The 56,928-nt window shown below is 73.1% G+C and carries 48 protein-coding genes and 1 other RNA gene (1 of these 49 only partly in view); 16 read left to right on the top strand and 33 right to left on the bottom strand.

Going from position 1 to position 56,928, the window contains the following annotated elements:
- The 5 genes from ACESM1_RS22615 to ACESM1_RS22595 form a co-directional block, all read left to right on the top strand.
- Positions 1-587, top strand: partial view of a DUF58 domain-containing protein gene (locus ACESM1_RS22615; RefSeq protein WP_372623473.1) — the 3' portion only. The gene continues 280 nt to the left of window position 1, outside the view; only the last 587 of its 867 coding nucleotides appear in the window; its start codon lies beyond the left edge, outside the window; the stop codon is at positions 585-587.
- 144 nt (positions 588-731) lie between these two features.
- Positions 732-3,482 (top strand): DUF4159 domain-containing protein, encoded by a 2,751-nt coding sequence (locus ACESM1_RS22610; RefSeq protein WP_372623472.1) that lies wholly within the window; start codon positions 732-734, stop codon positions 3,480-3,482.
- A gap of 157 nt (positions 3,483-3,639) precedes the next feature.
- Positions 3,640-5,781: a hypothetical protein gene (locus tag ACESM1_RS22605; protein WP_372623471.1), complete on the top strand. Its 2,142-nt coding sequence runs from the start codon at positions 3,640-3,642 to the stop codon at positions 5,779-5,781.
- Between the two features lie 36 nt (positions 5,782-5,817).
- Positions 5,818-6,177 (top strand): hypothetical protein, encoded by a 360-nt coding sequence (locus ACESM1_RS22600; RefSeq protein ID WP_372623470.1) that lies wholly within the window; start codon positions 5,818-5,820, stop codon positions 6,175-6,177.
- A 57-nt stretch (positions 6,178-6,234) separates the two neighbouring features.
- Positions 6,235-6,915, top strand: coding sequence for an ankyrin repeat domain-containing protein (locus ACESM1_RS22595; RefSeq protein ID WP_372623469.1), 681 nt, complete (start codon positions 6,235-6,237; stop codon positions 6,913-6,915).
- A 66-nt stretch (positions 6,916-6,981) separates the two neighbouring features.
- On the opposite strand, the gene ACESM1_RS22590 is transcribed toward ACESM1_RS22595, so the two are convergent.
- The 3 genes from ACESM1_RS22590 to hemF are packed head-to-tail and all read right to left on the bottom strand — an operon-like array spanning position 6,982 to position 9,734.
- Positions 6,982-7,977 carry a Bug family tripartite tricarboxylate transporter substrate binding protein gene (locus ACESM1_RS22590; RefSeq protein WP_372623468.1) on the bottom strand — a complete coding sequence of 332 codons (996 nt, stop codon included), beginning with the start codon at positions 7,975-7,977 and terminating at the stop codon, positions 6,982-6,984.
- Between the two features lie 49 nt (positions 7,978-8,026).
- Entirely contained in the window at positions 8,027-8,827 is an 801-nt protein-coding gene (locus ACESM1_RS22585; RefSeq protein ID WP_372623467.1) for a rhomboid family intramembrane serine protease, read from the bottom strand.
- Positions 8,828-8,843: 16 nt separating this feature from the next.
- On the bottom strand, positions 8,844-9,734 hold the full coding sequence (gene hemF, locus ACESM1_RS22580; protein WP_372623466.1) for an oxygen-dependent coproporphyrinogen oxidase: 891 nt from the start codon (positions 9,732-9,734) through the stop codon (positions 8,844-8,846).
- 338 nt (positions 9,735-10,072) lie between these two features.
- On the opposite strand from hemF, the gene petA reads away from it, so the two are divergent.
- The 4 genes from petA to ACESM1_RS22560 all read left to right on the top strand — a co-directional run bounded on the left by petA (position 10,073) and on the right by ACESM1_RS22560 (position 13,750).
- Positions 10,073-10,624, top strand: coding sequence for a ubiquinol-cytochrome c reductase iron-sulfur subunit (gene petA, locus ACESM1_RS22575; RefSeq protein ID WP_372623465.1), 552 nt, complete (start codon positions 10,073-10,075; stop codon positions 10,622-10,624).
- Positions 10,625-10,694: 70 nt separating this feature from the next.
- Complete coding sequence (locus tag ACESM1_RS22570) at positions 10,695-11,966, top strand: cytochrome b (RefSeq protein WP_372623464.1); 1,272 nt, start codon at positions 10,695-10,697, stop codon at positions 11,964-11,966.
- A complete protein-coding gene (locus tag ACESM1_RS22565; RefSeq protein ID WP_372623463.1) occupies positions 11,966-12,760 on the top strand; it encodes a cytochrome c1 in 795 nt (264 codons plus the stop codon). The genes ACESM1_RS22570 and ACESM1_RS22565 overlap by 1 nt, the downstream gene beginning before the upstream one ends.
- A gap of 111 nt (positions 12,761-12,871) precedes the next feature.
- A complete protein-coding gene (locus tag ACESM1_RS22560) occupies positions 12,872-13,750 on the top strand; it encodes an S-methyl-5'-thioadenosine phosphorylase (protein ID WP_372623462.1) in 879 nt (292 codons plus the stop codon).
- Positions 13,751-13,772: 22 nt separating this feature from the next.
- Here ACESM1_RS22560 and ACESM1_RS22555 read toward each other — a convergent pair whose 3' ends face one another.
- The gene (locus tag ACESM1_RS22555) at positions 13,773-14,435 is read right to left on the bottom strand and encodes a dienelactone hydrolase family protein (RefSeq protein ID WP_372623461.1); all 663 of its coding nucleotides are present in this window, start codon (positions 14,433-14,435) and stop codon (positions 13,773-13,775) included.
- Positions 14,436-14,477: 42 nt separating this feature from the next.
- Here ACESM1_RS22555 and ACESM1_RS22550 point away from each other — a divergent pair, with 42 nt between their 5' ends.
- From ACESM1_RS22550 to ACESM1_RS22535, 4 genes are all read left to right on the top strand, one after another.
- On the top strand, positions 14,478-14,663 hold the full coding sequence (locus tag ACESM1_RS22550; RefSeq protein WP_372623460.1) for a DUF4169 family protein: 186 nt from the start codon (positions 14,478-14,480) through the stop codon (positions 14,661-14,663).
- 84 nt (positions 14,664-14,747) lie between these two features.
- Positions 14,748-15,107, top strand: coding sequence for a YciI family protein (locus ACESM1_RS22545; RefSeq protein WP_372623459.1), 360 nt, complete (start codon positions 14,748-14,750; stop codon positions 15,105-15,107).
- 5 nt (positions 15,108-15,112) lie between these two features.
- Complete coding sequence (locus ACESM1_RS22540) at positions 15,113-16,330, top strand: DUF6596 domain-containing protein (RefSeq protein ID WP_372623458.1); 1,218 nt, start codon at positions 15,113-15,115, stop codon at positions 16,328-16,330.
- 30 nt (positions 16,331-16,360) lie between these two features.
- Positions 16,361-16,747: a cupin domain-containing protein gene (locus ACESM1_RS22535; RefSeq protein WP_372623457.1), complete on the top strand. Its 387-nt coding sequence runs from the start codon at positions 16,361-16,363 to the stop codon at positions 16,745-16,747.
- Between the two features lie 120 nt (positions 16,748-16,867).
- Here the strand turns inward: ACESM1_RS22535 and ACESM1_RS22530 are convergent, their stop codons facing one another.
- The 27 genes from ACESM1_RS22530 to ACESM1_RS22400 form a co-directional block, all read right to left on the bottom strand.
- Positions 16,868-18,190, bottom strand: coding sequence for a dihydroorotase (locus tag ACESM1_RS22530; protein WP_372623456.1), 1,323 nt, complete (start codon positions 18,188-18,190; stop codon positions 16,868-16,870).
- Positions 18,191-18,256: 66 nt separating this feature from the next.
- The gene (locus ACESM1_RS22525; protein WP_372623455.1) at positions 18,257-18,586 is read right to left on the bottom strand and encodes a hypothetical protein; all 330 of its coding nucleotides are present in this window, start codon (positions 18,584-18,586) and stop codon (positions 18,257-18,259) included.
- A gap of 43 nt (positions 18,587-18,629) precedes the next feature.
- Positions 18,630-19,253, bottom strand: coding sequence for a LysE family translocator (locus tag ACESM1_RS22520; protein ID WP_372623454.1), 624 nt, complete (start codon positions 19,251-19,253; stop codon positions 18,630-18,632).
- 68 nt (positions 19,254-19,321) lie between these two features.
- Positions 19,322-21,460 (bottom strand): NAD-dependent DNA ligase LigA, encoded by a 2,139-nt coding sequence (gene ligA / locus ACESM1_RS22515; RefSeq protein WP_372623453.1) that lies wholly within the window; start codon positions 21,458-21,460, stop codon positions 19,322-19,324.
- An 85-nt stretch (positions 21,461-21,545) separates the two neighbouring features.
- Positions 21,546-22,025 (bottom strand): GNAT family N-acetyltransferase, encoded by a 480-nt coding sequence (locus tag ACESM1_RS22510; protein WP_372623452.1) that lies wholly within the window; start codon positions 22,023-22,025, stop codon positions 21,546-21,548.
- Entirely contained in the window at positions 22,022-23,701 is a 1,680-nt protein-coding gene (gene recN, locus ACESM1_RS22505) for a DNA repair protein RecN (protein WP_372623451.1), read from the bottom strand. The genes ACESM1_RS22510 and recN overlap by 4 nt, the downstream gene beginning before the upstream one ends.
- 31 nt (positions 23,702-23,732) lie before the next feature.
- Positions 23,733-24,581, bottom strand: coding sequence for an outer membrane protein assembly factor BamD (locus ACESM1_RS22500; protein WP_372623450.1), 849 nt, complete (start codon positions 24,579-24,581; stop codon positions 23,733-23,735).
- Between the two features lie 85 nt (positions 24,582-24,666).
- On the bottom strand, positions 24,667-25,614 hold the full coding sequence (gene lpxC / locus ACESM1_RS22495) for a UDP-3-O-acyl-N-acetylglucosamine deacetylase (RefSeq protein WP_372623449.1): 948 nt from the start codon (positions 25,612-25,614) through the stop codon (positions 24,667-24,669).
- A 208-nt stretch (positions 25,615-25,822) separates the two neighbouring features.
- Positions 25,823-27,328: a cell division protein FtsZ gene (ftsZ, locus tag ACESM1_RS22490; RefSeq protein ID WP_372623448.1), complete on the bottom strand. Its 1,506-nt coding sequence runs from the start codon at positions 27,326-27,328 to the stop codon at positions 25,823-25,825.
- A 71-nt stretch (positions 27,329-27,399) separates the two neighbouring features.
- Positions 27,400-28,692 (bottom strand): cell division protein FtsA, encoded by a 1,293-nt coding sequence (gene ftsA, locus ACESM1_RS22485; RefSeq protein ID WP_372623447.1) that lies wholly within the window; start codon positions 28,690-28,692, stop codon positions 27,400-27,402.
- On the bottom strand, positions 28,689-29,564 hold the full coding sequence (locus ACESM1_RS22480) for a cell division protein FtsQ/DivIB (RefSeq protein ID WP_372623446.1): 876 nt from the start codon (positions 29,562-29,564) through the stop codon (positions 28,689-28,691). The genes ftsA and ACESM1_RS22480 overlap by 4 nt, the downstream gene beginning before the upstream one ends.
- On the bottom strand, positions 29,554-30,474 hold the full coding sequence (locus ACESM1_RS22475) for a D-alanine--D-alanine ligase (protein WP_372623445.1): 921 nt from the start codon (positions 30,472-30,474) through the stop codon (positions 29,554-29,556). Before ACESM1_RS22475 ends, ACESM1_RS22480 begins: the two co-directional genes overlap by 11 nt.
- Complete coding sequence (murB, locus tag ACESM1_RS22470; RefSeq protein WP_372623444.1) at positions 30,471-31,370, bottom strand: UDP-N-acetylmuramate dehydrogenase; 900 nt, start codon at positions 31,368-31,370, stop codon at positions 30,471-30,473. The genes ACESM1_RS22475 and murB overlap by 4 nt, the downstream gene beginning before the upstream one ends.
- An 8-nt stretch (positions 31,371-31,378) precedes the next feature.
- A complete protein-coding gene (murC, locus tag ACESM1_RS22465; protein WP_372623443.1) occupies positions 31,379-32,821 on the bottom strand; it encodes a UDP-N-acetylmuramate--L-alanine ligase in 1,443 nt (480 codons plus the stop codon).
- Positions 32,822-33,961, bottom strand: a complete 1,140-nt coding sequence (gene murG / locus ACESM1_RS22460; RefSeq protein WP_372623442.1) for an undecaprenyldiphospho-muramoylpentapeptide beta-N-acetylglucosaminyltransferase — start codon at positions 33,959-33,961, stop codon at positions 32,822-32,824. It abuts the gene before it with no gap.
- Positions 33,958-35,091 carry an FtsW/RodA/SpoVE family cell cycle protein gene (locus tag ACESM1_RS22455; protein WP_372623481.1) on the bottom strand — a complete coding sequence of 378 codons (1,134 nt, stop codon included), beginning with the start codon at positions 35,089-35,091 and terminating at the stop codon, positions 33,958-33,960. Before ACESM1_RS22455 ends, murG begins: the two co-directional genes overlap by 4 nt.
- Entirely contained in the window at positions 35,088-36,521 is a 1,434-nt protein-coding gene (gene murD, locus ACESM1_RS22450; RefSeq protein WP_372623441.1) for a UDP-N-acetylmuramoyl-L-alanine--D-glutamate ligase, read from the bottom strand. Before murD ends, ACESM1_RS22455 begins: the two co-directional genes overlap by 4 nt.
- The gene (gene mraY, locus ACESM1_RS22445; RefSeq protein ID WP_372623440.1) at positions 36,518-37,606 is read right to left on the bottom strand and encodes a phospho-N-acetylmuramoyl-pentapeptide-transferase; all 1,089 of its coding nucleotides are present in this window, start codon (positions 37,604-37,606) and stop codon (positions 36,518-36,520) included. Before mraY ends, murD begins: the two co-directional genes overlap by 4 nt.
- Positions 37,603-39,012: a UDP-N-acetylmuramoyl-tripeptide--D-alanyl-D-alanine ligase gene (locus ACESM1_RS22440; RefSeq protein WP_372623439.1), complete on the bottom strand. Its 1,410-nt coding sequence runs from the start codon at positions 39,010-39,012 to the stop codon at positions 37,603-37,605. Before ACESM1_RS22440 ends, mraY begins: the two co-directional genes overlap by 4 nt.
- Positions 39,009-40,472 carry a UDP-N-acetylmuramoyl-L-alanyl-D-glutamate--2,6-diaminopimelate ligase gene (locus ACESM1_RS22435; protein ID WP_372623480.1) on the bottom strand — a complete coding sequence of 488 codons (1,464 nt, stop codon included), beginning with the start codon at positions 40,470-40,472 and terminating at the stop codon, positions 39,009-39,011. The genes ACESM1_RS22440 and ACESM1_RS22435 overlap by 4 nt, the downstream gene beginning before the upstream one ends.
- A 25-nt stretch (positions 40,473-40,497) precedes the next feature.
- Positions 40,498-42,417 carry a peptidoglycan D,D-transpeptidase FtsI family protein gene (locus ACESM1_RS22430; protein ID WP_372623438.1) on the bottom strand — a complete coding sequence of 640 codons (1,920 nt, stop codon included), beginning with the start codon at positions 42,415-42,417 and terminating at the stop codon, positions 40,498-40,500.
- Entirely contained in the window at positions 42,414-43,181 is a 768-nt protein-coding gene (locus ACESM1_RS22425) for a hypothetical protein (RefSeq protein ID WP_372623437.1), read from the bottom strand. The genes ACESM1_RS22430 and ACESM1_RS22425 overlap by 4 nt, the downstream gene beginning before the upstream one ends.
- Positions 43,178-44,128, bottom strand: a complete 951-nt coding sequence (gene rsmH, locus ACESM1_RS22420) for a 16S rRNA (cytosine(1402)-N(4))-methyltransferase RsmH (RefSeq protein ID WP_372623436.1) — start codon at positions 44,126-44,128, stop codon at positions 43,178-43,180. The genes ACESM1_RS22425 and rsmH overlap by 4 nt, the downstream gene beginning before the upstream one ends.
- On the bottom strand, positions 44,125-44,601 hold the full coding sequence (locus ACESM1_RS22415; RefSeq protein ID WP_372623435.1) for a division/cell wall cluster transcriptional repressor MraZ: 477 nt from the start codon (positions 44,599-44,601) through the stop codon (positions 44,125-44,127). The genes rsmH and ACESM1_RS22415 overlap by 4 nt, the downstream gene beginning before the upstream one ends.
- A 422-nt stretch (positions 44,602-45,023) precedes the next feature.
- Positions 45,024-45,442: RNase P RNA component class A (gene rnpB / locus ACESM1_RS22410), an RNA gene on the bottom strand.
- Positions 45,443-45,633: 191 nt separating this feature from the next.
- Entirely contained in the window at positions 45,634-46,287 is a 654-nt protein-coding gene (locus ACESM1_RS22405; protein WP_372623479.1) for an N-acetylmuramoyl-L-alanine amidase, read from the bottom strand.
- 248 nt (positions 46,288-46,535) lie between these two features.
- A complete protein-coding gene (locus ACESM1_RS22400) occupies positions 46,536-47,306 on the bottom strand; it encodes a TerB family tellurite resistance protein (RefSeq protein ID WP_372623434.1) in 771 nt (256 codons plus the stop codon).
- Positions 47,307-47,433: 127 nt separating this feature from the next.
- On the opposite strand from ACESM1_RS22400, the gene ACESM1_RS22395 reads away from it, so the two are divergent.
- Positions 47,434-51,057, top strand: a complete 3,624-nt coding sequence (locus ACESM1_RS22395; RefSeq protein ID WP_372623433.1) for a hydantoinase B/oxoprolinase family protein — start codon at positions 47,434-47,436, stop codon at positions 51,055-51,057.
- On the top strand, positions 51,054-53,912 hold the full coding sequence (locus ACESM1_RS22390; RefSeq protein ID WP_372623432.1) for an AsmA family protein: 2,859 nt from the start codon (positions 51,054-51,056) through the stop codon (positions 53,910-53,912). The genes ACESM1_RS22395 and ACESM1_RS22390 overlap by 4 nt, the downstream gene beginning before the upstream one ends.
- A gap of 3 nt (positions 53,913-53,915) precedes the next feature.
- Here ACESM1_RS22390 and ACESM1_RS22385 read toward each other — a convergent pair whose 3' ends face one another.
- Positions 53,916-54,140 (bottom strand): ribbon-helix-helix domain-containing protein, encoded by a 225-nt coding sequence (locus tag ACESM1_RS22385; protein WP_372623431.1) that lies wholly within the window; start codon positions 54,138-54,140, stop codon positions 53,916-53,918.
- The gene (locus tag ACESM1_RS22380) at positions 54,137-55,567 is read right to left on the bottom strand and encodes a class II fumarate hydratase (RefSeq protein ID WP_372623430.1); all 1,431 of its coding nucleotides are present in this window, start codon (positions 55,565-55,567) and stop codon (positions 54,137-54,139) included. The genes ACESM1_RS22385 and ACESM1_RS22380 overlap by 4 nt, the downstream gene beginning before the upstream one ends.
- A 113-nt stretch (positions 55,568-55,680) precedes the next feature.
- On the opposite strand from ACESM1_RS22380, the gene ACESM1_RS22375 reads away from it, so the two are divergent.
- A complete protein-coding gene (locus ACESM1_RS22375) occupies positions 55,681-56,841 on the top strand; it encodes a trans-sulfuration enzyme family protein (RefSeq protein ID WP_372623429.1) in 1,161 nt (386 codons plus the stop codon).
- Positions 56,842-56,928 lie beyond the last annotated feature (87 nt).

Below are 56,928 nucleotides of genomic sequence, written 5' to 3'. Positions count from 1 at the left end.
CCGCCACGCCGGGGATGGAATGGCGCAGCAGCAAGGAGGTGCCGAGCAAGTCGCTGCGCGCGCAGCTGCTGCTGCTGGCACTTTCCTCGCTGCTGCTGCGCGGCGGCGAGCGGGTGCGGCTGTTCGGCCTGCCGCGGCCCTTCGCCGGGCGCGGCGCGCTGCCGGCGATCGCCGAGTCGATGCCGCGGCTGGCCGCGCGCCCCGAGGACCAGCGCATCGCCCGCCATGCCCGTGCCGTGCTGTTCGGCGATTTCTGGGACCCGCTGGAGGAAACCCGCAAGGCGATCGCCGCCCTGGCGGCACAGGGGGTGCGGGGCCATCTGCTGCAGGTGCTCGACCCGGCTGAGGAGACCCTGCCCTATAGCGGCCGCATCCGCTTCGAGGATGTGGCCGGCGCCAGTTCGCCGGCCGCGCTGGTTCCCCGCGTCGAGGCGGTGCGGGAGGTGTATGCGGAGCGGCTGGCGCGGCACCGCGCGGGGCTCGGCGCGTTGGCGCAATCGGCCGGCTGGAGCTTCGCGACCCACCGCACCGACCAGCCCCCGGAGGCTGCCCTGCTCGCCCTGCATCAAGTGCTGGCGCCGGCGTGATGCGCACCGTGCAAACAGGAAGTGCCCCGACGGGCCGCGAATGCGGCCCCGCGCACAGGGGGGCTTTTTGGCCAGGCGAAACAGCGCGTAGGCGCGCAAGCCAAGCGCGCGGAGCGGGCGCCCGGCGTTTGAGGGCGCACTAAGATGCTCACGCTCGGCCCGATCGCCTTCGCCGCGCCCTGGCTGCTGCTGGCGCTGCCGGCGCTGCCCGTCCTGTGGTGGCTGCTGCGCATCACGCCCCCCGCGCCGAAGCGGCAGGACTTCCCTGCGCTCGCCCTGCTGCGCGACCTGCCGGCGCCGGAGGAGACGCCCTCCCGCACGCCGTGGTGGCTGCTGCTGCTGCGCCTGCTGGCCGCCGCGCTGATCATCCTCGGCCTTGCGCGGCCGATCTGGGACCCGGCGATCGCCGGGGGCGGGGAGGGGCCGCTGCTGATCGTGGTGGATGATGGCTGGGCGGCCGGCGCCGACTGGCCTGACCGCATCGCCGCCGCCGAATCGGCGCTGACCGGCGCCGCCCGCGAAGGCCGCCGCACCGCCCTTTTGCTCACCGCCCCGACCGACGATCCCGAAGGCATCCGCGCCACCGCGCTGATGCCGGCCGAGGAACTCGCCGGCCGGCTGGCGGCGCTGCGGCCGAAGCCCTGGGCGCCCGACCGCGCCGCCGCGCTCGCCGCGCTGCAGGCCTGGCGCGCGCAGTACCCCGGCGGCTTCGCCGCGCTCTACGTCGCCGACGGCGTCGAGCATGCGGCGGAGGGAGACGCCTTCACCCCCTTCGCCGCCGCGCTGGCCGAGGGCGGCGCGCTGACCATCGCCCGCGCGGAGGGCCGCCCCACCCGGCTGCTGCCGCCGCCGCGCGCCGAGGCGGACCAGCTCGTCGTCAGCGTCCGCACCACGCCGCTGCCGGTGCCGACCGAGGCGGTGGTGCTGGCGCGCACCGGCGACGGCCGCACGCTGGACCGCGCCGTGGTGCCGATCCCGGCCGGCGCCGCCGAGGCGGAGGCGGCGCTGCCGCTGCCGCTCGAGATCCGCAACCAGGTGATCCGCCTCGACCTCGACGGCGTGAACGGCGCAAATGCCACGGTGCTGCTCGACGAGCGCTTCCGCCGCCGGCCGGTGGGGCTGATCTCCGGCGGGCCCGAAACCGCCGCCGACGTGCCGCTGATCGGCGAGCTGTTCTACCTCGACCGCGCCCTCTCGCCCTTCGCCGAGCTGCGCCGCGGCACGGTGGATGAGCTGCTGCAGCGCCGGCTTTCCGTGCTGGTGCTCGCCGACCGCCCGATCACCGACGAGCGCGAGCGGGAGACGCTGGCGCGCTGGGTGGAGGAAGGCGGCACGCTGGTCCGCTTCGCCGGCGCCCGGGTGGCGGAGAACCAGGACAGCCTGCTGCCGGTGCCGCTGCGCGGCGGCGAACGGCAGATCGGCGGCGCGCTTTCCTGGGAGCGGCCGCAGAACCTGGCACCCTTCCCGGACGATTCCCCCTTCGCCGGCCTGGCGCCGACGCCCGAGGTGACGGTGGAGCGCCAGGTGCTGGCCGAGCCCTCGGCGCGGCTGACCGGCAAGAGCTGGGCGCGACTGGCGGACGGCACGCCGCTGGTCACGCAGGAGCCGCGCGGGGCCGGGCGCATCGTGCTGTTCCACGTCACCGCCAATGCCGATTGGTCCAACCTGCCGCTATCCGGGCTGTTCGTGGACATGCTGCGGCGCATCGTCGCGCTCTCGGCCGGCGTGGCGGGCGCGGATGGGGAGGCGCCGCTGGCGCCGATCGAGACGCTGGACGGCTTCGGCCGGCTCGGGCCGCCGCAGCCCGGCGCGCAGCCGATCACCGCGGTGCGCATCGGCGAGCAGGTGGCCTCGCCGCGGCATCCGCCGGGCTGGTACGGCATCGGCACCGCGGCGGGCGAGGCCGGGCAGCGCCGTGCGCTGAACCTCGGCGCCGGCGTCCCGGCACCCCGGCCCGCCGCCGCGCCGCCGCAAGCGGCCGCCGTGCAGGCGATCGGCGGCGTGCCGGCGGAGCGCGACCTCGGACCCTGGCTGCTGGCGCTGGCCATGCTGCTGCTGGCGGCGGACCTGCTGGCCTCGCTCTGGCTGCGCGGCGTGCTGGCGCGCGGGCCGGCGCTGGCGCGGGCGATCATCCTCCCCCTGGCGCTGGCGCCGCTGCTCGCCGGCTCGCCCGCCGCGGCGCAGACGCCGGAGGGCCACGCGGCGCTGGCGACGCGGCTGGCCTATGTCGTCACCGGCGATGCGGAGGTGGATGCGATCTCCCGCATGGGGCTGGTGGGGCTGTCGGATTTCGTGAACCGCCGCACCGCCGCGGCGCTGGCCGAGCCGGTGGGCGTGGTGCCGGGGCAGGACGACCTCTCCTTCTTCCCGCTGCTCTACTGGCCGGTGCTGGGCGAGGCGCCGCAGCCGGACGCGGATGTGGTGGCCGCGCTCAACGCCTTCATGCGCCAGGGCGGCATCATCCTGTTCGACACCCGCAACGAGGGCTCGGGCGAGGGGTTCTCGCCGGGTTCGCGCGCCGCGTTGCGGCGGGTCACGCGGGATCTCACGGTGCCGCCGCTGGCGCCGGTGGCGGAGGATCATGTGCTCCGCCGCGCCTTCTATCTGCTGGCCGACCTGCCGGGCCGCTTCACCGGCGGCGCGGTCTGGGTGGCGCGCGACCAGGACCGGGCGAATGACAGCGTCAGCCCGGTGATCATCGGCGGCCATGACTGGGCGGCGGCCTGGGCGGTGGATGCCCGTGGGAACAATCCCTACGCGGTGATCCCCGGCGGCACGCGGCAGCGCATACTGGCCTATCGGTTTGGGGTGAACCTCGTGATGTATGCGCTGACCGGCAACTACAAGGGCGACCAGGTGCACGTGCCGGCCATCCTGGAAAGGCTGGGGAATTGATCAAGCGCCAGGCAAGAATCGGCACTGGCGCCCCGCGCAGCGGGGCGAGGCCGCGAACGCGGCCCGCGCACAACCTGGCCTTGGCGCCAGGTGCGACACAGGCCTGCGCGCAAGCCAAGCGGCCGGAGGCCGCGCCGGCGCCTGAGGCCACGGAACGATGAACCAGGTCCTCGCCGGCATCGACTTCGCGCCCGTCGTGCCCGTCTGGCTGATCGCCACGCTCGCGGTCGTCGCACTCGCTGCGCTCGCCCCCGCGCTGCTGCGCATCGCCGTCACCGCCGATGGCAAGCGCCGCCTTGCCCCGGCCGCCGGCGCGCTGCTGCGCCTCGCCGCCTTCGCCGCACTCCTCCTCGCGCTCGCGAATCCTCGCCTCGTCGAGGAGACGCGGGAAACCCGCCCCGACATCGCGCTGCTTCTGGTGGACCGCAGCGACAGCACCGGCGTGGGCGGGCGGGCCGCGCAGATCGAGGCCGCGCGCCAGCAGGTCGAATCGCGCGCCGGCCGCCTCGCCGAGACCGAACTCCGCGTCGTCGAGGTGGCGGAAGGCGGCAACCAGGGCACCCGCCTCTGGACCGCGATGGAGCGTGCGCTGGCCGAGATCCCGCGCGCGCGCCTCTCCGGCGTGATCGCGCTGACCGATGGGCAGGTGCACGACCTGCCGGCCGCACCGGGGCTCGAAGCCCCCTTCCACCTGCTGCTGCCCGGCCGCGCGGGCGAGGTGGACCGGCGCATCCGCGTGGTGGAGGCGCCGGGCTTCGGCATCGTCGGCCGGCAGGTGGAACTGCGCGTGGTGGTCGAGGATCTCGGCGCGCCGGCGGGCGAGGGCAGCGGCGCCGCGCGCCTCTCGATCCGCCGCGACGGCGGCGCCGCGCGGGTGGAATCGGTGCCGGTCGGGCGCGAGCACCGCATCGCCGTCAACATCGAGCGCGGCGGCCCGACCGTGGTGGAACTCACCGCCGAGGCCAGGCCGGGCGAGGTCAGCGAGCTGAACAACCGCGCCGTCGTCTCCATCAACGGCGTGCGCGACCGGCTGCGCGTGCTGCTGGTGAGCGGGGAGCCGCATGCCGGCCAGCGCACCTGGCGCCGGCTGCTCAAGGCCGACCCTAATGTGGACCTGGTGCACTTCACCATCCTCCGCCCGCCGGAGAAGGACGACCTGACGCCACTGCACGAGCTGGCGTTGATCGCGTTCCCGGTGCGCGAGCTGTTCCAGGTGAAGCTGCGCGAATTCGACCTGATCGTGTTCGACCGCTTCGCCAATCGCGGCCTGCTGCCGCCGGTCTATCTGCGCAACATCGCCGATTACGTCCGCGGCGGCGGCGCGCTGCTGCTCTCGGTCGGGCCGGAATTCGCGGGGCCGACCAGCCTCGCCGCCACGCCGCTCGGCCAGGTCCTGCCGGCGCGGCCGCCGACCGGGCCGGGGGCGGCGCAGGCGGCGCTGCTGGAGCAGGCCTTCCGCCCGCGCGTCACCGCGCTCGGTGCGCGGCACCCCGTGACCGAGGACCTGCCCGGCGCCAACCCGGTGGACGGGCCGGGCGAGGCCAGCTGGGGCCGCTGGTACCGCGCGCTGCGCGCCGATGCGCGCGCCGGCTCCACCGTGATGGAGGGGCCGGATGGCGCGCCGCTGATGCTGCTGGACAGGGTGGGGGAGGGACGCGTCGCGCTGGTGCTCTCCGACCATATCTGGCTGTGGTCGCGCGGGCATGACGGCGGCGGCCCCCAGGCCGAGCTGCTGCGCCGCATCGCGCATTGGACCATGAAGGAGCCGGAGCTGGAGGAGGAGGACCTCATCGCCCGGATCGAGCATGGCCGCATGACCGTGGTGCGCCGCAGCCTGGAGGCCAGCCCGCCGCCGGAGATCACCGTCACCGCGCCGGACGGGATGGCCAGCCGCCACCAGGCCGAGGCGCGGGGCGGGCGGGCGGTGGCGGAACTGCCGGCGACCCAGCCCGGCGTCTGGCAGGCCACGGATGGGCGCCGCACCGCCTATGCCGCCGCCGAGGCCGGCAACCCGCTGGAGATCGCCGACCTGCGCGCCGACGCCGCCGCGCTGCGCCCGCTGGCCGGGGCGACCGGCGGGGCGGTGCGCTGGCTCGGCACGGGGGAGGCGCCGGAGGTGCCGGAGCTGCGCCGCGTCGCCGCCGGGCGCGACACCTATGGGCCGGGCTGGATCGGCCTTCGGCGCAACGAGGACCACACCGTGACCGGCATCACCGCCCTGCCGCTGCTGCCGCCCTGGCTGGCGCTGCCGCTGGTGCTCGGCCTGGCGCTGCTGGCCTGGCGGCGCGAGGGAGCGTGAGATGACGCGCCGGCCGGGGCTTCCCATCTCTCCGTCATGATCCGACGCGCCCTCCTCCTGCTGCCGCTCCTGCTGGTCGCCTGCGCCCAGGGGCCGGGGCTGCGGGAGCGGCTTTCCGTCTGGATCGGCCGCAGCGAGGGCGACCTGGTCGCCGAGTTCGGCGTGCCGGTCCGCACCTACGAGGCCGATGGCCGGCGCTTCCTGCAATACGAGCAGCGGCGCACCGTCGCCTACTCGCAGCCCGGCTTCGACCGGCCCTATTTCACGCCCTGGGGGCCGCGCTTCGGCTATTTCCCCGCCCCGCCGGCCTATGCCACCGTCGGCTGCGACATCACCTTCACGATCCGCGACGGGCGGGTGCAGGACTTCTCATTCCGTGGCCAAGGGTGCGGATGAGGGGTGCGGATGATCCGCGACTTCCGCGCCGGCGCGGTCTGGCCTAGCTTGCGCCCCATGCGCGCGACCTTCCGACTGGCCTCCCATCTGGCTCCCGTCCTGCTCTCGGCGCTGGCGCTGGCGACGCAGGACGCCGCTGCGCAAATCAGCGGCAGCCCCTCCAACTCCGTCCGGGCGCCGCAGCAGGCCGCGCCGCAGCTCGGCGCGGCGCCGGCGCTGCCCGGCCTTGCCGCCCGCCGCGCCCCGGCGCCGATCGCCGGCGACCCGGCCACGACGCTCTCGCCCAACGATGCGCTGTTCGATGCGATCAACCGCGGCGACCTGCCGGCGGCGCGCGATGCGGTGGCGCGTGGCGCCAATCTCGGGGCGCGCAACGCGCTCGGCCTGACGCCGCTGGACGCGGCGGTGGACCAGGGCCGGCACGAGATCGCCTTCTACCTGCTCTCCACCCGGGATCTCACCCGCGCGCCGCCGCCGCCGCCCGGCGCGAGCGCCCTGTCCGGACCGCCGCCCGCTGCCTCCGCCCCCGCCCGGCGGGAACCGAGCGCCGCAGCCCGCACCGCCGCCGCCGCGATCGCCGGTGCGGCGGGCCAGCCGGCGACGCCCGCCACCGCCCGGCTCTGGGCCAATGATGGCGGCACGCCGCGGCCGGGGATCGGTTTCCTCGGCTTCGATGCCGGCCGGCCCGAAGGGGCCGCGCCGCCCGCAGGCTCCGCCCGGCGCGCCGGGCGGAGCTGAAGGCGGCCCGATGACCGTAGGGCCGCCAGGCCCGCAGGTCTGAATCGGCCCGCCCGGGCTGCTCCGCTACTCGACGCGCGCGCCGCTCACGCGCACCGCTTCCTGCCACAGCGGGCGGTCGCGGTTGGCGCGCTCGCTCATGCCCTCCGGCGAGGACCAGACCGCCAAGGCGCCGGCCCGCAGCACGCGAGCCTTGAAGCTCTCGTCGTTGGCCACCTGACGCAGCGCGCCGCCCAGCCGCTCGATGATGCGCTGCGGCGTGCCAACCGGCACGACGAAGCCCTGCCAGGAGGTGAGCACCATGTTCGGCACGCCGGCCTCGGCCATGGTCGGCACGTTCGGCAGCGTCGGCCAGCGCTCGGCGCTGGTCACCGCCAGCGCCCGCATGCGGCCTTCCTCGATTACCCCGGTGTAGCTCGCCAGGTTGTCGAGCGCGAAGTTCACGTCGCCCGAGAGCATCGCCGGGATGGTCTGCGCCGCGCCGCGGAACGGCACATGCGTCGCCTCGATGCCGGTGCGGGCGGCGAACAGGGCGCCGGAGAGGTGCGGTGTGGTGCCCACGCCCGGCGAGCCGTAGGAGATGCCGTTCTGCTTCGCCTTCGCCCAGGCGATGAACTCGGCCAGCGTCTTCGACGGGTTGTGCTGCGCGGCCACCACGGCGACGTTCGGCAGGTCCCAGGCGATCGCCACCGGCACCAGGTCCTTCGCCGGATCATAGGGCAGGCGAGCGTAGAGGAACGGGTTGATGCAGAGATGCCCGACCGAGGCGATGCTGAACACCGACCCGTCCGGCGGCGACTTGGCCAGCGCGTCGAGGCCGATGTTGCCGCCGGCGCCGGTGCGGTTCTCGATCACGAAATTGGCGTTGAGGATGCCGTTCAGGCGCTCCGCATAGAGCCGCACCAGCACGTCGGTGGAGCCGCCCGGCGGCCAGGGGACGATGATGCGCACATTGCCGCTCGGCCATTGCGGCTGGCCGAGCGCGGGTGCGGCGAGCGGGGCGGCGAGCGCGGCGCCGAGCAGCAGGCGGCGCGGGACGCGCGGGGTGTGGCTGGATGTCATGCGTGATTCCTCCCATCGATGAGACGGGGAGGAACATAGTCGCGCCGCCTCAGATCGCGAAGAGCATGCCCAGCCCGGCCAGCAGCAGGAAGGCCAGCGCCTTCAGCGCCGCCTCCCACGACCAGCCGCGGCCGCTGGCGGGGCTGAGGTCGATCGCGCGCCGCAGCAGCCAGCCCTGCGCATCGCCCGCCGGCCCGGGCTGGAAAAGGCGCACGCCGGCCGGCCGGGCGAAGAGGGTCAGCGCCAGCCCGGCGGCGAAGCCGCCGAGATGGGCGAACCAGGCGGTGGGCATCACGCCGGGCTCCTCCGGCCCGAGCATCGCCGCGGCATGGACGATGTTCGCCGCCAGCCAGATCCCGACGAACCAGGAGGCGGGCACCGCGACGGGCAGCCCCTTCAGCACCAGCACCACCACCCGCGCCCGCGGATAGAGCAGCAGGTAGCTCGCCATCACCCCCGCAATGCCGCCAGAGGCGCCGACCAGCGCGTGGTTGGGCGGCGCGGTGAGTGCATAGGCCGCCGCGCCGGCAGCGACGCAGGCGGCGAAGAACAGTGCGAATCGGCCATGGCCGAAGGCGTCCTCGACATTGTCGCCGAACACCCAGAGAGCGAGCATGTTGCCGAACAGGTGCAGCAGCCCGCCATGCAGCAGCGCATGGCCGAGCACGCCGGCCCAGGCGCGCGGATCGTGGGCGAAGCGTGCCGTGATCTCTGGGTTGAAGGCGATCCAGCCCGGCACCTGCAGGCCGGCGGCTTCGGCCAGGAAGACCGCCGAGCAGACGACGATCAGCCCGATCGTCACATGCGGCGCGCGGATCCGCGCCAGGTGGTTGTGGTCGGCGAGCAGCACGGCGGTCGCGGCGAGGCTACGGCCAGCCGGTCTCCGGCGGCAGCGACATCAGGATCGCCTCCACGTTGCCGCCGGTCTTCAGGCCGAAGATGGTGCCGCGGTCGTAGAGCAGGTTGAACTCCACGTAGCGGCCGCGGCGGACCAGCTGGTGGGCGCGCTCGGCCTCGGTCCAGGGCTCGTGCATGCGCTTGCGGACGATGGCGGGGTAGGAGGCCAGGAAGGCCTCCCCGACATCGCGGGTGAAGGCGAAGTCGGCCTCGATCCCCTTGCCCGGCGTGCGGTCGCCGAGCCAGTCGTAGAAGATGCCGCCCAGGCCGCGCGGCTCGTTGCGGTGGGGCAGGAAGAAGTACTCGTCGCACCACTGCTTGAAGCGGGGATAGTAGCTGTCGTCGTGCCGGTCGCAGGCGGCCTTGAAGGCGGCGTGGAAATCCGCCGCGTCCTCCTTCGAATGCGGCGCGGCGTGGTCCATCGGCGTGATGTCGCCGCCGCCGCCGAACCACGCCTTGCTGGTGACGATGAAGCGCGTGTTCATGTGCGCCGCCGGCACGCGCGGGCTGCGCATGTGCGCGACCAGCGAGACGCCGGTGGCGAGGAAGCGCGGATCGGCCTCGGCGCCGGGGATCTGCTTGCGGAACTCGGGCGAGAACTCGCCGAAGACGGTGGAGACGTTGACGCCCACCTTCTCGAAGACGCGGCCCTTCATCACCGACATCACGCCGCCGCCGCCATCGGGCCGATCCCACGCGGTGCGCGCGAATCGGCCGGGCGGCAGCTGGGCGTGCGGGCCGGAGGAGAGCTCGTCCTCGCAGGCCTCGAAGGCGGCGCAGAGGCGGTCGCGCAATGCCTCGAACCAGGCCCGCGCACGCGGCACCAGGGGATGATCGAGTGGGGCCGGGCTGTCAGGCATGCGCGGATTGGTCCTCCCTTGGGCAGCGGCGTATCCGCCCGCGCGACCGAGATTGACAGGCCGTTGCGCGGAAGGCGACCCCGGCGCGCCGGCGTGCCCCGGGGCATGTCCCGGGCGCGAAGTTGCCGCGATTTCAGGTCCGGGGCCGGATGGACAGTCTTTACCGCGGACCTTTATATGCCGCGCAGCGCCGCCATCGGCAGGACCGGCTCACGCAGGCTCGCGCCTCGGCTGCGGGCGCGGAGAAGCCAGGGTCCGGTGGCGGCGGGACTTGGACGTGACGCGCGCGATCGGATCCGGCACCGGACCCGTGAGCGTGCCGCGGAAAGGGATGAGAGATGGCTGACGCAATGGCACCCCATGGGGATGCCGGGCAGGGGGAGACCCGCCGGGACTTCCTTAAGCTGACCACCGGTGCCTTCGCCGCGGTCGGCGTGGTGGTGATCGCCTGGCCCTTCATCCACTCGATGAATCCCGCGCGCGACGTGCTGGCGCTGGCCAGCACCGAGGTGGACCTCTCGCCGATTGCGGTGGGTCAGGCGGTGACGGTGGTGTGGCGCGGCAAGCCGGTCTTCGTGCGGCACCGCACGCCGGAAGAGATCGCGGCCGCCCTCGCCGTACCGCTTGCGACGCTGCCCGATCCTCAGCCCGACCCGGCGCGCGTGAAGGAGCCGGAGTGGCTGGTGGTGCTCGGCGTCTGCACGCATCTCGGCTGCGTCCCGCTCGGCCAGAAGCCGACCGATGCGCGCGGCGATTTCGGCGGCTGGTTCTGCCCCTGCCATGGCAGCCATTACGACACGTCGGGCCGCATCCGCCGCGGCCCGGCGCCGGCGAACCTTGCGGTTCCCGAGTACGTCTTCACCTCTCCGACCACGATCCGCATCGGCTGACGCGTGGCCAGGGCGCGGTATGGTCCGCGCCCGCCCGCCAGCCGGACCAACCCGAGGAGCCAGGGTCCACATGGCCATCGGCCTTCATCAGAGCGACTTCAAGAACCCGGTCGTGCGCTGGATCGACAGCCGCCTGCCGGTGTTCACCATGCTGCAGAAGGAGTACGGGACGTTTCCAACGCCCCGGAACTTCAACTACTTCTGGAATTTCGGCGCGCTCGCCATGATCAGCCTGCTGATCATGATCGCGACCGGCATCTTCCTCTCGATGCACTACACCGCGCACACCTCCTACGCCTTCGACAGCGTGGAGCGGATCATGCGCGACGTGAACTACGGCTGGCTGTTGCGCTACGTGCACATGAACGGCGCCAGCATGTTCTTCATCGTCGTCTACATCCACATCTGGCGCGGCCTCTGGTACGGCTCGTACAAGGCGCCGCGCGAGATCCTGTGGATCCTCGGCGTGGTGATCTTCCTGCTGATGATGGCGACCGCCTTCATGGGCTACGTGCTGCCCTGGGGTCAGATGTCCTTCTGGGGTGCGACCGTCATCACCAACCTGTTCAGCGCCATTCCGCTGGTCGGCGAGGACATCGTGGTCTGGCTGTGGGGCGGGTTCAGCGTGGACAACCCGACGCTCAACCGCTTCTTCAGCCTGCACTACCTGCTGCCCTTCGTGACCGTCGGCGTGGTGTTCCTGCATGTCGCGGCGCTGCACATCACGGGCTCCAACAACCCGCTGGGCATCGACCCGAAGGGCCCGCAGGACACGCTGCCCTTCCACCCGTACTACACGGTGAAGGACAGCGTCGGCCTGATGGCCTATTTCGTGGTGTTCGCCTTCCTGGTGTTCTTCACGCCGAACTATCTGGGCCACCCGGACAACTACATCCCGGCAAACCCGCTGGTGACGCCGGCGCACATCGTGCCCGAATGGTACTTCCTGCCGTTCTACGCGATCCTGCGCGCGGTGCCGGACAAGCTCGGCGGCGTGGTGCTGATGTTCGGCTCCATCGCCATCCTGTTCATCCTGCCCTGGCTCGACACCTCGCCGGTGCGCTCCATGCGGTTCCGCCCGATCGCGAAGTGGTTCCTGCTGATCTGGGGCATCAACTTCGCCATCCTGACCTGGGTGGGCGGGAAGCCGGCCGAGGGCATCTACGTGACCATCGCCCGCTTCGCCACCGCCTACTACTTCGCGTATTTCCTGGTGGTCCTGCCGCTGCTCGGCCGGCTCGAGCGCCCGCTGGCGCTGCCGGAGAGCATCGCCAAGCCGGTGCTGCGGGGCGGCGGGCCTGTCCTCGCCGGCGCTGCCGCGAAGCCGATGGAGAAGGCCTGATGTCGCGCTTCTTTGGAAAAACAGGGCGCAGCCTGGTTGGCGCCCTGGTCCTGGGCGCCGCCGCGTTCCTCAACGCGGCGCCCGCCCGCGCAGCCGGCGAGGCGATCGTCCTGCCGGAGACGCGCTTCTCCTTCGAGGGGCTGTTCGGCACCTATGACCGCGGCAGCCTCCAGCGCGGCTTCCAGGTCTACAAGGAGGTCTGCGCCGCCTGCCACGCCATGCGGCAGCTCTCCTACCGCAACCTGCTCGAGATCGGCCTGAGCGAGGAGCAGGTGCGCAACATCGCCGCGCAGTTCCAGGTGGTGGACGGACCGAACGATGTTGGCGAGATGTTCGAGCGCCCGGCGCGGCTCTCCGACCGCTTCCGCCGCCCATTCCCCAACGAGAATGCGGCGCGCGCGGCGAACAACGGCGCCTATCCGCCCGACCTGTCGGTGATGACCAAGGCCCGCGCGAACGGGGCCGACTACGTGCATGCGCTGCTGACCGGCTATTCGGACCCGCCCGAGGGTTTCACCCTGATGGAAGGGATGAACTACAACCGGTACTTCCCCGGCAACCAGATCGCCATGCCGAACGTGCTGAACCCCGACCAGGTGGAGTACGCCGACGGCACCGCGGCGACGGTGGAGCAGATGGCGCGGGACGTGACGACCTTCCTCGCCTGGGCCGCGGAACCGGAGGCCGAGCAGCGCAGGCGGATGGGCGTGCGCATCATCCTGTTCCTGATCGTCCTCGGCGGCCTGACCTACGCGGTGAAGCGCAAGGTCTGGGCGGACGTGAAGGGCCACTGATCCAGCGCCACCACGCCGCCGACGCAAAGGGCCGTCCCCAAGGGGGCGGCCCTTTCGCTTTGCGGCACGCGCCGGCTACAAGGCGCGCCGTCGCCACAGGAGCCGCGCCGCATGTCAGACCAGATCACCCCCGTCATCGGCCTGATCGGCGGCTCCGGCCTCTATGACATACCCGGCCTCGAGGAGCGGGAGTGGCGCCGCATCGGGACGCCCTGGGGCGCGCCATCCGACGAGATCCTGTTCGGGCGGCTCGCGGGCGTGCCGGTGCGCTTCCTCCCGCGCCATGGCCGCGGCCACCCGACGCCGCCCTCCGACCTGAACTACCGCGCCAACATCGACGCGATGAAGCGTGCGGGCTGCACCGAGATCCTGTCGCTCTCCGCCGTCGGCTCGCTCAAGGAGCACCTGCCGCCCGGCCATTTCGTCATCGTGGACCAGTTCATCGACCGCACCTTCGCGCGGAAGAAGAGCTTCTTCGAGACCGGCTGCGTCGCGCATGTCTCGATGGCGCATCCGGTCTGTTCGCGGCTCGGCGATGCGCTGGAGACGAGCGCAAGGAAGCTCGGCCTGCCCGTCACGCGCGGCGGCACCTACCTGGTGATGGAGGGGCCGCAATTCTCCACCAAGGCGGAGAGCGAGCTGTATCGCAGCTGGGGCTGCAGCGTGATCGGCATGACCAACATGCCCGAGGCCAAGTTGGCCCGCGAGGCGGAGCTCTGCTACGCGACCGTCGCCATGGTGACCGATTTCGACTGCTGGCACCCCGACCACGACCATGTGACGGTGGAGCAGGTGGTGAAGGTCCTGTTCTCCAACGCCGACAGGGCGCGGGCGCTGGTGGCGGATGTGGTGCCGGCGCTGGGCGCGCGACGCGGCCTCTGCCCCGCGGGCTGCGACCGTGCGCTCGACAACGCGATCATCACCGCGCCCGAGAAGCGGGACCCGGCGATGCTGGCGAAGCTCGACGCGGTGGCCGCGCGCGTGCTGTGACGCCGCGCGCGGCGCCCGGCCGTCAGCCCAGGTGCTTGCCGAAGAAGACCAGCGTCCGCTCCCAGGCCAGCTCGGCATCCGGCTTGCTGTAGCTGCCGCGGTCGTCGCAGCCGAAGCCGTGCTGCGCGCCCTCATAGACGAAGATCCCCACGCCCGGCTGCGCGGCGCGGATCGCCTCCACGTCGCTCATCGGGATGGAGGCGTCCTTGCTGCCGAAATGCAGCTCCACCGGGCAGTTCGGCGTCTCGCTGCGGGTGCCGGCGATGCCGCCGCCATACCAGCCATTGGCGGCCGCGAAGGCCTTGGTGCGGGTCGCGCCGAGCCAGGCGACGGTGCCGCCCCAGCAATAGCCGACGATGCCGTGCTTCGCCGAAGCGGGCAGGGCGGCGGCGGCGGCCTCGATGTCGGCGATGGTGCCGGCCTCCGGCACCTTGCTGCGCAGCTCCCGCCCGCGGGCCACGTCCTCCGGCGTGTAGCCGAGCTCGACGCCGCGCTCGGTGCGGTCGAACAGCGCCGGCGCCACCACCGCATAGCCGTTCTTCACGAAGCGGTCGCAGACATGCCGCATATGGCTGTTCACGCCGAAGATCTCCTGGATCACCACCAGTGCGCGCTTCGCGTCATCCGGCCCGTCCTTCCAGGCGGCGAGCTTGTGTCCGTCGGCGGCGGTGAGTTCGATCCACATGGCGGCGTTTCCCTCGGCTGGTGTCACCGCTAGTCTCCGCTCATGGCGGAGATCGTCAACCTCAACCGGCTGAAGAAGGCGCGTGCGAAGGCGGAGGCCGCGGCGCAGGCGGCGGCCAACCGCGCGAAGCACGGCCGGGACAAGGCACAGAAGGCCAATGACCGCGCCGCGGAGGCCCGCCGCGCGCAGCTGCTGGACGGCGCGAAACGCGAGACGCCGCAGGAATAGCCGACCGCCTGTCGAAATCCTCCGGCCTGCCACGTCATCATCCCGGCGGCGCATCGGCGCCGGCCGGGAACAGGAGAGACGACGATGCAGGCGATGCTGCTGATCTACAGCGACGAGAAGACCTGGGCCGCCATCCCGCAAGAGGAGAAAGGCCGGATCTACGGCGCCTACATGGCCTATACCGCCGCGCTGCGGGAGGCCGGCGCCTTCGTCGCCGGCGACCCCCTGCAGCCCTCGATGGCCGCGCATACCGTCCGCGTCGCCAACGGCGCGCCGCAGGTGCTGGACGGCCCCTATGCCGAGACCAAGGAGCAGCTGGCCGGCTACTACCTGATCGAGGTGGAGGACATGCAGGCGGCGCTGCGCTGGGCCGCGCGTTGCCCCGGCGCCACGCATGGCGTGATGGAGGTCCGCCCGGTCATGGTGATGGGCCAGCCCGGCTGAGCGCAGTGACGTCGGCCTCGCAGGCGGCGGAGCGCGCGGCGCGCGAGGGCTATGGCCGCCTGCTCGCCTTGCTCCTGGCCCGCGGCGCGGGGCTGGCGGCGGCGGAGGATGCGCTGGCGGATGCCTTCGCCGCCGCGCTCGCCGCCTGGCCTGAAACCGGTATCCCCGAGAAGCCGGAAGCCTGGCTGCTCACCGCGGCCAGGCGCCGGCTGCTCGACGGCCGCCGCCGCGCCGCCACCGCGAGCGCGGCGATGCCGGACCTCCTGCGCGCGACCGGCGAGGTGGCGGGGCCGGAAGACCCCGAGCAGCTGCCCGACCACCGCCTGGCCCTGTTGCTGGCCTGCGCGGCGGATGCGGTGGAGCCGGCCTCCCGCGCGGCCCTGATGCTGCAATGCGTGCTGGGGCTGGATGCGGCGCGGATCGCCTCGGCCTTCCTGGTTTCGCCTGCCGCGATGGGGCAGCGGCTGGTGCGTGCGAAGCGCCGCCTCGCCGCCGCCGGGGTGCGCTTCGCCGTGCCCGGGCGGGCGGAGGTGGCAGCCAGGCTGCCGGCGGCGCTCGAAGCGATCTACGCCGCCTATGCCGCAGGTGCCGCCGACCCGGCTGATGGCGGCGCGCTGGCCGGGGAGGCCGCCTGGCTGGCCCGGCTCTGCGCCGCGCTGGCGCCGGAGGAGCCGGAGGCCGCCGGCCTCGCCGCCCTGCTGCTGCACCTGGAGGCGCGGCGGCCGGCGGCGCGCGATGCCTCGGGGGGCTACGTGCCGCTCTCGGCGCAGGACCCGTCCCGGTGGAACGCGCCGATGCAGGCGGAGGCGGAGCGGCTGCTGCGGGCGGCCGCCGCGCTCGGCCGGCCGGGGCGCTTCCAGTGGGAGGCGGCGGTGCAGTCCGTCCATGCCGTGCGGCGCTTCACCGGCCGCACCGACTGGGCGGCGATCCGGCTGCTCTACGATGCGCTGCTGGCAGCGACCGACTCCCCCGTGGTGGCGGTCAACCGCGCGGTTGCCGTGGCGGAGACCGACGGCGCGGCGGCCGGCCTGGCGGCCCTGCGCGCGGCGGGGGCGGACAGGCGGCTTGCCGAGTACCAGCCCTATTGGGCGGCGCTCGCCGCCCTGGCCGCGCGCGCCGGGGAGATGGCGGCGGCGGAGGCGGCGCGGCAGCGCGCGGCGGGGCTGGCGACCGACCCCGCCATCCGCGCCTTCCTGCTGCGCCCGGCGCCGGGAAGCGGGTAGGCTGCGTCCGCACCCAGGGAGGACAGCAGGATGCGCACCACCACCAGCCACGCCGAGGACGCGCATTTCGAGCGCGGGTTGCGGGCCTTCTTCGAATACCGCGACCTCGGCATCAAGGGTGCGACGGAGGGCAGCTTCGGCGCGCATGTGATCCGCGCCATCCCGGGTGCGCACGCCACCGGCCAGTGGCACACGCATGACCTGGCCTTCCAGATGTTCTTCGTGCTGAAGGGCTGGGTGCGCTTCGAATACGAGGATATCGGCGAGAAGACCTTCCGCGCCGGCGACAGCTGCTACCAGCCGCCGCGGGTCCGCCACCGCGAGATCGCCCATTCCGAGGACCTGGAACTGCTGGAGATCACCGGCCCGGCGGAGTTCGCGACGGAGGAGGTGCAGGGGCCGCCCAGGGCCGCCTGACAGGCTCGAAGCGGGCGGCGCCAGCCTTGGCGCTGGCTGCCGCCGCGGCAGCCCATCAAGCGGCAAGGCGGCGCTTGCCCCGCAGCACAGTCGCTCCGCCGCCGGGCGGCGGCTCCGCCTTCAGCCGCGGAACCGCACCGGCGCGCCGGCGGGGCTGCCCTGCACCTCGTCCTCCCGCATCGCGACACGGCCGCGCAGGATGGTCATCACCGGCCAGCCGGTGCACCGATGCCCGGCGAAGGGGGTCCAGCCGCAGGGCGAGACGATCCAGCTCTCCTCGATCGTCCGCTGGCGCTTCATGTCCACCACGGTGAAGTCGCCGTCATAGCCGGCCGCGAGCCGCCCCTTGCCGACCACGCCATAGACCCGCGCCGGCCCGGCGCACATCAGGTCCGCCAGCCTGCTCAGCGAGAGACGCCCGGCGCTGACGTGATCCAGCATCACCGGCACCAGCGTCTGCACGCCGGTCAGGCCGGAGCCGCATTCCGGCCAGGGCTTCTCCTTGGAGGCGCGGGAATGCGGCGCATGGTCGCTGCCCACCGTGTCCACCGTGCCGTCGCTGAGCGCCGCCCAGGCGGCGTCCAGGTGCCGCTGGTCGCGGATCGGCGGGTTCATCACCGCGTAGCCGCCGAGCCGTTCGTACGCCTCGTCGGTCTGCGTCAGGTGGTTGAGCAGCACCTCCACCGTGCAGATGTCGCGGTAGTCCTTGAGGTAGTCCAGCTCCTCGGCGGTGGAGACGTGCAGGATATGCGCCGGCCGCCCCGTCTTGCGGGCGAGCGCCATCAGCCGCCGCGTGCCGAGGAAGGCGCATTCCACGTCCCGCCATTCGGCATGCATGCGATAGGGCATGCCGGTGGTGTAGTTCGGCTTGCGCGCCTGCAGGCGGTACTCGTCCTCCGAGTGGTAGCAGATTCGGCGGCGGCCGGCGCGCATCACGCGTTCCAGGTTTTCGTCGTCCTCCACCATCAGGTCGCCGGTGGAGGAGCCGGCGAAGACCTTGATGCCGCAGACATTCGGCTGCACCTCGAGCTCCGCGAGGCCGGCGATGTTGGTCTTGGTCGCGCCGACATAGAAGCCGATGTCGCACCAGGCGCGGCCCTTCACATGCTTCCGCTTCCAGTCCAGCCGCTCGGTATCCGTGATGGAGGGCGAGGTGTTGGGCATGTCGAACACCGCGGCGAGGCCGCCGAGCAGCGCGGCCCTGGTGCCTGTCTCTATGGTCTCGACCTTCGGATCGCCGGGCTCGCGCAGGTGGACGTGGCTGTCGATCAGGCCGGGCAGCACGTGCAGGCCGCGGCAATCGAGTTCCTCGGCGGCATGGGCGGTGCGCAGGTCGCCGATCGCGGCGATCTTCCCGCCGCGCACGCCGACATCGGCCTGCTCCAGGCCCCAGGGCAGCACGAGGGTGCCGCCGCGCAGCACGAGGTCAAAGGAGGACGGCATCGGTTTTCCCCTCTCGTCCGGCCGGGACTGCGGCCTTGTGTCGCACCTGCGGCCGCGCCCGGCCAGCTACTCGTTCATGAAGGACCAGGTGGCGAGGCCCAGCCCGACCACGCCGAACAGCATCGAGAGCCCCGGCCAGGCCGGCCGCGGCCCGCGCCAGCCGAAATACCAGTTGAGCGCGAAGGAGCCGAACAGCGCCGCAACCCCGTCCGCCCAGTGGCTGGTGTAGAAGGTGCGCGCGATCAGCGCGCCCCAGACCACCAGCGCCGTGAAGGCAAGGCCGCGCCAGAACAGGTCCGCATACGCGTTCTCCGGCCGCATCCGCGGATCGGCGGAGCGCGTGTGGATGAAGGCCGAGACAGAGAGCAGGAGCGTGGCGAGCAGGGCGGCGGACATGGCCGCCCCGCTTAAGCGCGGGGCGGCCCTCCGCGCAAGCCGCTCACCCGGGCCGGCCGCCCACCAGCAGCCGCAGCCCGAGCGCCAGGAAGATCAGCCCCGCCAGCCCGTCCAGCCAGCGCGAGAAGGTGGAGAGGCGGGCCGCCGCACGATTGGCGCCGGCGATCAGCAGCCCATAGGCGGGCACCCCCATCAGCGGCACCAGCGGGCCGAGCAGCAGCATCTGCAGCCAGGCCGGCGCGCGGGCGGGGTCCACGAATTGCGGCAGGAAGGCGAGGAAGAACAGGATCACCTTCGGGTTGGTCAGGTTGGTGATGAAGCCGTCCCGGAACGCCGCCCGCGCCGGCGCCGCCGGCCGCAGCGTCGCCCCGCCGCGCCAGGCCGCGCGCAGCGCGCCGAAGGCAAGCCAGAGCAGGTAGCAGGCGCCGGCCAGGCGCAGCGCCTCGAACAGCGCCGGCGAGGCGGCGACCAGCGCCGCGACGCCCGAGGCCGCGAGCGCGATATGCACCAGCGCGCCCGTCCCGATGCCGAGCAGCGCCGCCCAGCCGCGCGACGCGCCGCCGGCGAGTGTCTGGCCGATCACGAACAGCATGTCCGGCCCCGGGGTGAGGATCAGCACCCAGGCGGCGACCAGGAAGGCCAGGAAGAGCTGCGGGTCGAGCGGCATGGCAGGAGCATGATCGCACCTGGCGGCGGGAGGAAACGCAAAGCCCTGATGCGGCCGATCAGCCGGCCTTATCCGAGCCCGGCCATCTCCTGCCATTCCGTCTCGGTCAGCGTCTTCACGCCGAGCTCCGCCGCCTTGGCCGCCTTGCTGCCGGCATCGGCGCCGACCACGACGAAGTCGGTCTTCTTCGACACGCTCTTGGTGACCTTGGCGCCGAGCCGTTCCGCCTGCGCCTCCGCCTCGTCGCGCGACATCTTCTCCAGCGTGCCGGTGAAGACCAATGTCTTGCCGGCGAAGGGGCTGTCGGTGGCGGCGGCGAAGGCGGCGTCCTCGGGCGTCACTTCCCGCGCCAGGTCATCGAGCGCGGCCAGGTTGTGCGGCTCGGCGAAGAAATCGGCGAGCTCGGTCGCGATGGCCGGGCCGATGCCCTGGATCGAGCCCAGCTCCTCCCGCGCTTCCGAGCCGATGGTGGTCGCGGCCAGCATCTTCGCGCGCCACTCGGCGAGGGAGTGATAGTGCCGCGCCAGCAGCTTGGCATTCGCCTCGCCGATGCGGCGGATGCCGAGGGCGAAGATGAAGCGCTCCAGCGGCACGCGCCGGCGCGCCTCGATGGCGTCCAGCAGCTTCGTGATCTTGCGCTCTCCCCAGCCTTCCCAGCCGAGCATCGCCTGCTCGTGCCGCTTCAGCCGGAAGATGTCGGCGGGGCTTCCCACCAGGCCTTCATCGTAGAGCTTCTGGATGTTCTCCTCGCCGAGGCCCTCGATATCCATGGCGTTGCGGCGGGTGAAGTGGATCAGCCGCTCCACGGTCTGCGCCGGGCAGACCAGGCCGCCGGTGCAGCGGCGCACCACCTCGCCGGGCGGCCGTACCGCATGGCTGCCGCAGGCCGGGCAGGTTTCGGGAAACACGAAGGGCTGCGCACCCGGTGGGCGCTTCTCCGGCACCACGCCGACGATCTGCGGGATCACGTCGCCGGCGCGCTGGACGATGACGGTGTCGCCGATGCGCACATCCTTGCGCGCGATCTCGTCCTCGTTGTGCAGCGTCGCATGCGTCACCATCACGCCGCCGACGCCGACCGGCTGCATCACCGCGCGCGGGGTCAGCGCGCCGGTGCGGCCGACCTGGATCTCGATGTCGAGCAGCACCGTCGTCGCCTGCTCGGCCGGGAACTTCCAGGCGATCGCCCAGCGCGGCGCACGGCCGACGAAGCCGAGGCGGCGCTGCCAGTCCAGACGGTTCAGCTTGTACACCACGCCGTCGATGTCGTAGCTGAGCGCTGCGCGGCCTTCCGTCATCCGCTTCTGGAAGCCGAGCGCGGCGGTCTCGTCCGCCAGCAGCTCGGAGAGCGGGTTCACCGCGAAGCCCCAGCCGCGCAGCCGGTCGAGCCAGGCTGCGTGGGTCTCCGCCGGCTGCTCGCTCGCTTCGCCCATCGCATAGGCGAAGAGCTTGAGCGGGCGCTGCGCGGTGATGGCGGGATCGAGCTGGCGCAGCGCGCCGGCGGCGAAGTTGCGCGGGTTGACGGGGATGGTGATGGCCGGACCCACCTTCTCGCCGCGCGCGCGCCGCGCCTCGCGCTCCTCCGCGGCCTGCGCCTGCGCGGCGCGGAAGGCGAGGAAATCCGCCTTCTCGGAGAACACCTCGCCGCGGACCTCGATGCGGGCAGGGAAGGGGGGCTTCAGCCTGCGCGGCAGGTCCTTCAGCGTCAGCAGGTTTTCCGAGATGTCCTCGCCCTCGGTCCCGTCGCCGCGCGTGGCGCCGCGCAGGAAGGCGCCCTGCTCGTAGATGAGGTTGACCGAGAGTCCGTCGATCTTCGGCTCGGCCACGAATTCGAGGGGCTGCCCGGGCTCGAGCTTCAGGAAGCGGCGGATCGAGGCGGTGAAATCGAGGAAGTCCGGCTCGCCGAATGCATTCCTCAGGCTCAGCATCGGCACGCCGTGGCGGAGCGTCGCGAAGCCTTCCGCCGGCTTCGCGCCGACGCGACGGCTCGGGCTGTCCTCGCGGATCAGTTCCGGGAAGCGCGCCTCGATGGCGTTGTTCCTGGCAACCAGCGCGTCGTATGCGGCGTCGCTGATCTCGGGCGCATCCTTGGCGTGGTAGAGCGCGTCGTGATGCGCGATCTCGGCAGCCAGCGCGGCGAGTTCCTGCTGCGCCTCCTCCTCGGTCAGCGCCTCCGGCTTGCGGGTGCGGAGCGTGGCGTCCGTCATCATCCGTGCTCCGCGCTCGGCGCCGCCACCATCGCCGCCGTCGCGGCGAGGTCCGCCTCGGCCACCGGTCGCACGCGCGGCGCGGTCACCCCTGCGCCTCCGCAGCAAGCCGACGCAGCGCGGCGCCCTCGATGATCTCGCCGCTGAACAGGCCTTCGCTGCGCGCGCCGATCGCGCGGTAGAACAGCGTCGCCTCGTCGTCGCCTTCGTCAACGCCCCACCACAGGCAGCGCGCACCGCGGCGCCCGGCCTCGGCGGCGAGCCGCGCCATCAGCCCGCGCGCCAGCCCACGACGCCGCGCCTCGGGTGCCACGTAGAGGTCGAGCAGCATCATCGCGAAGGCGGCCCGGACGGCATCGTAGATCAGGCCGGCGGTCGCGAAGCCGACGACCCGGCCTTCCCGCTCGGCGACGAAGAGCAGCGCCTTCGGCTGCGCGCCGAGCAGGTCGCGGCGCACGATGGCGGCCGTCATCGGCGGGTCCGGCACGTCGTCGCCGAGGGTGTTGATGGCGTTGATCAGCGCGGCGACGGCTTCGGCGTCGGCCTCATCCGCCGTGCGGATCACAGCAGGCTTCCCGCCAGCAGGCTGTCGGCGGCAGCGCGCGCGGCTTCCGTTACCCGCTCGCCGGCCAGCATGCGCGCGATCTCCTCGCGCCGCGCGGGCGCGTCCAACGGCGTCACCCGCGTCTCCGCGCGGCCCGACCTCACCTGCTTGGCGACGGAGAGATGCCGCGCGCCGCGCGCCGCGACCTGGGGCGAATGCGTCACCACCAGCACCTGCAGGCGCTCGGCCACACGCGCGAGCCTGTCGCCCACCGCCGCCGCGGTCGCGCCGCCGATGCCGCTGTCCACCTCGTCGAACACCAGCGTCGGCACCGGCGAGCCGCGCGCCAGCACCACCTTCAGCGCCAGCATCAGCCGCGAGAGCTCGCCGCCCGAGGCCACCTTGTCGAGCGCCCCCGGCGGCTGGCCGGGATTGGTCGAGACCAGGAAGGTCACGCGGTCCACGCCCTCCGGCCCCCAGGCGGCTTCCGGCTTCGCCGCCACCTCCACCACCAGCCGGGCGCGATCGAGCTTCAGCGGCGGCAATTCCCGCCCGATGGCCTTCTCCAGCTTGCCGGCCGCGTCGCGCCGGGCCTCGGTCAGCGTCCCGGCGGCCGCGAGATAGGCCTCGCGTGTCTCCCGCGCGCGACGCTCCGCCGCACTGACGCTTTCGGTGCCGGCATCCAGCGCCGCGAGGCGTTCCTTCAGCGAGGCGAGCAGCGCCGGCAGCTCCACCACGGCCACCAGGTGCTTCCGGGCCGCGGCGCGCAGGGCGAAGAGGCGTTCCTCCACCTGCTCGAGCCGGCGCGGATCCGGGCCCGATTCGTGGACCAGGCGCTCCAGCGCGGTCTCCGCCTCGGCCAGCGCATCCAGCGCGCGGCCGAGCGCATCGAGCGCCGGCTCGGCCTCGGTGTTCGGCGCCGGCAGGCGTTCCAGCGCGCGCACCGCGCTGCGCAGCGCGACGGCGGGATTGGCGGCGCGGCGATCGCGCGGGGTGAGCGCGGCCAGCGCCTCGGCGATCGCTTCGCCGCGCCGCTCGCCCTGTTGCAGGCGGTGGCGTTCGGTCGCGAGCGCATCCTCCTCGCCTTCCCCGGGTGCCAGCGTCTCCAACTCGGCAACGGCGTGCCGAAGAAAATCCTCGTCGCGCTGGGCGGCGGCGATCGCCTCCCGCGCGGTGGCGAGCGCACGCTCGGCGTCACGCCAGGCACGGTGGGCCTCGGCGACGCGCGCGCGCAGCTTCTCGAGCCCGCCAGAGGCATCCAGCAGCCCGGCATGCGCCGCCGGATCCGCCAGCCCCACCTGCTCGTGCTGTCCCTGCACCTCCACCAGCAGCGCGCCGAGCCGGCGCAGCAGCGCGAGGCCCACCGGCTGGTCATTGGCGAAGGCGCGGGAGCGGCCATCGGCGGTGACGACGCGGCGCAGCACCAGCTCGTCCTCGGCCTCGATCCCCTGCTCGATCAGCACGGCGCGGCCGGGGTGGTCCTCCGCCACGCTGAAGGCGGCGGCGACGGAGGCCTGCGGCTGGCCGGCGCGGACCAGCCCGCTATCCGCCCGCGCGCCGAGCGCCAGGCCGAGGCTGTCGAGCAGGATGGACTTGCCGGCGCCAGTCTCGCCGGTCAGCACGGTGAGCCCCGGCCCGAAGGCCAGGTCCAGGCGCTCGATCAGCACCACGTCGCGGATGGCCAGCGATGTCAGCAAGGCCTGTTCCGCCGTCCGTGCGGGCGCTGCCCTAGAAGATGCTGTTCCAGGCGCGGCGCAGCATGCCCGGCCGTTCCTGGTCGGCGGGCTCCGCGCCGTCCACGAGCAGCGCGTAGCTGTCCTGGTACCAGGGGCTTCCCGGGTAGTTGTGGCCCAGCACCGAGGCGGTGCGCCGCGCCTCCTCCGTCAGGCCGAGGGTGAGGTAGAGCTCGGTCAGCCGGTGCAGCGCCTCGGCGACGTGGTTGGTGGTCTGGTACTCGTCCACCACCCGGCGGAAGCGGCCGATCGCGGCGAGGTAGAGGCGGCGGTTCTGGTAGAACCGGCCGACCGACATCTCGCGCCCGGCCAGATGGTCGCGCGCGAGGTCGATCTTCAGCCGCGCATCGCGGGCATAGGGCGTGTTGGGGAAGCGGTTCGCCACCTCCTGCAGCGCGGCCATGGCCTGTTCGGTGGTGCGCTGGTCGCGCTGGGTGTCGTTGATCTGCTCGTAATAGGACAGCGCGCGCAGGTAGTAGGCATAGGCGATGTCGCGATGCGCAGGATGCAGCTGGATGAAGCGGTCCAGCGCGCCCAATGCCTCCGTGTAGCGGTTGCGCATGTACTCGCCATAGGCGGCCATCAGCTTCGCGTTGGTGGCGAAGGCGGAATAGGGATGCTCGCGCTCCACCGTGTCGAACAGCTCGACCGCGCGCTGATACTGCTGGGCGCTCAGGGCTTCCATGCCGGCGGCGTACAGCCCCTCGGCGGAGGTGTCGGCGGCGATCTGGCGGGCGCCGAGGGATTGCTGACTCCCATCCCAGCCTGTGCCGCAGCCGGCCAATGGCAGCAGCAACAGCAGCGTGAGGGGCAGGCGGCGGAGCATCGGGGTCGCTATGCGCATGGCGGGCCTCCTATACCACGCCGTGACGCGGTTCGGGCAAGGCGGCCCCATCGGAGAAACGCGCCTGGCGGCCTGGCCCCGCGGCTCACGCCATCGCGGGGGCGGCGGCGGCCGGCAGCCGGCTGGTGACGCCATCCGCAGGCACCTCGGTGCCTGCCGGCGCCCAGGCGCTGCGGTCGGCGAACAGGGCGCGCAGCAGCCGGTTGTTCAGCGCATGGCCGGAGCGATGGCCGACGAAGCGCCCCGACAGCGACGCCCCGGCGAGCGCCAGATCGCCCACGGCGTCTAGCAGCTTGTGGCGCACGAATTCGTCCGGCCGGCGGAGCCCGCCGGGGTTCAGCACCAGCGGCCCATCCACCACCACGGCATTGGTCAGGCTGCCGCCCTGGGCGAGCCCGGCGGCGCGCAGCCGGGCGATTTCCTCGGCCAGGGTGAAGGTGCGGGCATCGGCCAGCGCGGCGCGGAAATTCGCCGGCGTGATCCGCAGCGACAGGTGCTGGCGGCCGATCGCGGTGGCGGGGAAATCGATGGTCAGCGCGGCGTCGAAGCCCGATTCGCGGGCCGGCAGCAGCTCCGCGAAGGCCTCGCCATCGGTCACGCGGACCGGGCGCAGCACCTGGATCGCCGGGGCTGCGAGCGGCAGCGCGACGGTGCCGGCGCAGTCGATCAGGAAGACGAAGGGCGCGGCCGAGCCGTCCAGGATCGGCACCTCGGGTCCATCCACCTCGACCAGCGCGTCGGTGATGCCGGTGCCGGCCAGCGCGGCCATCACATGCTCCACCGTGCCGATGCGTGCGTGCGGCGCGTCCTCGGCGACCAGCGCCGTGCAGAGGCGGGTGTCGGCCACGCGGTCGAAGCGGGCGGGGATGTCGATGCCGAGGTCGGTGCGGCGGAACACGATGCCGCTGCCACCCGCCGCCGGCCGGAGGGTCAGCGAGACCCGCCGCCCGCTGTGCAGGCCGACGCCCACGCAGCCGATCGCCGTCTTCAGCGTCCGCCTGCTGGTCCTGTCGATCGGGAGGAAACCGTCCATGCTGCTCCGCACCTGGTTGCGCCGGCCGCCGCCTCATCCCGTTCTGGGATGGATTTGCGGCCGGAGCGGGGCAGCGGAAGAAGCTGTCCCCGATGTCGAAATGCCATTCCGAGCACCGGGGCGCCATTCAAGCGTTGTTTCATCATATTACGCCGCAAGTCCTTGAAAATACGGGGTTGGTGCGGCGCAATACGGCCCTATTTCAGCCTTAATTGCTCTGCCGGCGGAGGAAGGTCGGGATGTCGAGCCCCATCTCCTCCTGCGGTGCCACGCGCGGCGCCTGGCGAGGCATCGGCGCTGCCACCGGCTCCACCCGCACTGCCTGCGGCTGGGGCTGCGGTGCGGCGGGCTCGGCCACATCACGGCGCATCAGGCCGGAGAGGCCGGTCGCGGTGCGGAACAGGCTGCGCAGCCCGCCGCCGGAGGGCGCGGCTGCCGTCACCGGCGCAGGGCGGGCGGCGACCGGGGCGCGCGGGCCGGGTTCGGCCTGCTGGCTGATCACCACCGGCATGTCGGCCGGCTGCGCCGCCTCCACCGGTGCGGCGGGGGCGAACTGGGCCGGGGCAGCGAAGGACTGCGCCGGGCGGGCCGTGGCCGGGGCGGGGGCCGCCGCGACGCGCGGCATGAAGCCGCCGGTTGCGCGCGCGGGCTGCGCCGGCGCCACCGCGGCGGCCGCGACCGCCTGCACCGGCGCACCGCCGCCCACCGCGACCAGCTTCGGACGCTCCGCCTCACGCGATTCCTGCGCGTCGATGCCGGTGGCGACGACCGAGACGCGGATGCGCCCGTTCATCGTCTCGTCGATGGAGGAGCCGAAGATGATGTTGGCGTCCTCGTCCACTTCCTTGCGGATGCGGTTCGCCGCCTCGTCCACCTCGAACAGCGTCATGTCGTAGCCGCCGGTGATGTTGATCAGCACGCCGCGCGCGCCGCGCATGGAGGTGTCCTCCAGCAGCGGGTTGCTGATCGCCGCCTCGGCGGCCTTCACCGCGCGCTCCTCGCCCTCGGCCTCGCCGGTGCCCATCATCGCCTTGCCCATCTCCGCCATCACCGTGCGGATGTCGGCGAAGTCGAGGTTCACCAGGCCCGGGTTCACCATCAGGTCGGTCACGCCGCGCACGCCCATGTAGAGGACGTTGTCGGCCATCTTGAACGCCTCGGCGAAGGTGGTGCGCTCGTTCGCCAGCCTGAACAGGTTCTGGTTCGGGATCACGATCAGCGTGTCCACGAACTGCTGCAGCTCCTCGATGCCGGTATCGGCGGCCTTGCGGCGCTTCGGGCCCTCGAAGTCGAAGGGCTTGGTCACCACGCCGACGGTCAGGATGCCACGTTCGCGCGCCATGCGGGCGATCACCGGCGCCGCCCCCGTGCCGGTGCCGCCGCCCATGCCGGCGGTGACGAAGACCATGTGCGCGCCTTCGAGGTGGCGTGCCAGGTCCTCCGTCGCTTCCTCCGCCGCGGCGCGGCCGATCTCGGGCTTGGCGCCGGCACCGAGCCCCTGCGTCAGGTGCGGGCCGAGCTGCACGCGGCGATCGGCCTTGCTGTTCACCAGGCTCTGCGCGTCGGTGTTGGCGACGAGGAACTCCACCCCGTCGAGCCCCATGGCGACCATGTTGTTGACGGCGTTGGTCCCCCCGCCGCCGACGCCGACGACGCTGATGCGCGGCGTGAAATCCGTGTGCTGGTGCGACGGGATGGTGAGGTTGAGCGTCATGTCGAGAGCCCCCTGGAAAACTCAGCCTGCGGTGATGAACGCGGTGTTGGTTGCAGTGACGGGTGCGCGCATCAGACGCGCACCCGGAGCCAGTCGATCAGTCGCCGGATGGCGCCGCGCGATCGGTCGGGACCGGGCGCGACATCCACGATCGGGCGGCCCTCCCCGGCCGCCCAGCAGAGCAGCCCGGTGGCGACCGCGAAGGGCGCCCCCCCGGCGGTTTCCGGCAGGCCGCGTACCCCTCGCGGCTTGCCCGTCCTCACCTGGCGGTCCAGCACGCGGGCGGCGAGCTCGCGCACGCCGATCAGCTGGGATCCGCCGCCGGTCAGCACCACGCGGGTGCCGGCTTCCTTCGCGACACCGGCCTGCTCCAGCCGGTCGCGCACGAATTCGAAGGTCTCCTCCAGCCGCGGGCGGATGATGTTCACCACCATGGCGCGGGGGATGCGGGCGATGTGGTCCTCATCCTCGCCGACCAGCGGGATCGGCAGCATCTCGCGCTCGTCGTCCTGCGAGGCCAGCGCGCCGCCATGCAGCGTCTTCAGCCGCTCTGCGTGGTTGATCGGCGTCGAGAGCACGCGGGCGAGGTCGTTGGTCACCTGCCAGCCGCCCACCGGGATCTGGCTGGTGTGGATCAGCTGGCCCTCGGCGAAGACGGCGATGGAGGTGGTGCCACCGCCCATGTCGATGACCGTCGCGCCGATCCGCTTCTCGTCCTCCACCAGCGTGGCGAGGCCGGCGGCGAAGGGGGCGGAGACCAGCTCCTCCACCTCCAGGTCGCAGCGCGCGAGGCACATGCCGAGCGTGCGCAGCGCCGCCTGAGAGGCGTCCACCAGATGCACGCGCGCACCCAGCGTCTCGCACACCATGCCGCGCGGATCCTCGACGCCGGGCGTGGCGTCCACGGTGAAGGAGACCGGCGCGCCGTGCACCGTCTCGCGCCCTTCCTCATGGCCGCGGCGGCGACCTTCGGAGAGGATCGCGCGCAGGTCGGCATCGGTGACGGCGCGGTCGCCGATCGGCCACTGGATGTGCAGCAGCCGTGATTCCGGTTGCCCGCAGGAGAGGTTGACGATCGCGCCCGAAAGCTGCGTGTCCGACATCTCCTCCGCCTGTCCGACCGCGGCGCGGATGGCGCGCTCCGCCTCTTCCAGGTCCACGATGGAGCCGCCCTTCACGCCGCGGCCGCGCTGCCAGCCGAAGCCGAGCACGCGCGGGCTGCCATCGCCCTCGATGCGCGCGACGAGGCAGACGGTCTTGGTGGTGCCGATGTCCAGCACGCCGAAGGTGCCGGAACGTGCGCCGCGCCGCCGCGGCTGCGGCGCGCCCTCGACCGGGACGGGCAGGCGGGAGAGGGCGTTCATCCGCGGTTCCCCCGGCGGCGCTGCGGTTGAGGTTCCGGCTCGGGCGCCGGCGGCGGGCGCAGCACCAGCCGGTCCGGCAGGCGCATGTCGATCGCCAGCAGCGGGCGGTCGAGCAGCGCGTGCCGCGCATGCAACTCGGACAGGCGGTTCAGCGCCGGCGCCTCATGGCCCTCCGGCAGCAGCACATCGGTGCCGCTGTGCAGCCGCAGGTTCCACCGGCGCTCGGCGATGCGCACCAGCGCCTGGGTCCGCTCCAGGATCGCGCGATGCGCCACCAGCAGGTCGTAGAGCGCCGCGCCATGGCGCTCCGCCCCGGCGCCGACGACGATCGGCAGCGGGCCGAAGGCGTCCAGCGTCTCGGTCGTCACCACCCGGCCGGCACGGTCCACCACGGCGAAGCGGCCCTGGTGCTGCCAGATGGCGAAGGGCTCGCGCTCGGTCAGGCGCACCAGGATGGTGCCGGGCAGGCGGCGCTCGACATGCGCGCTGGCGACCCAGGCGATGCTCTCCAGCCGCGCCCGCGCATCGGCCGGCGAGAAGCCGAGCATCGGATCGCCGCGCGCCACGCCGATCGCCGCGCGCACCAGCTCGCGCGGCGTGTTCTGCCGGCCCTCGAGGATCACTTCCTGCACGTCCAGCCCGGCCGCGCTGCCAAAGGCGGCGGCGTTCTCGACGAATTCGCGCATCCGTCCCGCAGGATCGGCGAGGTAGAGACCGATCGCCACGGCGGCCAGCGCGCCGGTGCCGAGCAGCGCGAGCGCGGCCGGCCGCGCGAGCCCGCGGCGGCGGCGCAGCCAGAGGCGCAGCCGGCTCGGACGATCGGGCTCGCGCCGCGATGGCGCGCGGCCGCCCGCGGTGAGGCTACGGGCCATTCCGCGCCTCCCGCACCATCCAGGAGCAGAGCTCGGGGAAGCCGATGCCGACATGCGCGGCCTGTTCCGGCACCAGCGAGGTGCGGGTCATGCCGGGCTGCGTGTTGACTTCGAGGATGTAGAGCCGGCCGGGCTCGCCCGCGGTGTCGTCGTAGCGGAAATCCGCGCGCGAGACGCCGCGGCAGCCGAGCGCCTGGTGCGCGCGCAGCGCCACCTCCATCGCCTGCTCGCGGATCGCCGGGGGCACCGGCGCGGGCAGGGTGTGGCGGCTGCCGCCATCGGCGTATTTCGCCTCGTAGTCGTAGAAGACGTTGCCGGTGGCGATCTCCGTGACTTCGAGCGGGCGATCGCCCATTACCGCGACGGTCAGCTCGCGGCCGGGAATGTAGGCTTCCGCCATGATGCGGCGGTCGTATTTCCAGGCGCGCGCCACCTCGGCGCGGCGGTTGTCGCCGTCGCGGAAGATCTCGACGCCGACCGAGGAGCCCTCGTTCACCGGCTTCACGACATAGGGCCGCGGCAGCGGATCGGCCGCTTCCAGTTCCTCCGGCGAGACGATGCAGGACGGCGCCACCGGCAGCCCTGCCGCGGCGAAGGCGGCCTTGGCGGCGGCCTTGTCCATGGCGATGGCGGAGGCCCGCAGGCCCGAATGCGTGTAGGGCAGGCCGAGCCAGTCGAGCACGCCCTGGATGCAGCCGTCCTCGCCGAAGCGGCCATGCAGCGCGTTGAACACCGCGTCCGGCTTCGCCGCCTGCAGCGCGGTGATGACGGCGGCGAGGTCCTGCCCGACTTCGATCGGCGTCACCTCGAAGCCGGCCTGGCGAAGCGCCGCGACGACCTGCGTGCCGGTGGCGAGGCTGACCTCGCGCTCCGCCGAGACGCCGCCATGGAGGACCGCGACATGGGTCATCGCGCCACCTCACCCACGCGCTTGATCTCCCATTCGAGGTCCACGCCGGACTGCGCCTTCACCCGCGCGCGCACCTCCTCGCCGAGCCCTTCGATATCGGATGCGCTGGCGCCGCCGGTGTTGAGCAGGAAGTTGGTGTGCAACTCCGACACCTGCGCCCCGCCGCGCGTGAGGCCGCGGCAGCCCGCCGCATCCACCAGCGCCCAGGCCTTGTGCCCCGGCGGGTTCTTGAAGGTGGAGCCGCCGGTGCGCGCGCGGACCGGCTGCGTGGATTCGCGCGCCGCGCGGATCTCCGCCATGCGCGCGGCGATGGCCGCTGCGTCGCCGGGAACGGCGCGGAAGCGCGCCCGCACCACCACGCCGCGCGGCGGCAGCGCTGCCGCGCGGTAGGCGAAGCCGAACTCGGCGGCGGACAGGCGCAGCAGGCCCGAAGGTGTGGCGACCTCCGCCCAGTCCAGCACGTCCTTCACCTCGACCCCGTAGGCGCCGGCATTCATCGCCACCGCCCCGCCGATGGTGCCCGGAATGCCGCAGAGGAATTCCAGCCCGCCGAGCGCGGCCGCCGCGGCGTGCTCCGCGACCGTCGCATCCAGCGCGGCGGCGCCGGCGACGATGCCCTCGCCATCCCGCTCGATCCCGCCGAAGGCGCGGCCCGCCAGGCGCAGCACCGCGCCCCGCACGCCACCATCGCGCACGATGAGGTTGGAGGCCGCGCCGATCACCGTCAGCGGAACGCTTTCCGGCAGGTCACGCAGCAGCAGCAGCAGGTCGTCGAGGTCGGCGGGCCGCACCAGCCACTCGGCGGGACCGCCGACGCGGAACCAGGTGACCGGCGCCAGCGGCGCGCCCGCCTGCACGCGGCCGCGCAGCGGCGGGAGCGCGGCGTGGCGTTCCATCCCCGCCCTCACTTGCTGCCGCCCACCAGCCGCGGCCGCGTGCGGGTCTGCAGCGCGGCGAGCTGCTCGGGCAGGGCATGCGCCCAGGCGGTGATGTTGCCGGCACCGAGGCAGACCACGTAGTCGCCGGACTTGGCGATGGCGTTCACCATCTCCGCCAGGCTGTCCGGCCCCGGCAGCGGCACCACGGAGCGATGTCCGCGCGCGCGCAGCCCCTCCACCAGGGCGTCGCGATCCACGCCCGGCATCGGCTGCTCGCCGGCGGCGTACACGTCAGCGACGATGACGGTGCCCGCATCGTTCATGCAGGCGCAGAAATCCTCGAACAGCGTGGCGAGGCGGGAGTAGCGGTGCGGCTGCACCACCGCCACCACGTCGCGCGCACCGGCCTGCCGCGCCGCCTTCAGCACCGCGGCGATCTCCACCGGGTGATGGCCGTAATCGTCGATCACGGTGATGCCGCCGGCCTCGCCGGTGCGGGTGAAGCGGCGCTTCACGCCCTTGAAGCCGGCCAGCGCCGTGCGGATGGTGTGCTCGTCCACATCCATCTCGGCGGCGATGGCGATGGCGGCCAGCGCGTTCTGCACGTTGTGGTGGCCGAGCATCGGCAGGCGCATCGGCTTCAGCGTGCGGCTGCGCCCCGTGGCGCGGTCGCGCACCACCACCTCGAAGGTCGCGCCCATGCGGTCGGTGATCACGCGCTCGGCGCGCACATCGGCCTGCGGCGAGAAGCCATAGGTGATGATGCGCCGGTCCGACAGGCGCGGGATCATCGCCTGCACCTCCGGATGGTCGGCGCAGAGCACGGCGAAGCCGTAGAAGGGGATGTTGCCGACGAACTGCGCATAGCCCTCGCGCATCGCCTCGCCGGTGCCCCAGTGGTCGAGGTGCTCGGGGTCCATGTTGGTGACCACCGCGACCACCGCCGGCAGCTTCAGGAAGGAGCCGTCGCTCTCATCCGCCTCCACCACCATCCAGTCGCCGGCACCGAGCCGGGTGTTGGTGCCGTAGGCGTTGATGATGCCGCCATTGATGACGGTGGGGTCGAGCTTCGCTGCTTCCAGCACCGCGGCGACCAGGCTGGTCGTCGTGGTCTTGCCATGCGTGCCGCCGATCGCGACCGACCATTTCAGCCGCATCAGCTCGGCCAGCATCTCGGCCCGCCGCACCACCGGGATCAGCCGCGCGCGCGCCGCCTGCACTTCCGGGTTGTCGCGCTTCACGGCGGTGGAGACCACCACCACCTGCGCCGCGCCCAGGTTCGCCGCATCGTGCCCGACCATCACGGGGATGCCGGTCTCGCGCAGCCGGGCGACGTTGTAGCCCTCCGAGATATCGCTGCCCTGCACCTGGTAGCCGAGGTTGTGCAGCACCTCTGCGATGCCGGACATGCCGATGCCGCCGATGCCGACGAAGTGGATGGGGCCGATGGAGAGCGGCAGGGCGCGCATCTACTGGGACTCCGCCGGCGCATCGGCGCCGATCAGCGACTGGACGAGATCGGCAAGGCGCCGGGCGGCCTCGGGATGCGCCTGCTTCGCCGCCGCGGCGGCGGCACGCGCCAGCACCGCGGGCGAGCCGAGCGCCGTGGCCAGCTGCCGCGCCAGCGCATCCGCGGTGAAGGCGTGTTGCGGTATCAGCCAGGCTGCCCCGGCGGAAGCCAGCGCATGGGCGTTGGCGGTCTGGTGGTTGTCGATCGCATGCGGCAGCGGCACCAGCACGGAAGGCCGCCCGGCGCAGGCGAGTTCCGCCACGGTCGAGGCGCCGGCGCGTGCCACCACCATGTGCGCCATTGCCAGCCGCGTTGCGATGTTGCCGAAGAAGGGCGAAAGGTCGGCCGGCACGCCGGCGGCGCGATAGGCCGCCTCGACACGCGGCAGGTCCTCCGCGCGGGTCTGCTGCGTCACCACCAGCCGCGCGCGCAGCGCCTCCGGCAGCGCCGCCACGGCGGCGGGCACCACATCGGCGAACACGCGGGCGCCAAGCGAGCCGCCCAGCACCAGCAGGCGGATCGCGCCCTCCTCGGCCGGCGGCGCATAGCCCTGGCCGGCGAGCGCGGCGAGCGCCGGGCGCACCGGGTTGCCCACCACCTCCACCCGCGCCCCTTCCGGCACGCGCGTGGTCTCCGGCGCGGAGAGCGCCAGCAGGTCGGCGCGCGGCGCCATCAGCCGGTTGGCGCGGCCGAGCACCGCGTTCTGCTCGTGCAACGCCGTCACCGGCCGCTTCGCGCGCGGCAGCGTGCGCGCCGCCACCAGCGGCGGGATGGAGGGGTAGCCGCCGAAGCCCACGACCGCCGCTGCATCCAGCCGCGCAAGGATGCGCCTTGCCTCCAGCGTGCCGGCTGCGAGCGCGAGCGTGCCGCGCAGCGCGGCCCGCGCACCGCGCCCGGCGACGCCTGAACCGTGCAGCACGAAGCGCTCGGCATTGCCGAAGGCGGGGCTTTCGAAGGCGGCGCTGCGCGCATCGGTCATCAGCGCGATGCGCTCGCCGCGTGCGACAAGCTCGGCCGCCAGCGCCTCCGCCGGGAACAGATGCCCGCCGGTGCCGCCGGCCGCGATGACGATGGGGCGCGCCGTGGGTCCCCGCATCATCGCTCCTCCTCGAGGCGGGAGAGGCGGCGGCGCGTGAGCGCCAGCAGCATCCCCATCCCCAGGGCGATGGCGAGCACGGAGGAGCCGCCATAGCTCACGAAGGGCAGCGTCATCCCCTTGGTCGGGATCAGGTGCAGCGAGGAGGCCATGTTGACGAAGGCCTGCAGCCCGAACTGCGTCAGCAGCCCCGCCGAGGCCAGCACCACGAACAGGTCGGTCTCGCCCAGCAGCCGCACCAGCCCGCGGACCACGACGAAGGCGAAGAGGGCGAGGATGACCAGGCAGATCACCAGCCCGAACTCCTCGCCGGCGACGGCGAAGACGAAGTCGGCGTGCGCGTCGGGCAGCACGTTCTTCACGCGGCCCTCGCCGGGGCCACGGCCGAGCAGCCCGCCATGCCCGAAGGCCTCCAGCGCCACCGTCACCTGGTAGTTGTCGCCCGCCGACGGGTCGAGGAAGCGCTCCACCCGCGACTGCACATGCGGGAACAGCGTGTAGGCGAAGGCCGCCGCCGCCACGCCGAGCGCGCCGACGAAGCCGACGACGAACAGGTTCAACCCGGCGACGAAGAACTGCGCGAAGAACACCGCCGTCACCACCAGCAGCATGCCGATATCCGGCTGGCCCTTCAGCAACGCGGCGATGCCGAGGAACAGCAGGATCGCCAGCAGCGTGGCGCCATGGCGGCGGTTCGCCTTGCCCTCGGCGATCAGCCAGGCGGCGACCACGGCGAAGCAGGGCTTGAGGAATTCCGAAGGCTGGATCGAGCCGAGCCCGGGCACGGACAGCCAGCGCCGCGCGCCCTTGATCTCGACGCCCATGACCAGCGTCGCGGCCACCATCGCCAGCGAGACGCCAAGTCCCAGCCAGCCGAGCAGCCGCACCTGGCGGATGCTCAGCATCGAGACGGCGAGCATCGCGGCGGTCGCCCCGGCCAGGTAGACGATCTGGCGGATGAAGAACATGTTGCGGGAGGAGGCGCCGATGCGCTCCGCCACCGCCGGCGAGGCGGCCAGCATCATGACGTAGCCGAAGCCGACCAGCGCCAGCAGCGCCGCCAGCGTCCAGCGGTCGATCGTCCACCACCAGCGGCCGAGGGTGGAGGTGTCGGCGCGCGAGAAGGACATCAGGCGGCCCTCCCGAGATCATCCGTCATCAGCGACTGCACCAGCACGCGGAAGCGGTCGCCGCGCGCATCGAAGCCGCTGAACTGGTCGAAGCTGGCGCAGGCCGGCGAGAGCAGCACGACATCCGCCGCACCACCGCGGGCCGCGGCGGCGGCGGCGGGCACCGCCTGGTCGAGCGTGCCGGCCACCTCATGCGGCACGCCATGCGCGGCCAGCGTCGCGGCCAGCATCGGCGCGTCGCGGCCGATCAGCACGGCGCGGGCGATGCGCGGGAAGAAGGGCGCAAGGCTCTCGATGCCGCCCGCCTTCGCCTCGCCGCCGGCGATCCACACCACGCGGTCGTAGCTGGCCAGCGCACGCGCGGCGCTGTCGGCATTGGTCGCCTTGCTGTCGTTGACGAAGACCACGCCGCCGAGCGTGCCCACGCGCTCCTGCCGGTGCGGAAGGCCGGGGAAGCTGGCGAGGCCGGCGGCGATCTCGGCGCGCGTCAGCCCGGCCTGCAGCGCCACCGCGGCGGCGGCGGCAGCATTCTGCGCGTTGTGGCTGCCGGGCAGGGCAGGGGCCGCGCGAAGATCAGCGATCTCCCCGGCCTCGTCGCGCAGCACAGTCCCCTCCGCCCAGATGCCGCCCGCCACGCGCCTGCGACCGGAGATCGGGACCAGGCTGGAGTTGATCGCGGGGGCCATGGCGATGGACAGATCGTCATCCTGGCCGAGCACGCCGAGATCCTCCGGCAGCTGCCGCGCGAAGATGTTTGCCTTCGCAGCAGCATAGCCGGCCATGCTTCCATGGCGGTCGAGGTGATCGGGGCTGATGTTCAACATCACCGCCGAGTTGAAGCGGATCGTCGCGATTCGCTCCAACATGTAGCTCGACATTTCGAGGGTGTAGGTGCCTTCCGACCCCAAGATGTTGAGGCCGAGCGCCGCCGGCCCGAGATTGCCCCCGACCTCCGAGACGCGTCCCGCCCCATGCAGCAGATGGTGAATCAGCGCGGTCGTCGTCGACTTGCCGTTCGTGCCGGTGATGCCAATGAAGCGGGCCGCGCTGCCCGCCGCCCGCACCGCGCGGAACAGGAACTCGACATCGGCGAGGATCGGCACGCCTGCTGCCCGCGCACGCGCCGCGACCGGATGCGGCCGCGGCAGCAGATGCGGGATGCCGGGCGAGAGCAGCAGCGCATCGAAGCGGAAGGCGCCCTGCGAAAGGTCGCGCACGGCAAGCCCCACGCGTTCCGCCGCCGCGCGCTGCGCGGCGCCGTCGTCCCAGGCCGTGAGCTCCGCGCCCCATCCGGCCAGGCGCTCCGCCGCCGGCAGCCCGGCGCGGCCGAGCCCGACCACGGCGATGCGCTGGCCGGCGAAGGGACGGAAGGCGCCTTCGCCCGGCCGGTTCACGTTCCGCGCCTGCGGCGCTGCACGATCGGACGGGATCATCGGATCTTCAGCGTCGAAAGGCCGACCAGCGCCAGCACCATCGCGATGATCCAGAACCGGATCACGATGGTCGGCTCCGCCCAGCCCTTCTTCTCGAAATGGTGGTGCAGCGGCGCCATCAGGAAGACGCGGCGGCCGGTGCGCTTGAACCAGAAGACCTGGATGACGACCGAGAGCGTCTCCACGACGAACAGCCCGCCGACGATCGCCAGCACGATCTCGTGCTTCGTCGCCACCGCCACCGCGCCCAGCGCGCCCCCGATGGAGAGGCTGCCGGTGTCGCCCATGAAGACCTTGGCCGGCGGCGCGTTGAACCACAGGAAGCCGAGCCCGGCACCGATCAGCGCCGAGAGGAACACCGCCAGCTCGCCGGTGCCGGGCACGAAATGCAGCTGGAGGTAGTCCGCGAAGACGCGGTTGCCGACGAGGTAGGAGATCAGCGCGAAGACGCCGCCGGCGATCATCACCGGCACGATGGCCAGCCCGTCCAGCCCGTCCGTCAGGTTCACCGCATTGGAGGCGCCCACCATCACCAGCGCCGCCAGCAGCGGGAAGGCGAAGCCGAGCGGCACCAGCAGTTCCTTGAAGAAGGGCAGCGCCAGCGTGCCGTCGAGCGGGGCGGGCAGCAGCAGCATCATCCAGATCGCCGCCGCCAGCCCGACCAGGCCCTGCGCGATCAGCTTGTGCCGGCCGGAAACGCCCTTGGTGTTGCGCTTGGTCACCTTCAGCCAGTCATCGGCGAAGCCGAGCGCGCCGAAGCCCAGCGTCACCAGCAGCACCGCCCAGACATAGCCGTTGCGCAGGTCCGCCCAGAGCAGCGTCGAGACCACCAGCCCAAGCAGGATCAGCACGCCGCCCATGGTGGGCGTGCCCTTCTTGGTCAGCAGATGGCTCTGCGGCCCGTCCTCGCGGATCGGCTGGCCGCCATTCTGCGTCGCGCGCAGATAGCGGATCAGCGCCGGACCGAGGAACAGCGAGAGGAACAGCGCCGTCATGCAGGCCGCCCCCGCCCGGAAGGTCAGGTAGCGGAACAGGTTGAACAGCTGGAAATCGTCGGCCAGCGGCGCAAGCAGGTTGAAGATCACGGCACCACCCCGGCGCCACCGGCGCTGGACTTGTCGTTGAGCGATGTCAGCGCCGCCACGACCAGCGCCATCCGGCTGCCGAGCGAGCCCTTGACGAGCACCGCATCGCCCGGCCGGACGGCACCCGCCAGCAGCGGCGCCAAGGCCGAGCTGTCGGGCAGATGCGCACCACGTTTCTTCTCCGGCAGCGCCGCGAACAGGTGGCGCATCAGCGGCCCGCAGCAATAGACCAGGTCGGCCGCCGACGCGACGTCGGATGCAAGCTCCGCATGCATGGCAGGACCGCCTTCGCCGAGCTCCAGCATGTCGCCGAGCGCAACGATCCGCCGCGTCGCCGGCTGCGCCGCCAGCACCGAGAGCCCGGCGCGGATCGAGGCGGGCGAGGCGTTGTAGCTGTCGTCGAGCAGCAGTGCCGTCCCGCCAGGCAGCGCGAGCGTCACCCGCGCACCGCGGCCGGCGCCGGCGCCGAAGCCGCGCAGCGCCTCGGCCGCGGCGACCACGTCACCCTCCAGCGCATGCACCGTGGCGATGGCGGCGCAGGCGTTCAGCGCCAGGTGGTGCCCGGGGGCGGCCAGATGCACCGAGAGGGGCAGTCCATCCATCAGCACGCGCGCCGTGCCGCGCGCCGCCTCGCCCACATAGTCGGTGAGCTGAATGTCGGCGCGCGCGCTCTCGCCGAAGGTGAGAACCCGTGCGCCGGCCTGCTTCGCGCGCGCCAGCAACTGGCTCAGGAAGGGTGACTCCGCCGGCAGGATGGCGGCACCCCCCTTCTCCAGCCCGAGCAGGATGTCCGCCTTCTCCTCGGCGATCGCCTCCTGGCTGCCGAGGTTGCCGATATGGGCCGTGCCGATGGTGGTGATCACCGCGACATGCGGGCGCGCCATGCGCGCCAGCGGCGCGATCTCGCCGCGATTGTTCATGCCCATCTCGACGATCGCGAAGGCGGCGTCGCGCGGCTGCCGGGCGAGGGTCAGCGGCACGCCCCAATGGTTGTTGTAGCTCGCCGTCGCGGCGTGTGTCGGGCCGAGTGCGCCGAGGGCGAGGCGCAGCATCTCCTTGGTCGTGGTCTTGCCGACGCTGCCGGTGATGCCGACGAAGCGTGCCCTGCTGCGGCCGCGCGCCGCGGCGCCGAGCGCCTGCAGGCCGGCCAGGGTGTCGGCCACGCGCAGCAGCGGCGCATCGGTCGGCACGCCGGGCGGATCGCGATCCACCATCGCCGCCACGGCGCCGCGCGCGAGCGCCTCCGCGACGAAATCGTGCCCGTCCCGCGCATCGCGCAGCGCGACGAACAGATCGCCCGGCTGCAGGCTGCGCGTGTCGATCGAAACCCCGGTGGCGGCGATCTCCGCGGCGAGCGTGCCGCCCGTCGCGCCGCGCAGCTCGGCCGAAGTCCAGAGCGCGCTCATGCCGCCCGGCCGTTCAGCAGGCCGCGCACCACCGCGACATCGTCGAAGGGATGCGTCACGGCGCCGATGGTCTGGCCGCTCTCATGCCCCTTGCCCGCCACCGCCAGCACGTCGCCGGGGCCGAGCGCCGCCAGCGCGCGGGCGATCGCGGCGGCGCGGTCGCCGGCATCCATCCCACCGGGGCAGCCCGCCAGCACGGCGGCGCGGATCGCGGCGGGCTCCTCGCCGCGCGGATTGTCGTCGGTCACCCAGCAGGTGTCGGCGAGCTTGGCGCAGGCCGCGCCCATCAGCGGCCGCTTGCCGGGATCGCGGTCGCCGCCGGCGCCGAACAGCACATGCAGCTTCGCGCCCGGCGCGACATGCGGGCGCAGCGCGGCGAGCAGCCGCTCCAGCGCGTCCGGCGTGTGGGCATAGTCCACATAGACGGCGGCGCCGTTCGGCAGCCGCGCCGCCAGTTCCATCCGGCCGCGCACGCCGGCCAGAAGCGGCAGCAGCGCCAAGACGCGCGCCGCCTGCATCCCGGTCGCCACAGCCAGCGCCGCGGCGAGCAGCGCATTGTCCGCCTGGAAGCGGCCGGGAAGGGCGAGGCGAAGCGCGTGGCGCGTGCCGAAGAACTCGATGTCCACCTCCTGCCCATCGGGGCGCGGCAGCTGGCGCAGCAGCCGCACCGCCTCGCCGGCCACGCCCACCGTCAGCAGGCGCAGCCCGCGTGCCTCGGCGATGCGGCGCAGCGCCGCGAGGCTCTCCGCCTCCATCTCCGCCTGCGCCACCGCGGTCGCGCCGGCGGGCAGCAGCGTGTCGAACAGCCGCAGCTTGGCAGCGCGATAGGCCTCCATGCTGCCGTGGTAGTCGAGATGGTCGCGCGTCAGGTTGCTGAACCCCGCCGCCGCGAAGCGCGCGCCGTCCAGCCGCCGCTGGTCGAGTCCGTGCGACGACGCCTCCATCGCCGCATGCGTCACGCCCGCCTTCGCCAGCGTCGCCAGCGTGGCGTGCAGGGCGACCGGATCGGGCGTGGTCAGCGAGGGGCCACGGGGGAAGCCCGGCGCGACCAGCCCCAGCGTGCCGAGCGAGGCGGCGCGCGCGCCGTCCATCGCCCAGATCTGGCGCAGGAAATCCACCGTGCTGGTCTTGCCGTTGGTGCCGGTCACCGCCGCCAGCGTGGGCGGCTGCTGCGTGCCATGGAAGGCGGCCGCCAGCAGTGCCAGCGCGCGGCGCGGATCGGTCGCGAGCAGCAGTGGGCGCTGCGGCACGCCCGCCGGCCAGGTGGTGCCCTCCGGCGCCAGCACAGCGGCGGCGCCGCGCGCCACCGCCTCGCCGATGAAGTCGCGGCCATCGGCCTTCGCGCCCGGCAGCGCCGCGAACAGCGTGCCCTGCCGCACCGCGCGGCTGTCGGCGGTCAGGCCGGCGATGCGCGGCGCCTCGCCTCCGCTCCAGCACGGCAGGTCGGGATGCGCGCGCAGCAAAGCATCCAGCGCGCGGGGGGCCTCATCGGCTTGCAAGGCTCGCCTCCCGCTGCGGGGCGGGCGGGGCAGGCTGGCGGGGCGCGGCGGCGGGCGGCGTGCCCTGGGCGGCGGGAGCGGCACGGACGGGCGCGCGCGGCGCCTGCGCCGGGCGGCCGGGCTGCATCGGGATGGCGATGCCGGCCTGGATCTCCGCCGCGCGCTCGGTTTCGGGCACCATGCCGAGGATCGGCGCGACGGTGCGGATCACCATTCCCGCCGCAGGCGCGGCGACCCAGCCGGCGGTGGCGTAGCCATGGCTGCGCGCATTCGGCGTCGGCTCGTCCACCATCACATACAGCGCGTAGCGCGGGGCGTTCATCGGGAAGGCGCCGACGAAGGCGGCAATCCGCTTGTTCCGGAGGTAGCCGCCGTTCGGTGCGGTCTTCTGCGCCGTCCCGGTCTTGCCGCCGACGAAGTAGCCGGGCACCTCTGCGCTGCGGCCGGAGCCATCGGTCACCACCAGGCGCATCAGCCGGCGCATCGTCTCGGAGGTGCGCTCGCTGACCACGCGGCGGCCTTCCGCCACGGTGCCGGGTTCGCGCGCCACCAATGTCGGCGGTCGCAGGATGCCGCCATTGACCAGCGCCGAGACGCCGGTGATGACATGCAGCGGCGTCACCGAGATGCCGTGGCCGAAGCCCACCGTCATCGTGTTGATCTCGCGCCAGGCCTGCGCGCGCAGGATCAGCGGCAGCGCGACCTCGGGCAGTTCCACGCCGACGCGGGAGGCCATGCCCAGGCGCACCATGAATTCGCGGTGCCGCTGCGGCCCGATCGCCACCGCCATGTGCGCGGAGGCGATGTTGGAGGAATGCGCCAGGATCTCCGGCAGCGCCAGCCAGCGGTTCTTGCCGCGGAAGTCGTTGATGGTGAAGCGCCCGTAGCGGATCGGGCGGGAGGCGTCGAAGCCGTTCCAGATGTTGACGACCCCGAAGTCGAGCGCGGCGGCGGCGGTGAACAGCTTGAAGGTGGAGCCGGGCTCGTACACGCCGACGGTGGCGCGGTTGAAGCGCGGGTTGTTGCCCTGCTCCTCGCGCGTCAGCGGACGGTCCTCGCGCGCGGCGGGGTCGGAGAGGTCGAAGTCCGGCAGGCTGACCATGCCCAGCACCTCGCCGGTCTGCACATCCATCAGGATGCCGGCGCCGCCGATGCCGTTGAACTCGCTGATCGCGCGCGTCACCGCATCGCGCAGCGCGAGCTGCACCCGCACGTCGATGGACAGCCGCAGCTCCTCGCCGCGGCGGTTGCGCAGGCGGCCGTCGAAATGCCGCTCGATGCCGGCGATGCCGTTGCCGTCCACGTCCACGCCGCCCAGGATGTGCGCCGCCGCGCGGCCCTGCGGGTAGGCCCGCCGCTCCGCCGGCTCGAAGTAAAGCCCCGGGATGCCGAGCGAGTTCACCGCCTGCTGCTCGCGGGGCGTCAGCGCGCGGGCGATGTAGGCGAATTGCCGCTCGCCGGTGAGCCGCGCCGCGACCCGTTCGGCATCGAGCTGCGGCAGCACGGTGACCAGGCGGCGCGCGACGCCGGCGGGATCCTGGATCTCGCTCGGGTTGGCATAGAGCGCGGTGACGGGGAGGGAGACCGCCAGGATCTCGCCGTTGCGGTCGGCGATCACGGCGCGGCCGGGCTGGTGCTCCACCGGGCGCGAAGCCGCGGCCATCGCCTGCAGGCGGCGCGGCTCGGCGGGGTCGAGCAGCGTGGCATCGGCCAGCCGCACCGCCACCGCGCCGAACAGCAGCGCGAAGCCGGAGGCGGCGATCAGCAGGCGCGAGCGGGTGCGCTCCAGCATGGCGCGATGCGCCAGTTCCGGCCGCGTGACCTTGACGATCTCGTTGCGCGGGCGTTCGGAGCCGAGGCTGCGGCCGGCGGGGGGCGCGTCCGGGGGCGGGGGGATTGGGTTCATCGCAGCGTCGCGGCCGCGGCCGGACGGACCGGCACCGGCGGTGCGAGCAGCGGCCGGCCGAGCGCCGAGGCGCCGCCGAGCAGGGAGGTGCTGCCGACCGCCGAGGCGATGGCGGTGGGCGGCGCGGGGGTGGGCGCGATCCGAGTGACCGGCGGCGCCGGGGTTGGCGCGGGCGCGACATGCACCGCCGGCTGGATCGGACGGGGCGGCGGGGCGGCGCGCGCCGTCACCGGTGCGGGGGGCGGTGCCGGGCGCGCGGCGACGCGGATCACCTGCTCGGCACGCTGGGCAGCGACGGCGGCGGCCAGCGCGCGCGGCGCCGGTGTCTCAGCCGGGGCTGCCGCGGCCGCGGGCGGAGGCGTCGGTGACGTGGCCGCCGGGGTGGCGCCGGCCGTGGTGGAGGCGAGCATCACGCCGGCCGCTTGCGGCTCCGGCGTCACGGGATCGGCGAAGATGTCGGGCGCGCCGGCGAAGGCGATCGCGGCCGGCAGGTGCTGGCCGAGCTGGTTCGGGCGCATGAACTGCTGCGGCTGCATCGGCTGCAGCGCCAGCATGCGCGTGGCGGTCTGGCGCAGGCGGTCGGGCTCGTTCAGCAGCGCCCATTCGGCGCGCAGGATATCGAGCCGCTGGCGCGCCTGCTCCGTCTCGCGCTGGATCGCGACCAGCTCGCGGTCCTTCACCGCGACCGAGTGCTTGACCTGGTAGAGCCAGGCGCCCGCCCCGGCGAAGGCGCAGAAGCAGAGCAGCGTAAAGGGGCGGATCATGCATGCACCTGCGGGGAGGAAGGGGCGAGGCGTTCGAGGGCGCGCAGCCGCGCCGAGCGCGACCGCGGATTGGCGTCGGTCTCCGCGCCGCCGGGGCGCAGCGCGCGGGGCGTGAGCAGCGCGAAGTCCGAGGCGGTTCGGGACAGCAGCGCCGCGGGATCGTGACGGGAGGCGCCGCCGGCGCGGCCGGTGGCTTCGGCCATGGCGCGCTTGACGATGCGGTCCTCGAGTGAGTGGAAGGCCACCACGACCAGCCGGCCGCCGGGTGCGAGCAGGTGCATCGCCGCGGCGAGGCCGCGCTCCACCTCGCCCAGTTCGTCGTTCACCGCGATGCGCAGCGCCTGGAACGAGCGCGTTGCGCCGTCGATGCCGGAGGGGTCGCGGGGGACGGCGCGGCGGACGATCTCGGCGAGGCGGGCGGTGGTCTCGATCGGCGCTTCGGCGCGGGCGCGCAGGATGGCGCGGGCGACGCGGCGGGCGTGCCGCTCCTCGCCGAACTCGGCGATGATGCGGGCGAGCTCGGCTTCCGGGAGGGTGTTCACCAGCTGGGCGGCACTCGGCCCATCCCGCCCCATCCGCATGTCGAGCGGGCCGTCGGCGCGGAAGGAGAAGCCACGCTCCGCCTCGTCGAGCTGGAAGGAGGAGACGCCGAGATCCATCACCACGCCGTCGAGCTGCGTGACGCCGCGTGCGGCCAGGCTGTCCAGCATGTCGCCGAAGCGGGCATGCACCAGGTGCAGGCGCCCGGGATACCGCGCGGCCAGGGTGGCGCCGCGGGCGATCGCGTCCGGGTCGCGGTCGATCGCCCACAGCGTGCAGTCGGCCGCCGCCAGGATGGCCGCGGCATAGCCGCCGCCGCCGAAGGTGGCGTCGAGATAGGTGGCGCCGGAGCGTGGCCGCAATGTCGCCATCACTTCCTGAAGCATGACGGGAATGTGGTTGTTCATGCCATGCCCCTCGGAGTCGTGTTGAGGGGGAGGGCAGGGAGTCGCAGGCGTTTTTCGCGCACCTGCGCCAGCGCTTCGGCGACATGCGCCCGGGCGGCCTCGGCTTCCCAGATCTCGAAGCGGTCGCTCTTGCCGAGGAAGGCGATGGCCTCCGGCAGGCCCGCGGCGATGATCATCGCCTCCGGCAGCACCAGCCGCCCTTCGCCGTCGTAGCGGAGCATTTCGGTCACGGAGATGAAGCCGGCCTCCCATGCCTCGCGTTCCTCGGAATAGGTGTCGAGCGTGCGGATGGCGGCGACCATCCGCTCGAACTCCGCCCGCGAGCGGGCCTCGATGCAGGGGTATTGGTGCGAGATGCGGAAGGCGATCTGGTTGACCCCGGCCGCTTCAAGTTCCGAGCGGAACGCGGCGGGCACGGAGATGCGGCCCTTGCGGTCCAGCTTCCCGAAATGCGTGCCCACGAACTGGGTCATCGCGTCGCCGTCGTCCCCCACGACAGCCAGCCCGTGGCCGCCGTCCCCCTGCTCAGCGGCCGGCGGGGCCCCCCCCCCCCACCGGCTCGCCCGCCCAACCCCCTTCGGTGCCTCTGAATGCCCCCCCGAGCAAGGCATCGTCACGGGATGACATGGGATAGCACGGCTGATTCTGGGTCCACAAGCAGAAAACCAGGATGCTCCGGCATTTCGCGGTAGCCAAAGACTTTGTTAATCAGTCGTTTACGGCCAACTTCTGTAACTTGGCAGCAAGCGTATACAAACAGATTCTCTGCAACGAGACGGGCTTCGTTGTTTGTTCCGTCATGGGGCCGTAACGGCAATGAAGGGCGGGCGGAGTGGGGGCGCCGGGGCGGGTGGCCTGCCGCCGCGCGGCGGCGGCGGCCGTTGTCATGGAATGCGGTGCCGGGCGGCCTGTAAGCCGGGTTCTGTCCGCACCTTGCGATGCTCGACGACCATTCCTCTGGACCCTGCGTCGCCGCAGGGTTCACGCGGCCAACCCGGGCGGCGGGGCGGAAATGCCCCTGCGTCGGCGGCTTTCGCCGCTACGCCGGCCGCCCCTATTCGGCCTTGCTCCCGGTGGGGTTTGCCATGCCGCCCCCGTTGCCGGGGGCGCGGTGGGCTCTTGCCCCACCCTTTCACCCTTGCCGCGGGAGGGGTCTCCCCCTGCCGTGGCGGTCTGCTCTCTGTGGCACTTTCCCTGGGCCTTGGGCTTTCGCCCTCTGCCCGCCGGCCGTTGGCCGGCACCGTATTCCCGTGGAGCCCGGACTTTCCTCCAGCGCGATGTCGCCACCCCGCCAGCGGTCGCCCAGCCACCCGGCACCGAGGGTGATGTCGCGCCGCAAGGCGCGCGGGTCAATGGTCGCCGCGAGGCGTGCGGGTCAATGGTCGCCGCGAGGCGCGCGGGTCAATGGTCGCCGCGAGGCGCGCGGGTCGATGGCCGCCGCGAGGGGCGCGGGTCGATGGTCGCCGCGAGGGGCGCGGGTCGATGGTCGCCGCAAGGGGCGCGGGTCAATGGAGACCGCTGCGCCTCGCCGTCCGCGGATCCCCGGCTGCACCAGCGGTCGCCTCGGCGACGGCGGCGAGCCGCGCCAGCGTGCCGGCATCCGCGATGCCGTCCACGCGCTCCGGCCACCAGTGCCTTTGAAACGCGCGCAGCAGCACCGGCAGTGCAAGGTCGGTGCGGTAGCCGATGGCATCGAGCAGCACCAGCGGATCGCCCGCGGCCGCCGTGTCCGCCGCAGGCCACAACCCGACGCCATTCGCCGCCAGGCCCTGCCAGTCGAACAGCTCGCCCGGATCTTCCTTGCGGTCGGGCGACACGTCCGAATGGCCGACCACGTTGCGCGCGGGGATCGGGTGCCGCGCCAGGATCTCGATGCAGAGATCGGCGACCGCCGCCATCTGCAGCGCGGGGAAGGGGCGGTAGCCGTGCTCATGGCCGGGGTTGACGATCTCGATGCCGATGCTGCGCCCGTTCAGCAGCGTGTGGCCGCGCCAGGACGAGACACCGGCATGCCAGGCGCGGCGTTCTTCCGGCACCAGGCGGAACACCGCGCCGTCCTCCTCGACCACGTAATGCGCCGAGACTCGCGCGGCGGGGTCGCGCAGCCGCGCGATCGCCTCGGCGCCAGTCTTCATGCCGGTGTAGTGCAGGATCAGCATGTCCACGGGCACGCCGGCGGGCCGGTCGTCCTGATTCGGGCTGGGCAGGTCGCGCAGGCGCACCCTACGACCCGCGCTGCCGCTTGATGCGGTCCCCACCTGCCGCGCGATGCGCGACAGGGCCAGGAGGCCGGGCCTGGGACCGCGGGGGCAAACTCACGACCCGCGCTGCCGCTTGATGCGGTCCCTACCTGCCGCGCGATGCGCGGCAGGGCCGAGAGGCCGGGCCTGGGATCGCGGGGGCAGACTCACAACCCGCGCTGCCGCTTGATGCGGTCCCAGGCGGCGTTGATTTCGGCCACCTTGTTGGTCGCGCGCTGGATGAAATCCGCCGGAACGCCGCGCGCGGCCAGGCTGTCCGGGTGGTTCTCCCGCATCAGCTTGCGCCAGGCCAGCCGCACCTCCTCGTCGCCCGCATTGGGCGAGATGCCGAGCACCGCATAGGCGTCGTCGGTCTTCTGCTGCTGCTCGACGCGGGAGCCGGACTGGCCGCCGCCCTTCGCCCGCTCCCAGGCGCCGGAATCGAGCCCGAAGCGGAGATGGATGCCCTGCAGCACCGGCAGCTCGCCGCGCGTGACCGGGCCATCCGACCGCGCGATGTAGAACAGCGCGGCCAGCACGTCCTCGAGCATGGCGCGGTTGTCGGCGAAGGCCTCGCCGAGCCGTTCGGCGAAGGGCTCCCAGCCTTCGGAATCCTCGCGCGCCTTGTCGAACATCTGCCCGACTTCGCGCAGGTTCTCGGGCGGGATGCGGAACATCTGCTTGAAGGCGTCGATCTCCTGCCGCTTCACCGGCCCGTCCGCCTTGGCGAGCTTGGCCGAGAGCACGATCACGGAGATGGCGAACAGCGTCTCCCTGTTGCCGAGCAGCGCGGCGAGGTCGGCCGCGCCCGGTCCGATGCGGCCCGGGATGGCGCCCTGGTCGGCCGCATGGCCGAGCGCCGCGCCGACCACCGCGCCCAGTGGCCCGCCCGTCAGGAACCCGCCGACGCCGCCGAGAATCTTGCCCCATATACTCAAGGGTGAGGCCGCCTCCTTCGCTGCGAGTGGTCCTAGCACGCCGCGCAGGCCGCCTACAGGGGCGCCGCACCCCTTGCGCCAAGCCGTTCCGCAGGCCATGGACGCGGCGGCGCAAGGGATTGTTTCCATGTCGGGCTGGCAGTTCTGGATCGATCGCGGCGGCACCTTCACCGATATCGTGGCGCGCGATCCGGCCGGCCGGCTTTCCACCCGCAAGCTGCTCTCCGAGAACCCCGGACGCTACCGGGATGCCGCCGTGGCCGGCATCCGCGCCTGCCTCGGGCTGGCGCCGGATGCGGCGATCCCGCCGGGTGTCATCGAGGCGGTGAAGATGGGCACCACCGTCGCCACCAACGCGCTGCTGGAGCGCAAGGGCGAGCGCGTCCTGCTGCTGGTCAATCGCGGCTTCGCCGACATGCTGCGGATCGGCAACCAGGCCCGCCCGCGCCTGTTCGACCTGCAGGTGAAGCTGCCCGAGCTGCTGCATGAGCGCGTCGCCGAGATCGGCGGCCGTGTCGCGGTGGATGGCAGCGAGCTGGAAGCCCTCGACGAGGACGCGGCACGCGCGGCGCTCGCCGCCGGCCACGCGGATGGCATCCGCGCCGTTGCGATCGTGATGATGCATGCCTGGGCGCATCCGGCGCATGAGCTCCGCCTCGGCGAGCTGGCCCGCGAAGCCGGCTTCGCGCAGATCTCCCTCAGCCACCAGGCCAGCCCGCTGCCGCGCATCGTGCCGCGCGGCGATACCACGGTGGTGGACGCCTATCTCTCGCCCATCCTGCGCCGCTACGTGGAGCAGGTGGCGTCGGAACTGCCGGAGGTGAAGCTCTACTTCATGCAGTCCTCCGGCGGCCTGGCGGAGGCCGCGAGCTTCCAGGGCAAGGATGCGATCCTGAGCGGGCCGGCGGGCGGCATCGTCGGCGCGGCGCGGACCGCGGGCATGGCGGGGCTCGACCGCATCATCGGCTTCGACATGGGCGGCACCAGCACCGACGTCGCGCTCTACGCCGGCGAGTTCGAGCGCGCCTTCGAGACGCAGGTGGCCGGCGTGCGGATGCGCGCGCCGATGATGGCGATCAACACGGTGGCGGCCGGCGGCGGCTCGATCCTGGTGTTCGACGGCGCGCGCTTCCGTGTCGGGCCGGAGAGCGCGGGCGCGGTGCCGGGACCCGCCTGCTACCGCCGCGGCGGGCCGCTGACGGTGACGGATGCGAATGTCATGGTCGGCAAGGTGCAGCCGCGCCACTTCCCGGCGATCTTCGGCCCCAACGCCGACGAGGCGCTGGATGAGGACGTCGTGCGGCAGAAATTCGCGGCGCTCGCCGCGGAGATCGCCGCCGCCACCGGCGCGCCCCGGACGCCCGAAGCGGTCGCGGAGGGCTTCCTGCGCGTCGCCGTCGCCAACATGGCCAACGCGATCAAGCAGGTCTCGATCCAGAAGGGCCACGACGCCACGCGCTACGCGCTGCAATGCTTCGGCGGCGCCGGCGGGCAGCATGCCTGCCTGGTGGCCGACGAGCTCGGCATGGAGACGGTGTTCATCCACCCCTTCGCCGGGGTCCTCTCAGCCTATGGCATGGGCCTCGCCGACCAGACGGTGATCCGCGAGCAGGCGGTGGAGGCGCCGCTTGCCGCCGCAGGCATGGCGGAGCTCGCATCGCGGCTCGACGCGCTGGAACAGGCGGGCCGCGCGGAGCTGGCGCGGCAGGGCGCCGATCCGGCGGTGCTGTCCGCCGCGCGGCGGCTGCACCTGCGCTACCACGGCACCGACAGCTTCCTTCCCGTGCCCTTCGGCGGCCATGATGCGGTGCTGGCGGCCTTCACCGAGGCGCATCGCCGCCGCTTCGGCTTCGCCACGCCCGAGCGCCCGGTGGTGGTCGAGGCCTGCGTGGTCGAGGTCACCGCCGCCGGCGAGAAGGTGGAGGAAGCCGCGCTGCCGCCGCGCGGCGCGGGCGAGCCGATCCCGGTGATCGACACGGTTTCCCTGTTCAGCGGCGGTGCGGCGCATGACGCGCCGGTGTTCGACCGCGAGGCGCTGCATGCCGGCGACCGCATCGCCGGCCCCGCGCTGATCCGCGAGGCCAATGCCACCACCGTCGTCGAGCCCGGCTGGACCGCCGAGGTCACGACGCTGAACCACCTGCTGCTGCGCCGCACCGAAACGCGGGCGGCGGCGCGGGTGGCGGATCTCGCGCGACCCGATCCGGTGATGCTGGAGCTGTTCAACAACCTCTTCATGAACATCGCCGAGCAGACCGGCGCGGTGCTGCAGAACACGTCGCTCAGCGTGAACATCAAGGAAAGGCTGGACTTCTCCTGCGCCGTCTTCGACGCGACCGGCCGGCTGGTGGCGAACGCGCCGCATGTGCCCGTGCATCTCGGCGCGATGGGCGAGAGCGTGCGCACGGTGATCCGCTCGCGCGGCGCGACGCTGAAGCCGGGCGACGTGGTGGCGCTGAACAACCCCTACAACGGCGGCACCCACCTGCCGGACATCACCGTCATCACGCCGGTCTTCGACCAGGCCGGCAGCGAGATCCTCTTCTTCGTCGGCAGCCGCGGCCACCACGCCGATATCGGCGGCCTGACGCCGGGCTCCACGCCGCCGGGATCCAAGACGCTGGAGGAGGAAGGCGTCGTCATCGACGATTTCCTGCTCGTCGATGGCGGGACGATCCGGGAGCGCCAGTTCCTGGACCTGCTGGCCTCGGCGAAGTACCCGGCGCGCAGCCCGCAGGTGAACCTTGCCGACATCAAGGCGCAGGTGGCCGCCAACGAGAAGGGCGTGCAGGAACTGCAACGGGCGGTAACGGAGTTCGGCCTGGAGACCGTGCGCGCCTACATGAGGCACGTGATGGACAACGCCGAGGAGAGCGTCCGCCGTGTGCTCGAGCGCCTGCAGGATGGCAGCTTCGAAACCTCGATCGACGACGGCACGCCGCTCAAGGTCACCGTCCGCGTGGACCGGGCCAACCGCCGCGCGGTGATCGACTTCACCGGCACCGGCCCGCAGCGCCCCGACAACTTCAACGCCCCCGCCGCGGTCTGCCGCGCCGTGGTGCTCTACTGCTTCCGCTGCCTGGTGGGGGAGGACATCCCGCTCAACGATGGCTGCCTGGTGCCGCTCGAGATCATCGTGCCGCAAGGCACGTTTCTTTCGCCCCGCCGCGGCGGTCCGGGCGGCGGCGCGGCGGTGGTCGCCGGCAACACCGAGGTCAGCCAGATGACCTGCAACGCGTTGCTCGCCGCGCTCGGTGCCTGCGCCTCCGCCCAGGCGACGATGAACAATCTCCTGTTCGGAGACGATGTTTACCAATACTACGAGACCGTCTGCGGCGGCACCGGCGGCGGCCCGGGCTTCCCCGGCACCTCGGCGGTGCAGACGCACATGACCAACACCCGCATGACGGACCCCGAGGTGCTCGAGCTGCGCTACCCCGTTCGCCTCGAGGAGTTCGCCATCCGCCGTGGCTCCGGCGGCGCCGGCCGCTTCCCGGGTGGCGATGGCAGCCGCCGGCGCATCCGCTTCCTGCGCCCGATGGAGGCGGTGATCGTCGCCTCGCGCCGCACCGTGCCGCCGCATGGCATGGAAGGCGGCAGCCCCGGCGCCCCCGGCCGGCAATGGGTGGAGCGGCTGGACGGCACGATCCACGCGATGAAGGGCCAGGACCGCGCCATGCTCGCCGCCGGCGAGGTGCTCGGCCTCGAGACGCCCGGCGGCGGCGGGTGGGGCGCGCCGCTGCCGGGATGAAGCGCCTTGTCGTCGCCTTCGGCACCCTTGCCCTGCTGGTGCTGGCCGGCCTCTGGATCGGCCCGCGCTTCATGGATTGGGAACCCTGGCGGGAACGCCTGGCCGAGATCGCGACCGACCGCCTCGGCCGGCCTGTCACGCTGGAAGGGCCGGTCGAGCTGACGCTGCTGCCGAGCCCGGTGGTGCGCGCCGGCGGCGTCACCATCGGCGAGCTCAGCGAGGCGGAGGAGGCAGCCGGCTTCAGCGTCACGGCGCGCCTGCTGCGGCTGCGGCTCGACCTCGGCGCGCTGCTCGCCGGCCGGCTTGCCCCGCGCGAGATCGCGCTGGTCGGCGCCGAGCTCACCCTGCCCTGGCCGCCCGGCCCCATGCTCGCCTTCCGCCCGCCGGCCTGGCTCGGCGCGCTGGAGGCGGAGTTGGAGGATGCCCGCGTCCACCTCGGCGACACCGTGCTGGAGGGCGTGGCCGCGCATCTCTCCGCCGGCGGGTTGGCGCAGGCGCTGGAGATCTCCGGCAGTTTCGCCTGGAACGGCCGCCCGGCCCGCTTCGCTGCCACGCTCGGCCGGCCCGGCTGGGACGGCGTCGCCCCCCTCGAACTCTCGCTCGCCATGCCGGAAGCCACCGCCCGGGCGCGTGGCGTGCTGGTGCCCGACCGCGGCTTCGAAGGCACGATGGAGGCCTCGGGCCCCGACCTCGCGGCGCTGCTGCCAAGCCCGCCCGGTCCGTTCAGCGCCAGCGGCAGGCTGACCGCCAGCGCGGACCTCATCGCGGGCGACGATCTGGCGCTCGACCTCGCCGGCGCGCCGGCGCGCGGCGCGGTGGCGCTGAGGCTGCTGCCGGCGCCGCGGCTGGACGTCGCGCTGCTGGCGAGCCGCCTCGACCTCGATGGCTGGGTGGCGGCGCTGCGGGCGGCCGGGCCGCGCAACTGGCCGCTCTCCGTTGACCTCTCGGCGGAGGCGGCGGGCTTCGCCGGCCTCACCCTGCGTCGCCTGCGCGGCGCCGCCTTCCTGGAGGACGGGCGCCTCACCCTCACCGATGTCTCGCTGCTGCTGCCGGGCGAGACCGAGCTCGAGTTCGCCGGCGCCACGGCCGGCGGGCGGCTCGAGATCGGGGCGCGCTTCGCCGGGCCGGACATCCGCACCAGCCTCGCCGCGCTCGGCCTGCCGGTGGAGGAGCTGGACCCCGCCCTGCTGCGCCGGGGCGAGGGCCGCTTCCGCCTGGTGCTGGAGGAGCAGCAGGCGGCGGTGCCGGAATTCACCGCCACCTTCGAGGACCTGCGACTCTCCGGCGCCGGCACCTTGCGCTACGGCGCGCGGCCGGCGCTCGGCCTCGGCATCACGGTGGACCGGCTGGACCTGCAGCGCTGGCTGCCGAACGGGCTCGACCTCGGCCAGGCCTCGCGTGCGCTCGGCGCGGTGGACCTCAACCTGCGGCTGGCGGCGGAGCAGGCGCGCTGGGGCCAGGCGGTGATGGAGAATGCCGCGCTGGATGCGGCGCTGGAGAATGGCAAGGTCACGCTGCGCCGGCTGTCCGGCCGGCTGGCGGAAACCGACATCGTCGCCTCCGGCACCGCGACGCTGGCGCCGGCGCTCAGGCTCGCCGATGTGACGCTCGAGGCGAACGGCTCCACCGCGCGGGGCCTGCTGGAGCTGCTGCCCGGCGCCTCGCCGCGGCTGAACGCGCTGGCGGCGATGGCGACCTCGCTGCGCATCTCGGGTGGCGGCCCGGTGGATGCGCTGGCGCTGCGCGGCGAGGCCGCGCTCGGCGAGTTGCGGGCCGAGGCGAACGGCACGCTCGACCTGCCGGGCCGCCGCGGCAATGCGGCGCTGACGCTGCGCCACCCCGGTGCGCCGCGCCTGCTGGCCGAGGCCTTCGGGGTGGATGCCGCCGGCTGGCTGGGGGAAGGCTCCTTCTCCCTGGTCGCCAGCGTCGCCGCCGGTCCGCAGGGCATCGTCGCGGAGAGTTTCGAGCTGGTGGCGGGCACGCTGCGCGCCGGCGGTGCCCTGGCCTTCACCGATGGCGGGCGGCCGCGCCTGAGCGGGCGCATCGCCGCCGAGCACCTGCCCCTGCAGTTGCCCGGCCTGCGCAGCACCGAGCCGCTGGGCCTGGACGCGCTCGCCGGCTTCGATGCCGAGCTGGCGCTGGAGGCCGGGCGCATCTCCGCCGACGGCGTGGTGGCCGAGGAGGCCGCGGCGGCGTTGCAGCTGGCCGACGGCCGGCTCCGGATCGAAGATTTCCGGGCGAAGCTGGCCGGCGGCACGCTGAAGGGAGCGCTGGGGCTCGACCTTGCCGCCGCCGGCCCGCCGCGCCTGGCGCTGGAGGTGCAGCTGGCGGAGGCGACGCTGGCAGCGCCGCTGCTCGACCTGCCCTTCGACGTGACGGCCGGCCGCGGCGAGGCTTCGGCCAGCCTGACCGCGGTGGGCCATTCGCCGGCGGCGCTGCTCGGCACGCTGTCCGGCAGCTGGCGCGCGGTGCTGCGCGACGGGGTGCTCACCGGGCTCGACCTCGGCGCGGCGACGGCGGCCTCCGGGCTGGCGGAGCGGCCGGCGGCCGAGGCGGGGGTTCGCGATGCGCTCTCCGGCGGCGCCACCGCCTTCGAGCGGCTGGAGATGGAGGGCGTGGTGGAGGGCGGGCAGATCCGCCTGGACGCCGGGCTGGTCGCCACCGATGCCGGCGCGACGGCGACGCTCTCGGGCGGCGCGGACCTGCCGCGCAACATGCTCGACCTCCGGCTCGGCATCCGCAGTGCGACGCCGGAGGCGCCGGAGATCGGCCTTCGCATCACCGGCCCCGCCCCCACGCCGCGCGCCTTGCCCGAGACCTCGGACTGGGCGCGCTGGCGGGCCGAGCGGGGGTAACCTTCAGCGCGCTGCCGATGCCTCCCGCAGCGCGAACAGGCGCAGTGCGCTGGCCAGCGGCAGGGCGGGATCCGCGCGCGCGGCATCCACCTCCGCCACCACCCCGGCGAGGCTCGACCCGCGACGCGTCGCGGCCGCTTCCAGCGCAGCCCAGAATTCCGGCTCGAGCGCAACCGAGGTGCGGTGGCCGGCCAGCCGGAAGGAGCGCTTGCGGAGGTGCCTGGTCAACCGCCCTCCAATGTCGCGCCGCCAGGCGCGCGGGTGGAGCTGGTGCCCGGGTGCACCATCTCCTCCGGCCGGACCCAGCGGTCGAACTCCTCCGGCGTCACATGGCCGAGCCGCCCGGCGGCTTCCTTCAGCGTGATATCGTCCTTCAGCGCCAGCTTGGCGATCGCCACCGCCTTGTCGTAGCCGATCCGCGGGTTCAGCGCGGTCACCAGCATCAGCGACTTCGCCAGGTTGTCGGCGATGCGCGGCAGGTTCGGCTCCAGCTTCTCCACCATGTTCGCGGCGAAGCTGCGGGCGGCGTCGCCGAGCAGCCGGGCCGATTGCAGCACCGCCTGGATGATCACCGGCTTGAAGACGTTCAGCTCCAGATGGCCCTGCGCGCCGCCGATGGTGACGGTGACGTGGTTCCCCATCACCTGCGCGCAGACCATGGTCAGCGCCTCCGACTGGGTCGGGTTGGTCTTGCCTGGCATGATGCTGCTGGAGAGGCCATCGGCGGGGATCACCAGCTCCGCGAGGCCGGCGCGCGGCCCGCTGCCGAGCAGGCGCACATCGTTGCCGATCTTGTTCAGCGACACCGCGATGGTGTTGAGCGCGCCGGAGAGCTCCACCAGCGCGTCATGCGCCCCCATTCCCTCGAACGGGTTGTCGCTGGCGGTGAAGGGCAGGCCGGTGAGCGCCGCCATGCGTCCGGCGAAGGCGGTGGCGAAGCCGGGGTGGCGGTTGAGCCCGGTGCCCGCCGCCGTGCCGCCCTGCGGCAGCGGCATCAGCCGCGGCAGCGCATCCTTCAGCCGCGCGATGCCAAGCTCCACCTGCCGCGCCCAGGCCGACGCCTCCTGCCCGAGAGTGACGGGCACCGCATCCATCATGTGGGTGCGGCCGATCTTCACGATTGCGTTCCACTCGGCGGCGCGGCGCACGAGGGCGGCGTGCAGTGCCTCCAGACCCGGGATCGTGCCCTGCGTCACCGCTTCCGCCGCGGCGACGTGCATCACGGTGGGGAACATGTCGTTGGAGGACTGGCCGCGGTTCACATGGTCGTTCGGATGCACGGGCCTGCGGCTGCCGAGCGGCTGGCCGAGTGCGTGGCTGACGAGGTTCGCGATCACCTCGTTGGCGTTCATGTTGGTCTGCGTTCCGGAGCCGGTCTGCCAGACCGGCAGCGGGAACTCGGCGTCGTGCCGGCCCTCGGCGATCTCCTGCGCCGCGGCGGCGATCGGGTCCGCGATCTCCGGCGGCAACTCGCCGAGCGCCTTGTTGGCCTCCGCCGCGGCGCGCTTCTGCAGCCCGACGGCGCGGATCAGCGCGGGCGGGAAACGCTCCGTGCCGATCTGGAACAGGCGCCGCGCGCGCTCGGTCTGCGGGCCCCAGAGCCGGTCGGCGGGGATCTCGATGGAGCCGAGCGAGTCGGTTTCTGTGCGGGTCATGCCGCGGCATGTGGGCACGCCGGCGGCGGGCTGCCAGCGTCACGCCGGCGGCGGGCTGCAAGCGTCGCCATGCCGGCGTAGGATGTGCCCGCCCGATGGCGATGGATGACAGGATGGACACGAGGAACCCGCGCAACTGGGCGCCCCGCACGCTGGCGGCGCAGGCGCTCGGCCGGATCGACGAGGCAAGCCGCGCCATCGTGCCGCCCATCCATGTCACCACCACCTTCCTGCGCGACCCGGACAACCAGTACCGCAGCGGCAACATCTATGGCCGGGCCGACAACGAGACGGTGCGCGAGGCCGAGGCCGTGATCGCCGCGCTCGAAGGTGCCGCGGCGGCGATGGTGCTGGGCTCCGGCATGTCGGCTGCCACCTCGGTGTTCCTGGCGCTGCGGCCGGGCGACCATGTGGTGGCGCCGAAGGTGATGTACTGGTCGCTGCGCAACTGGCTGATGACCGACGCCGCCGCCTGGGGGCTCTCGGTGGAGCTGGTGGACATGAGCGACCTCGGCGCGGTGCGCGCGGCGGTGCGGCCGGGCGCGACGAAGCTGGTCTGGGCGGAAACGCCGGCCAACCCGCTCTGGTCGATCACCGATATCGCGGGGGTGGCGGAGATCGCGCATGCAGCGGGCGCCGTGCTGGCGGTGGATTCCACCTGCGCCACGCCGCTGCTGACGCGGCCCCTGGAGCATGGCGCCGACCTCGTCATGCATGCGGCGACGAAATACCTCAACGGCCATTCCGACGTGGTGGCCGGCGCGCTGGCGACGGCGCGCACCGATGCGCTGTGGGAGCGCATCCGCCGCAACCGCGCCGTGCTTGGCCAGATCCTCGGGCCGCTGGAGGCCTTCCTGCTGATCCGCGGCATGCGTACCGTGCCGCTGCGGGTGCAGGCCGCCTGCGCCTCCGCGCTCGACCTCGCCGAGAGGTTTTCGCGCCATCCGGCGGTGGCCGAGGTGCTGTATCCCGGCCTGCCCACCCATCCCGGCCATGCGGTGGCGCGGCGGCAGATGGTGGGTGGCTTCGGCGGCATGCTGAGCATCCGCCTGCGGGGCGGCGAGGCGGCGGCGGTGGCGACGGCGGCGCGGGTGGAGTTGTGGAAGCGCGCCACCTCGCTCGGCGGCGTGGAGAGCCTGATCGAGCACCGCGCCTCGATCGAGGGCGCCGGCTCGCCCTGCCCGCCGGACCTGCTGCGGCTCTCGACGGGCATCGAGGACGCCGGCGACCTGTTCGCCGACCTCGACCGGGCGCTGCGGGCGGCGAACGCGTAGCGGGGAGGGCGCTGCCCTCCCCGGACCCCACCCGCCAGGAGGCTTAGGCTCCTGGACCTCGATCAGTTCAACGCCGGGGGCGGAGGG

It is taken from the genome of Falsiroseomonas sp. (genome assembly GCF_041690465.1).
GTDB lineage: Bacteria > Pseudomonadota > Alphaproteobacteria > Acetobacterales > Acetobacteraceae > Falsiroseomonas.
This window is presented reverse-complemented; position numbering and strand designations above follow the sequence as displayed.

Coding starts and splice junctions, on each gene's coding strand:
- ACESM1_RS22550 (WP_372623460.1), top strand. CDS start 14,478: ATGGCGGAGATCGTCAACCTCAACCGGCTGAAGAAGGCGCGTGCGAAG.
- ACESM1_RS22590 (WP_372623468.1), bottom strand. CDS start 7,977: ATGACATCCAGCCACACCCCGCGCGTCCCGCGCCGCCTGCTGCTCGGC.
- ACESM1_RS22415 (WP_372623435.1), bottom strand. CDS start 44,601: ATGACCCAGTTCGTGGGCACGCATTTCGGGAAGCTGGACCGCAAGGGC.
- ACESM1_RS22480 (WP_372623446.1), bottom strand. CDS start 29,564: ATGGCCCGTAGCCTCACCGCGGGCGGCCGCGCGCCATCGCGGCGCGAG.
- ACESM1_RS22425 (WP_372623437.1), bottom strand. CDS start 43,181: ATGATCCGCCCCTTTACGCTGCTCTGCTTCTGCGCCTTCGCCGGGGCG.
- ACESM1_RS22380 (WP_372623430.1), bottom strand. CDS start 55,567: ATGACCCGCACAGAAACCGACTCGCTCGGCTCCATCGAGATCCCCGCC.
- murC (WP_372623443.1), bottom strand. CDS start 32,821: ATGCGCGCCCTGCCGCTCTCCATCGGCCCCATCCACTTCGTCGGCATC.
- ACESM1_RS22530 (WP_372623456.1), bottom strand. CDS start 18,190: ATGCCGTCCTCCTTTGACCTCGTGCTGCGCGGCGGCACCCTCGTGCTG.
- ACESM1_RS22395 (WP_372623433.1), top strand. CDS start 47,434: ATGTCGGGCTGGCAGTTCTGGATCGATCGCGGCGGCACCTTCACCGAT.
- ACESM1_RS22595 (WP_372623469.1), top strand. CDS start 6,235: ATGCGCGCGACCTTCCGACTGGCCTCCCATCTGGCTCCCGTCCTGCTC.
- ACESM1_RS22520 (WP_372623454.1), bottom strand. CDS start 19,253: ATGCCGCTCGACCCGCAGCTCTTCCTGGCCTTCCTGGTCGCCGCCTGG.
- murD (WP_372623441.1), bottom strand. CDS start 36,521: ATGATCCCGTCCGATCGTGCAGCGCCGCAGGCGCGGAACGTGAACCGG.
- petA (WP_372623465.1), top strand. CDS start 10,073: ATGGCTGACGCAATGGCACCCCATGGGGATGCCGGGCAGGGGGAGACC.
- lpxC (WP_372623449.1), bottom strand. CDS start 25,614: ATGGACGGTTTCCTCCCGATCGACAGGACCAGCAGGCGGACGCTGAAG.
- ACESM1_RS22430 (WP_372623438.1), bottom strand. CDS start 42,417: ATGAACCCAATCCCCCCGCCCCCGGACGCGCCCCCCGCCGGCCGCAGC.
- ACESM1_RS22375 (WP_372623429.1), top strand. CDS start 55,681: ATGGACACGAGGAACCCGCGCAACTGGGCGCCCCGCACGCTGGCGGCG.
- ACESM1_RS22390 (WP_372623432.1), top strand. CDS start 51,054: ATGAAGCGCCTTGTCGTCGCCTTCGGCACCCTTGCCCTGCTGGTGCTG.
- ACESM1_RS22405 (WP_372623479.1), bottom strand. CDS start 46,287: ATGCTGATCCTGCACTACACCGGCATGAAGACTGGCGCCGAGGCGATC.
- ACESM1_RS22570 (WP_372623464.1), top strand. CDS start 10,695: ATGGCCATCGGCCTTCATCAGAGCGACTTCAAGAACCCGGTCGTGCGC.
- murB (WP_372623444.1), bottom strand. CDS start 31,370: ATGGAACGCCACGCCGCGCTCCCGCCGCTGCGCGGCCGCGTGCAGGCG.
- ACESM1_RS22555 (WP_372623461.1), bottom strand. CDS start 14,435: ATGTGGATCGAACTCACCGCCGCCGACGGACACAAGCTCGCCGCCTGG.
- hemF (WP_372623466.1), bottom strand. CDS start 9,734: ATGCCTGACAGCCCGGCCCCACTCGATCATCCCCTGGTGCCGCGTGCG.
- ACESM1_RS22610 (WP_372623472.1), top strand. CDS start 732: ATGCTCACGCTCGGCCCGATCGCCTTCGCCGCGCCCTGGCTGCTGCTG.
- rsmH (WP_372623436.1), bottom strand. CDS start 44,128: ATGAACAACCACATTCCCGTCATGCTTCAGGAAGTGATGGCGACATTG.
- murG (WP_372623442.1), bottom strand. CDS start 33,961: ATGATGCGGGGACCCACGGCGCGCCCCATCGTCATCGCGGCCGGCGGC.
- ACESM1_RS22535 (WP_372623457.1), top strand. CDS start 16,361: ATGCGCACCACCACCAGCCACGCCGAGGACGCGCATTTCGAGCGCGGG.
- ftsZ (WP_372623448.1), bottom strand. CDS start 27,328: ATGACGCTCAACCTCACCATCCCGTCGCACCAGCACACGGATTTCACG.
- ACESM1_RS22440 (WP_372623439.1), bottom strand. CDS start 39,012: ATGAGCGCGCTCTGGACTTCGGCCGAGCTGCGCGGCGCGACGGGCGGC.
- ftsA (WP_372623447.1), bottom strand. CDS start 28,692: ATGAACGCCCTCTCCCGCCTGCCCGTCCCGGTCGAGGGCGCGCCGCAG.
- ACESM1_RS22565 (WP_372623463.1), top strand. CDS start 11,966: ATGTCGCGCTTCTTTGGAAAAACAGGGCGCAGCCTGGTTGGCGCCCTG.
- ligA (WP_372623453.1), bottom strand. CDS start 21,460: ATGACGGACGCCACGCTCCGCACCCGCAAGCCGGAGGCGCTGACCGAG.
- ACESM1_RS22560 (WP_372623462.1), top strand. CDS start 12,872: ATGTCAGACCAGATCACCCCCGTCATCGGCCTGATCGGCGGCTCCGGC.
- ACESM1_RS22600 (WP_372623470.1), top strand. CDS start 5,818: ATGATCCGACGCGCCCTCCTCCTGCTGCCGCTCCTGCTGGTCGCCTGC.
- ACESM1_RS22605 (WP_372623471.1), top strand. CDS start 3,640: ATGAACCAGGTCCTCGCCGGCATCGACTTCGCGCCCGTCGTGCCCGTC.
- ACESM1_RS22525 (WP_372623455.1), bottom strand. CDS start 18,586: ATGTCCGCCGCCCTGCTCGCCACGCTCCTGCTCTCTGTCTCGGCCTTC.
- ACESM1_RS22500 (WP_372623450.1), bottom strand. CDS start 24,581: ATGCGCATAGCGACCCCGATGCTCCGCCGCCTGCCCCTCACGCTGCTG.
- ACESM1_RS22475 (WP_372623445.1), bottom strand. CDS start 30,474: ATGACCCATGTCGCGGTCCTCCATGGCGGCGTCTCGGCGGAGCGCGAG.
- ACESM1_RS22545 (WP_372623459.1), top strand. CDS start 14,748: ATGCAGGCGATGCTGCTGATCTACAGCGACGAGAAGACCTGGGCCGCC.